Source organism: Streptomyces sp. S4.7 (assembly GCF_010384365.1).
Taxonomy (GTDB): Bacteria; Actinomycetota; Actinomycetes; order Streptomycetales; family Streptomycetaceae; genus Streptomyces.
Window position 1 is genome coordinate 3,551,088 of record NZ_CP048397.1, and the last position, 56,124, is coordinate 3,607,211.

Annotated in this window: 52 protein-coding genes, 1 tRNA gene and 5 pseudogenes (1 of these 58 cut by a window edge); 26 read left to right on the forward strand and 32 right to left on the reverse strand. The window is 69.4% G+C overall.

Annotated features, from left to right (window positions below):
• On the forward strand, positions 1-497 hold the 3' portion of the coding sequence (locus tag SSPS47_RS15645; RefSeq protein ID WP_030594928.1) for a PaeR7I family type II restriction endonuclease. 229 nt of this gene lie to the left of the window's left edge; only the last 497 of its 726 coding nucleotides appear in the window; the start codon falls outside the window, past its left edge; its stop codon occupies positions 495-497.
• A gap of 334 nt (positions 498-831) precedes the next feature.
• Here the strand turns inward: SSPS47_RS15645 and SSPS47_RS15650 are convergent, their stop codons facing one another.
• Positions 832-1,314: a hypothetical protein gene (locus SSPS47_RS15650; protein ID WP_164251642.1), complete on the reverse strand. Its 483-nt coding sequence runs from the start codon at positions 1,312-1,314 to the stop codon at positions 832-834.
• A gap of 122 nt (positions 1,315-1,436) precedes the next feature.
• Between SSPS47_RS15650 and SSPS47_RS15655 the strand changes: the two genes are divergently transcribed.
• Complete coding sequence (locus SSPS47_RS15655) at positions 1,437-1,745, forward strand: transposase (RefSeq protein WP_164247473.1); 309 nt, start codon at positions 1,437-1,439, stop codon at positions 1,743-1,745.
• Positions 1,742-2,659, forward strand: a complete 918-nt coding sequence (locus SSPS47_RS15660; protein ID WP_164251339.1) for an IS3 family transposase — start codon at positions 1,742-1,744, stop codon at positions 2,657-2,659. The genes SSPS47_RS15655 and SSPS47_RS15660 overlap by 4 nt, the downstream gene beginning before the upstream one ends.
• A gap of 99 nt (positions 2,660-2,758) precedes the next feature.
• Here SSPS47_RS15660 and SSPS47_RS15665 read toward each other — a convergent pair whose 3' ends face one another.
• Positions 2,759-3,184, reverse strand: a complete 426-nt coding sequence (locus SSPS47_RS15665; protein WP_164251643.1) for a hypothetical protein — start codon at positions 3,182-3,184, stop codon at positions 2,759-2,761.
• A 74-nt stretch (positions 3,185-3,258) separates the two neighbouring features.
• On the opposite strand from SSPS47_RS15665, the gene SSPS47_RS15670 reads away from it, so the two are divergent.
• Positions 3,259-3,567 carry a transposase gene (locus SSPS47_RS15670; RefSeq protein WP_164247473.1) on the forward strand — a complete coding sequence of 103 codons (309 nt, stop codon included), beginning with the start codon at positions 3,259-3,261 and terminating at the stop codon, positions 3,565-3,567.
• The gene (locus SSPS47_RS15675) at positions 3,564-4,481 is read left to right on the forward strand and encodes an IS3 family transposase (RefSeq protein ID WP_164251644.1); all 918 of its coding nucleotides are present in this window, start codon (positions 3,564-3,566) and stop codon (positions 4,479-4,481) included. The genes SSPS47_RS15670 and SSPS47_RS15675 overlap by 4 nt, the downstream gene beginning before the upstream one ends.
• Positions 4,482-4,634: 153 nt before the next feature.
• Here SSPS47_RS15675 and SSPS47_RS15680 read toward each other — a convergent pair whose 3' ends face one another.
• Entirely contained in the window at positions 4,635-5,222 is a 588-nt protein-coding gene (locus SSPS47_RS15680) for a class IV adenylate cyclase (RefSeq protein ID WP_164251645.1), read from the reverse strand.
• A gap of 146 nt (positions 5,223-5,368) precedes the next feature.
• Here SSPS47_RS15680 and SSPS47_RS15685 point away from each other — a divergent pair, with 146 nt between their 5' ends.
• A complete protein-coding gene (locus tag SSPS47_RS15685; RefSeq protein ID WP_203558080.1) occupies positions 5,369-6,577 on the forward strand; it encodes an IS701 family transposase in 1,209 nt (402 codons plus the stop codon).
• A 111-nt stretch (positions 6,578-6,688) separates the two neighbouring features.
• On the opposite strand, the gene SSPS47_RS15690 is transcribed toward SSPS47_RS15685, so the two are convergent.
• The 4 genes from SSPS47_RS15690 to SSPS47_RS15705 form a co-directional block, all read right to left on the reverse strand.
• Positions 6,689-7,342: a class I SAM-dependent methyltransferase gene (locus tag SSPS47_RS15690; protein WP_164251647.1), complete on the reverse strand. Its 654-nt coding sequence runs from the start codon at positions 7,340-7,342 to the stop codon at positions 6,689-6,691.
• Complete coding sequence (locus SSPS47_RS15695; protein WP_239064923.1) at positions 7,260-7,901, reverse strand: hypothetical protein; 642 nt, start codon at positions 7,899-7,901, stop codon at positions 7,260-7,262. The genes SSPS47_RS15690 and SSPS47_RS15695 overlap by 83 nt, the downstream gene beginning before the upstream one ends.
• Positions 7,894-8,796: a radical SAM protein gene (locus tag SSPS47_RS15700; RefSeq protein ID WP_164251648.1), complete on the reverse strand. Its 903-nt coding sequence runs from the start codon at positions 8,794-8,796 to the stop codon at positions 7,894-7,896. Before SSPS47_RS15700 ends, SSPS47_RS15695 begins: the two co-directional genes overlap by 8 nt.
• Positions 8,797-8,904: 108 nt before the next feature.
• Positions 8,905-9,597 (reverse strand): haloacid dehalogenase-like hydrolase, encoded by a 693-nt coding sequence (locus tag SSPS47_RS15705; protein ID WP_164251649.1) that lies wholly within the window; start codon positions 9,595-9,597, stop codon positions 8,905-8,907.
• 98 nt (positions 9,598-9,695) lie between these two features.
• Between SSPS47_RS15705 and SSPS47_RS15710 the strand changes: the two genes are divergently transcribed.
• Both SSPS47_RS15710 and SSPS47_RS15715 read left to right on the forward strand, forming a co-directional pair.
• The gene (locus SSPS47_RS15710) at positions 9,696-10,469 is read left to right on the forward strand and encodes an XRE family transcriptional regulator (protein WP_164251650.1); all 774 of its coding nucleotides are present in this window, start codon (positions 9,696-9,698) and stop codon (positions 10,467-10,469) included.
• On the forward strand, positions 10,456-10,923 hold the full coding sequence (locus tag SSPS47_RS15715) for an NUDIX domain-containing protein (RefSeq protein ID WP_164251651.1): 468 nt from the start codon (positions 10,456-10,458) through the stop codon (positions 10,921-10,923). Before SSPS47_RS15710 ends, SSPS47_RS15715 begins: the two co-directional genes overlap by 14 nt.
• Here the strand turns inward: SSPS47_RS15715 and SSPS47_RS15720 are convergent.
• Complete coding sequence (locus SSPS47_RS15720) at positions 10,911-11,474, reverse strand: HD domain-containing protein (RefSeq protein WP_164251652.1); 564 nt, start codon at positions 11,472-11,474, stop codon at positions 10,911-10,913. The genes SSPS47_RS15715 and SSPS47_RS15720 overlap by 13 nt on opposite strands.
• Before the next feature lie 287 nt (positions 11,475-11,761).
• Here SSPS47_RS15720 and SSPS47_RS15725 point away from each other — a divergent pair, with 287 nt between their 5' ends.
• Positions 11,762-13,906 (forward strand): AIPR family protein, encoded by a 2,145-nt coding sequence (locus SSPS47_RS15725; protein WP_164251653.1) that lies wholly within the window; start codon positions 11,762-11,764, stop codon positions 13,904-13,906.
• Positions 13,907-14,436: 530 nt separating this feature from the next.
• On the opposite strand, the gene nhaA is transcribed toward SSPS47_RS15725, so the two are convergent.
• Positions 14,437-15,753, reverse strand: coding sequence for a Na+/H+ antiporter NhaA (gene nhaA / locus SSPS47_RS15730; protein ID WP_164251654.1), 1,317 nt, complete (start codon positions 15,751-15,753; stop codon positions 14,437-14,439).
• Between the two features lie 263 nt (positions 15,754-16,016).
• A complete protein-coding gene (locus SSPS47_RS15735) occupies positions 16,017-17,552 on the reverse strand; it encodes an alanine/glycine:cation symporter family protein (protein WP_164251655.1) in 1,536 nt (511 codons plus the stop codon).
• A 559-nt stretch (positions 17,553-18,111) separates the two neighbouring features.
• Between SSPS47_RS15735 and SSPS47_RS15740 the strand changes: the two are divergent.
• Positions 18,112-18,210 (forward strand): annotated as a pseudogene (locus tag SSPS47_RS15740) (HNH endonuclease); the annotation flags it as partial.
• Positions 18,211-18,218: 8 nt separating this feature from the next.
• On the opposite strand, the gene SSPS47_RS15745 reads toward SSPS47_RS15740, so the two are convergent.
• On the reverse strand, positions 18,219-18,629 hold the full coding sequence (locus SSPS47_RS15745; RefSeq protein ID WP_164251656.1) for a Fur family transcriptional regulator: 411 nt from the start codon (positions 18,627-18,629) through the stop codon (positions 18,219-18,221).
• Between the two features lie 316 nt (positions 18,630-18,945).
• On the opposite strand from SSPS47_RS15745, the gene katG reads away from it, so the two are divergent.
• Positions 18,946-21,189 carry a catalase/peroxidase HPI gene (gene katG / locus SSPS47_RS15750; RefSeq protein WP_164251657.1) on the forward strand — a complete coding sequence of 748 codons (2,244 nt, stop codon included), beginning with the start codon at positions 18,946-18,948 and terminating at the stop codon, positions 21,187-21,189.
• A 547-nt stretch (positions 21,190-21,736) separates the two neighbouring features.
• On the opposite strand, the gene SSPS47_RS15755 is transcribed toward katG, so the two are convergent.
• The 3 genes and pseudogenes from SSPS47_RS15755 to SSPS47_RS15765 all read right to left on the reverse strand — a co-directional run.
• A complete protein-coding gene (locus tag SSPS47_RS15755) occupies positions 21,737-22,288 on the reverse strand; it encodes a restriction endonuclease (protein WP_239065275.1) in 552 nt (183 codons plus the stop codon).
• 1,233 nt (positions 22,289-23,521) lie between these two features.
• Positions 23,522-24,008 (reverse strand): annotated as a pseudogene (locus SSPS47_RS15760) (response regulator transcription factor).
• Positions 24,005-24,592, reverse strand: a pseudogene (locus SSPS47_RS15765) (ATP-binding protein); the annotation flags it as partial. The pseudogenes SSPS47_RS15765 and SSPS47_RS15760, both read right to left, overlap by 4 nt.
• Here SSPS47_RS15765 and SSPS47_RS15770 point away from each other — a divergent pair.
• Positions 24,593-25,077: pseudogene (locus tag SSPS47_RS15770) on the forward strand (class I SAM-dependent methyltransferase); the annotation flags it as partial. It abuts the pseudogene before it with no gap.
• 267 nt (positions 25,078-25,344) lie between these two features.
• Here SSPS47_RS15770 and SSPS47_RS15775 read toward each other — a convergent pair.
• Positions 25,345-26,502: an epoxide hydrolase family protein gene (locus tag SSPS47_RS15775; RefSeq protein WP_164251659.1), complete on the reverse strand. Its 1,158-nt coding sequence runs from the start codon at positions 26,500-26,502 to the stop codon at positions 25,345-25,347.
• 63 nt (positions 26,503-26,565) lie between these two features.
• Here SSPS47_RS15775 and SSPS47_RS15780 point away from each other — a divergent pair, with 63 nt between their 5' ends.
• From SSPS47_RS15780 to SSPS47_RS15790, 3 genes and pseudogenes are all read left to right on the forward strand, one after another.
• On the forward strand, positions 26,566-27,528 hold the full coding sequence (locus SSPS47_RS15780) for a YafY family protein (protein WP_164251660.1): 963 nt from the start codon (positions 26,566-26,568) through the stop codon (positions 27,526-27,528).
• A 110-nt stretch (positions 27,529-27,638) separates the two neighbouring features.
• A pseudogene (locus tag SSPS47_RS15785) lies at positions 27,639-27,821 on the forward strand (LysR family transcriptional regulator); the annotation flags it as partial.
• 85 nt (positions 27,822-27,906) lie between these two features.
• The gene (locus SSPS47_RS15790) at positions 27,907-28,554 is read left to right on the forward strand and encodes a hypothetical protein (protein ID WP_239064924.1); all 648 of its coding nucleotides are present in this window, start codon (positions 27,907-27,909) and stop codon (positions 28,552-28,554) included.
• Between the two features lie 588 nt (positions 28,555-29,142).
• Here SSPS47_RS15790 and SSPS47_RS15795 read toward each other — a convergent pair.
• The 4 genes from SSPS47_RS15795 to SSPS47_RS15810 all read right to left on the reverse strand — a co-directional run bounded on the left by SSPS47_RS15795 (position 29,143) and on the right by SSPS47_RS15810 (position 33,519).
• Positions 29,143-30,870 (reverse strand): asparagine synthase C-terminal domain-containing protein, encoded by a 1,728-nt coding sequence (locus tag SSPS47_RS15795; protein WP_239064925.1) that lies wholly within the window; start codon positions 30,868-30,870, stop codon positions 29,143-29,145.
• 119 nt (positions 30,871-30,989) lie between these two features.
• Positions 30,990-31,502, reverse strand: a complete 513-nt coding sequence (locus tag SSPS47_RS15800; protein WP_239064926.1) for a hypothetical protein — start codon at positions 31,500-31,502, stop codon at positions 30,990-30,992.
• 11 nt (positions 31,503-31,513) lie between these two features.
• Positions 31,514-32,443 (reverse strand): hypothetical protein, encoded by a 930-nt coding sequence (locus tag SSPS47_RS15805; RefSeq protein WP_164251663.1) that lies wholly within the window; start codon positions 32,441-32,443, stop codon positions 31,514-31,516.
• The gene (locus SSPS47_RS15810) at positions 32,440-33,519 is read right to left on the reverse strand and encodes a hypothetical protein (RefSeq protein WP_164251664.1); all 1,080 of its coding nucleotides are present in this window, start codon (positions 33,517-33,519) and stop codon (positions 32,440-32,442) included. The genes SSPS47_RS15805 and SSPS47_RS15810 overlap by 4 nt, the downstream gene beginning before the upstream one ends.
• A 104-nt stretch (positions 33,520-33,623) precedes the next feature.
• On the opposite strand from SSPS47_RS15810, the gene SSPS47_RS15815 reads away from it, so the two are divergent.
• Positions 33,624-34,343: a hypothetical protein gene (locus tag SSPS47_RS15815; RefSeq protein WP_164251665.1), complete on the forward strand. Its 720-nt coding sequence runs from the start codon at positions 33,624-33,626 to the stop codon at positions 34,341-34,343.
• A gap of 11 nt (positions 34,344-34,354) precedes the next feature.
• Here the strand turns inward: SSPS47_RS15815 and SSPS47_RS15820 are convergent, their stop codons facing one another.
• Complete coding sequence (locus tag SSPS47_RS15820) at positions 34,355-35,071, reverse strand: TetR/AcrR family transcriptional regulator (protein WP_164251666.1); 717 nt, start codon at positions 35,069-35,071, stop codon at positions 34,355-34,357.
• A 320-nt stretch (positions 35,072-35,391) separates the two neighbouring features.
• A complete protein-coding gene (locus tag SSPS47_RS15825; protein ID WP_164251667.1) occupies positions 35,392-36,138 on the reverse strand; it encodes an SDR family oxidoreductase in 747 nt (248 codons plus the stop codon).
• A gap of 334 nt (positions 36,139-36,472) precedes the next feature.
• On the opposite strand from SSPS47_RS15825, the gene SSPS47_RS15830 reads away from it, so the two are divergent.
• Positions 36,473-36,889 carry a YciI family protein gene (locus tag SSPS47_RS15830; protein ID WP_164251668.1) on the forward strand — a complete coding sequence of 139 codons (417 nt, stop codon included), beginning with the start codon at positions 36,473-36,475 and terminating at the stop codon, positions 36,887-36,889.
• Between the two features lie 42 nt (positions 36,890-36,931).
• Positions 36,932-38,203, forward strand: coding sequence for a sigma-70 family RNA polymerase sigma factor (locus tag SSPS47_RS15835; protein ID WP_164251669.1), 1,272 nt, complete (start codon positions 36,932-36,934; stop codon positions 38,201-38,203).
• A 71-nt stretch (positions 38,204-38,274) separates the two neighbouring features.
• On the opposite strand, the gene SSPS47_RS15840 is transcribed toward SSPS47_RS15835, so the two are convergent.
• Positions 38,275-40,551 carry a serine/threonine-protein kinase gene (locus SSPS47_RS15840; RefSeq protein ID WP_164251670.1) on the reverse strand — a complete coding sequence of 759 codons (2,277 nt, stop codon included), beginning with the start codon at positions 40,549-40,551 and terminating at the stop codon, positions 38,275-38,277.
• Positions 40,552-40,651: 100 nt separating this feature from the next.
• Entirely contained in the window at positions 40,652-42,928 is a 2,277-nt protein-coding gene (locus SSPS47_RS15845; RefSeq protein WP_203557854.1) for a terpene synthase family protein, read from the reverse strand.
• 165 nt (positions 42,929-43,093) lie between these two features.
• Between SSPS47_RS15845 and SSPS47_RS15850 the strand changes: the two genes are divergently transcribed.
• The 4 genes from SSPS47_RS15850 (at position 43,094) to SSPS47_RS15865 (ending at position 46,773) form a co-directional block, all read left to right on the forward strand.
• A complete protein-coding gene (locus tag SSPS47_RS15850; protein ID WP_164251671.1) occupies positions 43,094-43,708 on the forward strand; it encodes an HhH-GPD-type base excision DNA repair protein in 615 nt (204 codons plus the stop codon).
• A gap of 145 nt (positions 43,709-43,853) precedes the next feature.
• Complete coding sequence (locus SSPS47_RS15855; RefSeq protein WP_164251672.1) at positions 43,854-45,404, forward strand: M28 family metallopeptidase; 1,551 nt, start codon at positions 43,854-43,856, stop codon at positions 45,402-45,404.
• Positions 45,405-45,653: 249 nt separating this feature from the next.
• Positions 45,654-45,956 (forward strand): type II toxin-antitoxin system VapB family antitoxin, encoded by a 303-nt coding sequence (locus SSPS47_RS15860; protein WP_023540426.1) that lies wholly within the window; start codon positions 45,654-45,656, stop codon positions 45,954-45,956.
• A gap of 175 nt (positions 45,957-46,131) precedes the next feature.
• Positions 46,132-46,773 (forward strand): LytR C-terminal domain-containing protein, encoded by a 642-nt coding sequence (locus tag SSPS47_RS15865; protein WP_164251673.1) that lies wholly within the window; start codon positions 46,132-46,134, stop codon positions 46,771-46,773.
• A 64-nt stretch (positions 46,774-46,837) separates the two neighbouring features.
• On the opposite strand, the gene upp is transcribed toward SSPS47_RS15865, so the two are convergent.
• A complete protein-coding gene (gene upp / locus SSPS47_RS15870) occupies positions 46,838-47,473 on the reverse strand; it encodes a uracil phosphoribosyltransferase (RefSeq protein ID WP_164251674.1) in 636 nt (211 codons plus the stop codon).
• Between the two features lie 288 nt (positions 47,474-47,761).
• Here upp and SSPS47_RS35425 point away from each other — a divergent pair, with 288 nt between their 5' ends.
• From SSPS47_RS35425 to SSPS47_RS15890, 4 genes are all read left to right on the forward strand, one after another.
• Positions 47,762-47,953, forward strand: a complete 192-nt coding sequence (locus SSPS47_RS35425; protein WP_239065276.1) for a hypothetical protein — start codon at positions 47,762-47,764, stop codon at positions 47,951-47,953.
• 253 nt (positions 47,954-48,206) lie between these two features.
• Positions 48,207-48,758 (forward strand): hypothetical protein, encoded by a 552-nt coding sequence (locus tag SSPS47_RS15880; RefSeq protein ID WP_147878115.1) that lies wholly within the window; start codon positions 48,207-48,209, stop codon positions 48,756-48,758.
• Positions 48,759-48,835: 77 nt separating this feature from the next.
• Positions 48,836-49,279 (forward strand): tRNA adenosine(34) deaminase TadA, encoded by a 444-nt coding sequence (gene tadA, locus SSPS47_RS15885; protein ID WP_164254605.1) that lies wholly within the window; start codon positions 48,836-48,838, stop codon positions 49,277-49,279.
• A gap of 31 nt (positions 49,280-49,310) precedes the next feature.
• Positions 49,311-49,398: transfer RNA gene (locus SSPS47_RS15890), tRNA-Ser, on the forward strand.
• A gap of 68 nt (positions 49,399-49,466) precedes the next feature.
• Here SSPS47_RS15890 and SSPS47_RS15895 read toward each other — a convergent pair.
• The 8 genes from SSPS47_RS15895 to SSPS47_RS15930 all read right to left on the reverse strand — a co-directional run bounded on the left by SSPS47_RS15895 (position 49,467) and on the right by SSPS47_RS15930 (position 55,940).
• On the reverse strand, positions 49,467-50,750 hold the full coding sequence (locus SSPS47_RS15895; protein WP_164254606.1) for a site-specific integrase: 1,284 nt from the start codon (positions 50,748-50,750) through the stop codon (positions 49,467-49,469).
• Positions 50,751-50,761: 11 nt separating this feature from the next.
• Positions 50,762-50,989, reverse strand: coding sequence for a helix-turn-helix domain-containing protein (locus tag SSPS47_RS15900; protein ID WP_164251675.1), 228 nt, complete (start codon positions 50,987-50,989; stop codon positions 50,762-50,764).
• 310 nt (positions 50,990-51,299) lie between these two features.
• Positions 51,300-52,829 (reverse strand): YfjI family protein, encoded by a 1,530-nt coding sequence (locus tag SSPS47_RS15905; RefSeq protein WP_164251676.1) that lies wholly within the window; start codon positions 52,827-52,829, stop codon positions 51,300-51,302.
• A complete protein-coding gene (locus SSPS47_RS35430; protein ID WP_164247423.1) occupies positions 52,826-53,185 on the reverse strand; it encodes a hypothetical protein in 360 nt (119 codons plus the stop codon). Before SSPS47_RS35430 ends, SSPS47_RS15905 begins: the two co-directional genes overlap by 4 nt.
• Entirely contained in the window at positions 53,182-54,039 is an 858-nt protein-coding gene (locus SSPS47_RS15915) for a bifunctional DNA primase/polymerase (RefSeq protein ID WP_164251677.1), read from the reverse strand. Before SSPS47_RS15915 ends, SSPS47_RS35430 begins: the two co-directional genes overlap by 4 nt.
• A complete protein-coding gene (locus tag SSPS47_RS15920) occupies positions 54,036-54,821 on the reverse strand; it encodes a hypothetical protein (RefSeq protein ID WP_164251678.1) in 786 nt (261 codons plus the stop codon). Before SSPS47_RS15920 ends, SSPS47_RS15915 begins: the two co-directional genes overlap by 4 nt.
• Entirely contained in the window at positions 54,818-55,546 is a 729-nt protein-coding gene (locus SSPS47_RS15925) for a DNA methylase (protein ID WP_164251679.1), read from the reverse strand. The genes SSPS47_RS15920 and SSPS47_RS15925 overlap by 4 nt, the downstream gene beginning before the upstream one ends.
• 85 nt (positions 55,547-55,631) lie before the next feature.
• Entirely contained in the window at positions 55,632-55,940 is a 309-nt protein-coding gene (locus SSPS47_RS15930; RefSeq protein WP_164251680.1) for a hypothetical protein, read from the reverse strand.
• Positions 55,941-56,124: the final 184 nt, after the last annotated feature.

The window sequence follows — 56,124 nt, forward strand, 5'->3', positions numbered from 1 at the left end:
TCCCCGGTTACTACCGCCCCCAGAAGCAGTGGGACCTCGTGGTGGTCCACGAGGGAGTACTGGTTGCGGCTTTCGAACTGAAGGCCCTCGGTGGGCCGTCGTTCGGAAACAACTACAACAACCGGGTTGAGGAAGCACTCGGCAGCGCGGTGGATCTGCGACGGGCCGCCTTGGCCGAGCTGTATCCGAAGGAGAAGCCCTGGCTCGGTTACTTCTTCATCATGGAGGACGGCAGCGGCTCTCGGAGGCCGGTCAGCATCGCGGAGGGCGCGCTGCCTGCCGATTCAATCTGGCACGGCACCTCGTATCAGGACCGGTTCGGGATCTTCTGCGAGCGCCTTGTGGCCGAGCAGCTGTACGACGCCGCTTGCTATGTCACGTCCTCAGCCGAGGACCCCAAGCCCGTCGAACTGGTGAACAGCCTTGACTGGCGGCACTTCTCGGCTGCCATAAGCGCCCGCCTCACGTATTTGAAGGAGCTCGGGATCCCCGGCTAGGAAAAAGGACGAGCGGGCCCCGACCGATCTGGTCGAGGCCCCGCATTCGGATGCCTTCGCAGGGGCGAGGCCCCCAACCTCGATCTTGCTTGACGGTCCGCCGCGGAGTCGGTCGGCCGTTTCGTGTGGTGGGTAGAGGGGCAGGTCGGGGGCCCAAATGTCGTCTCGGGGTGGCGCGGGGTTTCGCTGCTCCGGGTGAAGGGCTCGCGTGGGAACGGGGAGACCTTCTGGTCACCCGGAGTTCGGTAGGAGAGCGAGCCGTTCGAGGGCGTCGATGATCACGTGGGTCCAGGGCCAGTGCCGGCCGGAGGCGGGGGTGTGCGTGTATTTCGCCTCACGGCGAGCCGCCGACGGGGCCGCCGGGGGTCGTCCCACCGGCCGGGGGAGCAGGCGCGGGTGGGGGTGGCATGGCGCGGCGCGGGCGCGGGAAAAGGCGGCGGGCACGGCCCCGGGGGCGAAGGTGCGCTTCCACCGCGGCCATGTAGCGCTCGCGGACATCCGCCAGCGCCCGCAGGTCGATCACCGACGTCGGGATCACCATCGCCGTGTCGTCCGCCCCTGGGGGCGAGAGCCACGCATCCTTCATGCTCTGCCCGGCCACCGTCCGCGTACGGGCGACGAGTTCGTCATACGCGGCGCCCACCTCCGGAGCCTCGAAGCGGACCCACGCCTCGTGCCAGGTCAGTCTGGACTGGATCTCTCGCAGCTGCTCCGACAGGCGGACCCGCTCCTCGGCGGCAGCGTCCGCGCGGCGGCGCCGCACGACGTAAGCCATCTCCGCGTACTGGATGCTCGCCTCGTACGCGCTCGCGAACAATTCCTGCTTCCGCTCCTGCAGCTGGGCGCGACGGCCAATCCGCGCCTGGAGGCTGAGGTTCCCCCGAGATGCGGAAGTCGATGACAGAGGGTCAGATGGTTCTCATGAGAGGAACATCGTCCATGGCTGCCCCCAGAAAGTACTCACTGGAGTTGCGTGAGCGTGCGGTGCGGATGTACCGCGCGTCGGATCCGAAGCCGCAGATCAAGAAGCTGGCCGTCGACCTTGGCGTCCACCCCGAGGCCCTGCGGGGCTGGATCCGGCAGGCCGAGGCCGATGCCGGCGAGCGGGATGACCGGCTGACTACCGACGAACACGCCGAGCTGGTGGCACTGCGGAAGGAGAACGCCCAGCTCAAGCGGGCGAACGACGTGCTGCGGACGGCCTCGGCGTTTTTCGCGGCGCAACTCGACCCGACCCGGCCCAGGTGACCGCGCTCCTCGACGAGCATCCACACCTGGGAGTCGAGTGCGTACTCCGGGAGCTTTCCATCGCCTCCTCCACCTACTACCGCTGGCGCCGCGCTGAGAAAGAGCCCTGCGAGCGGCGGCGCCGCGACGTCGAGCTCACCGAGAAGATCAAGGCGATCCATACCGGGTCCGGTGGCATCTACGGGTCGCCACGGGTGCACGCCATACTGAAACGCGAGGGCGTCCACGTAGGCCGCAAACGCGTCGAGCGGTTGATGCGCGAGGCCGATCTGGCGGGTCTCAGCCCGCGCCGGAGCGGTTTCACGCGCCGGGATCCCAAGGCCGCGCTCGCCCCGGACCTCGTCAACCGGGACTTCACCGCCCAGGGGCCGAACCGTCTGTGGGTCACCGATCTGACGATGATCCCGACCGCCGAGGGACCGCTGTGGCTGTCCGCGATCCGCGACGCATTCTCCCGCCGGGTCGTGGCCTGGGAAACCTCCGCCCGCGCGGACGCCGACCTGGTCCTGTCCAGCCTGGAGTACGCGCTCGCCTCCCGCGAGGTCGAGCCCGGCAAGCTCATCCACCACGCCGACCACGGCTGCCAATATACGTCCATCAAGCTGACAACACGCTTGATGAGGGCAGGAATTGACGCGTCGATGGGCTCGGTCGGCGACAGTTACGACAACGCCCTCGCGGAGAATCTGTGGATGCTGACGAAGACCGAGTGCGTCCGCGGCCGCGTCTTCACCACCAGGGCCGAAGCCAACCTCGCACTCTTCGAGTACTTCGACGGCTTCTATAACAGCCGGCGCATCCAGAGGCGGCTCGGCTACCTCAGCCCGATCGAGTTCGAGGAGAAGCACTACGCCGAGCAGGCAACGACCAAAAGAGCGAACCTGAAACCCCGTCAACCCTCCCTGACCAGCTGATCAGCACCTCCCGAGCAACGGGGGAACCTCAGGCCGAGGACGAGGCCGGTCACGAGTGCGGCGAAAACAGCGGCGTAGGGGCCGAAGACTTTGATCGCGTCAGCCAATGATGTGGTCCTGTTCGTCGAGGCCCGGCGAACCGTGGCCGTGGGGTGCTTCGAAGCCCGGCCAGATGTTGGTGGCGCGATAGGCAGATTCCCATCGCAGATGGCGGACGATGATCGCGACGAGGACCCGCCCGCCGTCACCGGGCGACCAGCGGCGCGAGGGCGCGTCCTTCGGGTACCAGAGGCAAAGGGAACCGTCGGGGTTGCGGTGGGCGGGGCAGTCGGGTCCGTGTGCGTGGACGCGAGGGAATGCCGGATCCCCGGCGGCGAAGGCGATCCGGAGACTGTGTGAGGGCAGGATCCGAACGTGCGGGTAGACCTGAACAGTGAAACCGGACGCGAAGTCGGCAGGTTTGTCCACCTCGCGCGCGTCGAGCCCCGTTGAGCGCATCCCGGTCAGCAGCTCGGCGCGGGCCATCGAACTGAGGTTCCCCCGAGATGCGGAAGTCGATGACAGAGGGTCAGATGGTTCTCATGAGAGGAACATCGTCCATGGCTGCCCCCAGAAAGTACTCACTGGAGTTGCGTGAGCGTGCGGTGCGGATGTACCGCGCGTCGGATCCGAAGCCGCAGATCAAGAAGCTGGCCGTCGACCTTGGCGTCCACCCCGAGGCCCTGCGGGGCTGGATCCGGCAGGCCGAGGCCGATGCCGGCGAGCGGGATGACCGGCTGACTACCGACGAACACGCCGAGCTGGTGGCACTGCGGAAGGAGAACGCCCAGCTCAAGCGGGCGAACGACGTGCTGCGGACGGCCTCGGCGTTTTTCGCGGCGCAACTCGACCCGACCCGGCCCAGGTGACCGCGCTCCTCGACGAGCATCCACACCTGGGAGTCGAGTGCGTACTCCGGGAGCTTTCCATCGCCTCGTCCACCTACTACCGCTGGCGCCGCGCTGAGAAAGAGCCCTGCGAGCGGCGGCGCCGCGACGTCGAGCTCACCGAGAAGATCAAGGCGATCCATACCGGGTCCGGTGGCATCTACGGGTCGCCACGGGTGCACGCCATACTGAAACGCGAGGGCGTCCACGTAGGCCGCAAACGCGTCGAGCGGTTGATGCGCGAGGCCGATCTGGCGGGTCTCAGCCCGCGCCGGAGCGGTTTCACGCGCCGGGATCCCAAGGCCGCGCTCGCCCCGGACCTCGTCAACCGGGACTTCACCGCCCAGGGGCCGAACCGTCTGTGGGTCACCGATCTGACGATGATCCCGACCGCCGAGGGACCGCTGTGGCTGTCCGCGATCCGCGACGCATTCTCCCGCCGGGTCGTGGCCTGGGAAACCTCCGCCCGCGCGGACGCCGACCTGGTCCTGTCCAGCCTGGAGTACGCGCCCGCCTCCCGCGAGGTCGAGCCCGGCAAGCTCATCCACCACGCCGACCACGGCTGCCAATATACGTCCATCAAGCTGACAACACGCTTGATGAGGGCAGGAATTGACGCGTCGATGGGCTCGGCCGGCGACAGTTACGACAACGCCCTCGCGGAGAATCTGTGGATGCTGACGAAGACCGAGTGCGTCCGCGGCCGCGTCTTCACCACCAGGGCCGAAGCCAACCTCGCACTCTTCGAGTACTTCAACGGCTTCTATAACAGCCGGCGCATCCAGAAGCGGCTCGGCTACCTCAGCCCGATCGAGTTCGAGGAGAAGCACTACGCCGAGCAGGCAACGACCAAAAGAGCGAACCTGAAACCCCGTCAACCCTCCCTGACCAGCTGATCAGCACCTCCCGAGCAACGGGGGAACCTCAGTCCACGTATTGCCGTCGTCAGTGTCTGCCGCGGCTGGCAGACCGCCGCGCGCGAACTCGGCGATGCCGGGTATGACCCGAGGCGTCACGGCCAGTTCTAACAACACAGCTCGTCCCCAAGATCACTCGCTCGGGACAGCTGCCCTGGCCGAAGCCTGCTTGTCGGCGTCGGCGAAGAGGAGCGTGGGCTCGGCCAGGATGTCCCTGCCGGCCTCGCTCTTGTAGATCTCGTCGACGCTGCCGAATCGTGCCTCGCTGTAGTCGAGGTCGAGCAGGGCGGCTGCCTGGCGGACCGACGCCTCGTCGGGTCCCTCGATCTCGACGAAGGTGGGGAGGTCCGGCCAGGTGTCGAAATCGAAGGCGACTTCGCCCAGGCGCCACTCCTCCCGGTAGTTCTCCTGGTAGCGCACCTCGCGCAAGCCGACGTTACGGAGGATCTCGGCCATGGCGTGCAGGTCGGACACCTCGGTCTCGATCTCGGTGGTGCCGTCGATCGTCGTGGAGTCGGTGACCTGCTTCAGCGTGAGAGTGGAGCGGGTGGCCTCGTCCCTCAGGCGGACCCAGGCGCCGCCTTCGAGCGCGTCGTTCTCGAAGATCTTCCGAGTGAGGAGGGTGCGCGGAAATGCCTGGACGGCTCCGAGCGCCGTCAGTTTGGCCTGGAGGCCGTCGACGTCGACGTCGAGGAACTTGGCTTCGTACTCGTGCTTCATAGGTCCTTCTTCCCGTAGCTCTAGTAGGGCTTGGTCATGTGTGGTCCGTGATGGCGTGTCTTCTTGATCGGTCGTGTCGTTGATCGGGTGTGCTGAGTGGGGAGTTGGCTGCGGTCCGGTGTGATCTGGAGGACTTCGCGGCGGAGATGTTCGAGCCGTTCGCGCGGGCGGATCAGCGGCGGTGGGGCGGGGTCTATCTGCGGGGCCTGCTGCTGGACGGTGGGCGCAAGTCGGTGGAGCCGATGGCCGCCCGCCTGGGCGAGGACGGGAACCGGCAGGCCCTGGCCCACTTCGTCACCTCCAGCCCTTGGGACGCGGCGCATGTGCGGGCCCGGTTGGCCTGGCGCATGCAGCCGGTCATCAAACCCACCGCGCTGGTCATCGATGACACCGGGTTCCTCAAGGACGGGAACGCTTCGGCGTGCGTGACCAGGCAGTACACCGGCACCGCGGGCAAGGTCACCAACTGCCAGGCCGGAGTCTCGCTGCACCTGGCTTCCAACGGCGCCTCGGCGGTGGTCAACTGGCGCCTGTTCCTGCCCGGGAGCTGGGACCCAGCCTCACCGAAAGCCGATCCGGCCAAGGTCGCCCGCCGTGACAAGTGCGCCATCCCTGCCCAGGTGGGCCATGTCGAGAAGTGGCAGCTGGCCCTCGACATGATCGACGAGACACGGTCCTGGGGCATCGAGGTGCCCCAGGTCATCGCCGACGCAGGCTACGGGGACACCGCCGCCTTCCGGCTCGGCCTGGAAGAACGCGGTCTCGACTACGTGGTGGGCATCTCGACCACGACCACCGCGCAACCCGAAATCGCACAGACATGCATCCCGGCCTGCTCCGGCCGCGGCCCACATCCGGTTCCTGCCTACCCCGAGCCGGCGCAGAGGGTGAAGAGCCTGGTCATCGCGGCCGGTAAATCTTCCGCGCGGCCGGTGCAGTGGAGGGAGGGATCACGGCCGGGCAGTGGCCGCAGCGGGCACAAGCGCATGTATTCGCGCTTCGTGGCCTTGCGGGTCCGGCCCGCCGGACGCGAGATCCGCAAGGCCACGGCCGGCACCGGGCTTCCGGTCCGCTGGCTGCTGGCCGAATGGCCCGCCGGCCAGGACGAGCCCGTGCAGTTCTGGCTCTCCAACCTGCCCGAAACCACCCCATTGCCCGTCCTCGTACGCACCGCGAAGCTGCGCTGGCGCATCGAGAACGACTACCGCGAGATGAAACAGGCCCTGGGCCTGGCCCACTTCGAAGGCCGAACCTGGCCAGGCTGGCACCACCACGTCACCCTCGTCTCGGTCGCCCACGCCTTCTGCACCCTGCAGCGACTGAACCGATCCCCAAAAGAGACGGCGTCGGCCTGAGCCTCTACCAAGTCGTCCGCGAGCTGCAATTACTCCTCGTGATCTGGGCCGGCGCCTGTCCCACCTGTCACCGCGACATGCCAGACCCCGCACCAACATGACCAAGCCCTACTAGGAGGGGGTGGACGCACGGGCTGCAAGGAGAAGGCCCATACGGTGGTTGTGGTCCTGCAGCTGTCCGACGTGCGCGTGCTCGGTGAACTCGTTGGTCCGCAGGGTGAGCAGGACGTCCCAGTCCCCGATGAAGTAACGCCGCAGCTTCTCGGGAGATGTGTAGTGCTCCAGCACGTGGTGGCGTTGCGTGAGGGGCATCATGAACTCCGCGCCGAGCAGACCGCCGGGCCGGACCAGGCGCTGCATGCGGTCGACGAACTCGCCCAACGGCCGGTGGTGGTTGGCACTGTAATGCCACGAGCAGCTCGTCCAGACGGCATCGCAGGGGGCGGTGACGGGGTCGGAGGCGAGGAAGTCGTCCTCCACGACCTGGACACGGTCGTGCAGCCCTTCCTGCTTCAGGCGCTCGATCATTCCCATCGCGTGACCGGTTCTGTCACCCGGGAGTTGGACCTCGCCGCCGTGGAGGGCGAGCGGGTCGTGCTCGATGGCGATGACGCGGTAGCCGGCTGCGGCCAGTGGCACGACGAGTCTGCCGTCGCTCGCGCCGATGACCATCACGGTGGAGTCAGGCTCCGTACGCTCCTTCAGCGCGGCGAGGAACTGAGGGAAGAAGGTGAGGGTGTGCCGCCACATGCTCGGTGTCTGCACTGGCTTGCTCTCCTTGCGGGTGGGTGCTCAGGACGGCTCGGAGGACCTCGTCAGGGGTGAGACCGGTGGTGTTCACGCGGTGCATCAGGAACGCTGCGTAGGCGTCGGTGATCTTGTCTGCGGTGATCTCGGCGAGGGCGTCCCAACGCGAGACAGGCTTGTCACGCCGGGCGAGTCGACGCTGGCGCTCGTCCTCCGCGCAGACGAGGTAGTAGGTGACGGGACGCGCGATGCCCGGCGGCAGGGAAACGGAGAGGTCTGCTCCGAAAGCGCGGTGGTTGGCCAGGCAGCGTGCGAAGTAGCTCTCGACGACGACCGGGATGCCGGCGGACAGGTACCGCTGGATCTGATCGGTGGCGGTGAACAGGGCCGAGAGGTAGAAGCACATGCGTGCCTCTGCGTTTCCCAGCCGGTCGACCTCCTGCCGCAGTGCCTGGTAAGTGGGTGGCACGGTCGGGACCAGTACCGCGCCACGGACGGCTGCGAGCATGGGGGCGAGCGTCGACTTGCCGGTGCCGCGCAGCCCTTCGACGCTCTCGAACGACGCCGGGTCAGACACGTCCGTACACCACGTCCGGCACCGCGAGGGTGAGTTCGTCGGTGGGGGAGGGCCGGTGGTCGATGTGGTCGGCGAGCTTGTCGTACCAGAAGGCGTGCGAGTCCTTGCCGACGGCCTTGCAGGACATGGTGAGCGCGCCGCGCGGGTCGGCTTCGATCCGCTCGATCTCCACAGGGCCCCCGGCGGGGAGGCAGGCGTCCGGTGCACCGAGCTCGGACAGGTCCTCGTCGAGGATCACCTCGATCTCCAGTTCGGCCGAGGCCAGGCGCTCCCGGAGGCGGGTGTAGGCCGTGGCGTCGTTGACGAGGAGCTCGGGGTGATCGGCTGCGTAGCCGACCGGGCGGAGGCAGTGGAGTTTCAGCTGCTCCACCCCGTAGTGCTGCAGTGTGCGGGCGAGCGGCAGGACCTCGTCGATGTTGCGCGAGGTGACCGTCATGGTCGCGCCGGCGCGGACGCCGAGCTGCTGGGCGATTTCGAGGGCGCTCAGGGCACTGCGGTAGCTTCCGAACTTCCGGATCTTGTCGTTGGTCGTGCCAATGCCCTCCAGCGACACCCGGAGCAGGTCCAGGTCGGGGGCGATCTCAGTCAGCCAGCGCTCGATGCGGTAGCCGTTGGTGCAGATCTCGACCTGCATGCCCAGGTCCCGCTTGGCGTACCGGACGACCTGGGCAAGGTCCCGGTAGACGAACGGCTCGCCGCCCAGCAGCGTGACCGCCTCGGTGCCGTACTCGTCGCGCATCAGCGTGAGGAGGTTGACCGCCTCGTCCGTGGTGAAGGCGTCGGCGTGCTGGAGCCGTTTGCCGTGGAAGCAGTGCAGGCATTCGAAGTTGCAGCGGTAGAGCAGCTGCAGGTACAGCATCCGGATCCTGCGGATCCCGGTGACTTCGCTGATCACGAGGGTCTCCTTCGAGGCACTTGCCTGGTGGGAGACCTGATATTGGCGGGACAGGTACGGACCTCGTCACCGCGTATCGGGACGCTCCGAGGACGTCCTGGGACGTTTTCAGCGTGCGGAGAGCGCCTCCAGAATCCCGAGTAAACGGCCGGTGTCCGTCAGATCGGGCAGGACCGTACGGGCACCGGCGGCTGCCAGCTCTTCGGTGCTGTGGACGCCGGAGGCGACCGCGATGATCTCGGAACCCGTGACGAGTGCGGCCTCCACGTCCCTCGGAGTGTCTCCAACGAGCACGACGGGCACGCCATCCGGGGCGCCCCGCAGCCGCCGGGCCCGCTCCCGGGCGACAGCGACCAGGTCGGGGCGTTGGAGGGCATCAGCCCCGTAGGCGCCAACCGGAAGGTCGAGGAGGGGATCAAGGCCGAAGGCCGCGACCTTTACGCGGGCGTTGTCCGCGATATTGCCTGTGAGCACCGACGACACCCAACTGCTGTGCACGGAGACCTCCTTCAGGACTTCCCGCACACCGGGCAGGGCTGTTCCCCGCTGGCTGAGGGCGTGGAGACGGGCCTCCCCGGCGTCGGCGAGAGCCTTCTCGACCGCTGGCCAGTCCGGCTCGGCCAGGCCGTTCCGCTCGAACATGTCGCGCATGATCAGCCGGTCCGTACGCCCTTCCGTCCGCGCCGGCCCCGCGGGCGCCCTTCCCGCCAGGGCCGTGAAGGCGGCGGCGTAGATCTCCTTGCTGACCCCTGAGTTCTCGATGAGGGTGTGGTCGATGTCCCACAGGACGATGAGCTCCATGCATCCAGCGTAAATACAGCGGTCATGGCCCCCTCCTTCTGTGGAACGTCCCGAAACGTCCTTGCCGCTCCTGACCGGTCTCGGCTTGTATGGCGTCTGTGAACGAGCGATTGCACTCCGTGCTCGCCCAGCGCGGCATCCCACCCGAATCACTCGCCGAAGTCTGTGAGGTGGACCCCAAGACCGTCGGCCGGTGGCTCGGCGGGCGCGTTCCCCATCCTCGCCACCGCTTCCGCGTCGCCAAGCACTTACGGGTCGAGGAACTGTTCCTCTGGCCCGCACCAGCGCCGACCACGCCGCAGCAACTCGAAGGTTCAGGGCAGGAGCTGGTCGGGACCTACCAGAACCGGGCAAGCGTCCCGCGCGACACATGGCTGTCGCTGCTCAACGGCGCCCAGGAGCAGATCAGCGTCCTCGTCTTCTCCGGCACCTTCTTCGCTCAGTCCAACCCGCACGTGGCCAAGATGCTCGCCGAGCGTGCGTCGAGCGGGGTGCGAGTGCGGCTCTGCTTCGGCGACTCGAAGGGCCGGGCCGCAGCAATCCGGGGCCACGAAGAGGGAATCGGCGACACCCTCGCCGCCAAGATCCGTGCCTCCCTGACCTACTACCGGCCCCTGTTGTCCGAGGCCGGATGCGAGGTGAGACTGCACGACACCACGCTCTACACCTCCATGTTCCGGTACGACAATGATCTTCTGATCAACCCGCACGTCTGGGGCCAGCCGGCCAGCGCCAACCCCCTCCTCCATCTCCGCAGAGCAGACACGGCGGGCTGGTTCGACAACTACGCTCAGAGTTTCGAAGCTGTCTGGGCCACCGCACGGCCCTGGACACCAGACCAGGAGGGGCCCTCGCCGCATGGGCAGGACTGAGTACTACAACGACCCCAAGGCCCCCAAGGCGAACACACTCATCCCCGCCAACAACCTGCTCGTTGTCGACGACAACGGCGCCATTCTCCTCCAGCGCCGCCGGGACACCGGCCAATGGGCCCTGCCGGGCGGAGCCCAGGACATCGGCGAGACTGCGGCCCAGTGCGCCGTGCGTGAATGCCAGGAAGAGACCGGGATCATCGCCGAGGTCACGGGCTTCCTGGGGGTCTACACGAACCCGAACCACATCGTGGCCTACACCGACGGCGAGATCCGCCAGCAGTACGAGAACACCTACATCGGCCGGCCGGTGGGCGGTGAGCCCACGATCAACGACGAGGCCGACGGCGTCCGGTACGTCCAGCCGAGCGACCTGGACCAGTACGACATCCACCCGAGCATGCGCCAACAGATCGGCGATTACCTGGCAGGCACGTACCCCTACCTGGGCTGAGCCTCCAAGGCCGCCTCTACCCGGCTCACGGCCGCCAGGATGTCAGGTGATGCTCGGCGGATGAACCGCCCCACCGGGCTGCCGGATTCGTACCGGCTGGCGATCTCGGCCAGGCGAGCATCGGTCGAAGTGACTTTGCCATCCGGTGTGGTTGTCATGTCGCAGTACACAAGCGCATCCACAAGCAGAGCCTCATCTAACAACGGGAACTCGCGCTCCAGCACCTCCATCAACCCGCGCTCCTCGGCTTCCAGCAGCGCGAACGAATGGTTCGCCACCAAGCGCACCAACCGCTCATCAGCACCATGCTCGTCTCGGAGAAACCGCGCCCCGTCGAGCGGGTGAAAGCCGGTTTCCGCCAGCCGGGGCGCGTAGCCCACGTCATGCAGTACTGCCGCGGAAAACAACAGCTCAGCATTCCCTGCCAGGGCCGGGCCGAGCCCGGCGGCACGCGCCGCCACGCCCTGCGAATGCGCCCACCGTCGGGGAAGCACCTCGCTGAGCTCGTTCTCGGCTACCTGCCTCGCCCATGCCAGCATCGTTTCTTCCATGGCCCGTTCGATGCCCAAAAGGGGCCAAAGTCATTCCATGCCCGGCGTCCCTCAGTGCGCAATCGGTTAGGTGCTGTCAGCAGCAGCGCAGGGGCGGGCGAACTCGCCAGGCGGTCCGTCCATCAGCTTGTCAAGGATCGTGTCGTAGTGGAACGCGCGGCCGTGAAGTACAGCAGTCCACCCCTCGGCCCCGGAACTCCTATCCGCCGCAGGTTTCACCACCACGCTCTGCATCACCTGGGTACGCTGGGTGGTCAGAGCGAGATCAGGGGAGTAGTGGGGCGGGGATGAGGAAGAGCACGCAGGCGATGCCGCTGGAGGTTCGGCAGATTCGTGAGGCCCTATTGAGGGAGTTCACTGACCGGATTTCCATGGACGACTTCGAGAAGAAGGATCCTACGGAGCGGGAAACCGCTCTCTTATCCCGGGCCGTATCGGCGAGGGCAGCTCGCATTCTGACCGACTGCACCTCAGACGAGGCAGCCGCTGGGGTAATCGATGGCAGAGCCGACTTCGGCATCGACTCCGTGGCCTTCTCCGCTTCCGGGACGGAACTCTGGCTAATCCAGGCTAAATGGAAGAACTCGGGGACAGCAGGCTTCGACACTGAGGCGGCACTCAAGCTAATCCACGGCCTCAAGAAGCTCGATAACCGGGATTTCGACCACTTCAATGAACGCCTGCGACTACTCGGAGACCGGGTGCATGGCGTCCTCAAACTTCCCACCTGCAAAGTGCACCTAGTCGTCGCACTGATGGGGGGCGGACAGCTTTCACCGGAGACACGCAACATCCTGGATGAGGCAGCCCGTGAATTCGGGGGACTCGGCCGCACTGTCGAATACCGAGTGGTGGACCAGGCTGCCTTCCACCGGGCCATTCGGGAAGAGCTGGAGCCAGAGCCCATCAGCCTGACCGCGAAGATGACCGAGGGCTGGCACGACCGCGAGACCCCTTACAAGGCCATCGTTGGTGAGGTGAGCGCCGCAGAGCTCGCCCGGTGGTACGCGGACAACGGCGAGCGCCTCTACGACCGTAACGTCCGCAAGTCGCTCGGGCTCACGGGAGTCAACAAGACTTTGGTCGACAGCATGTTGGAGGACCCTGACGGCTTCCTCTACCGCCACAACGGCATCACGGTGCAGTGCGACGCCATCGAACGGGAATTCTTTGCGAAGCGGGCGACCGGAGCACCCATCTCCCTGACTCTCCGCAACGCGAGCGTCGTAAACGGTGCACAGACCGTCACCTCAGCCAACCGAGCCTTCGAGAAGGACCCGGACGCAGTGGCAGAAGCCTACGTCTCCGTGCGGATTGTCTCCGTAGAGGGGACGCCTGAGGGGTTCGCACAAAGTGTCACCAAAGCCACCAACACCCAGAACCACATGGAGCGCCGGGACTTTATCGCAATTGATCCGGTACAGAGCGAGATCCAGAAGGACTTCAAGCTCTCACTCGACAAGGAGTACGTCTTCCGGCGCGGTGAAATGGACCCGGCTCCCGAGTCTGGCTGCTCGGTTACCGAGGCGGCCACCGCTCTCGCCTGTGCGTATCAGGACCTCACCTTCGCGGTCCGGATAAAGGGGTCGACCGAGGCTCTGTGGAAGGAAGGCGCTGATGGCGCCTATACCCGCCTATTCGGGCAACAGGCAAGCGCCTACCAGATCTGGCGTTCCGTACAGGTCCTGCGAGAAATCCGGGACGAGCTCACGAAGCTCCGGTCGGCGCTATCAGGAAGGGCGGCGTCCATCGCGGACAGTGGGGCGCTACTGGCGGCCCATGTGGTGTTCCAGCGAATCGGCAGCGAGGTGATTGAAGAACCCGACAGCGATTGGGACACGATTCTGCAGGGCGTGCCTGACCAGGTACAACGCGTCCTGGCCGGCCTGATCGGCATGGTTGACAAACTCTTCACCAACAAGAGCTACATCACGAGTACTTTTGCCAGCGAGGAGAAGTCCAGACAGCTTGTCCAGGCGGTCTTGCTGACGCTCGACGCAGGGAGCGATGCCCCTGACCTCTCGGCGTTTGTGATGGCAGCCAGCAAGAAGCGTGCGAAGCGGCCCCCAACCATTCATCTCCTCGTGGACCACGACCTCATCCCCGAGGGCACGCCGCTGACCTACGCGCCCAGTGACACCGAAGAGCGGGCCATCGGCGCCTGGCTCGACCAGGACCCGCGTCGACGGCGGGGCACCTGGCTCAACGACCGCAAAGCGCCGATCCTCTGGGAGGCTGATGGCCGACGCTACTCGCCGAGTGGGCTGGTGAATCGCATCTGGCAACAAGCCGAATGGCGGGAACAGTGGAGTGCGGTCCAGGGACCCAAGCAGTGGAAGATACCCGGGGAGGGGACACTGGTGGAGATTGCGGAACGGTTGTGGCGGCGGCTGGACACCGAGCAGGAGCCGACAGAACATGACCAGCCCTAAGTTCGAGCGCCCCCGGGGCGAGACCGTCTGGGCCAAGAGCGCTCGCCCCAGACGCTCTTGCCCGTGGGGCAGGAGCCATCTCCCTTGCACGTCCACGCCCTCTGCGTCGGCAGCTTGAGGAGGATTTGAGAGCCCTCATCGCGGCCGTCCGTCCCGATATCTATGGCGTCTTCAGGGCATGGCGCGGCGTGGCCCGCGTCCCGGTCTCAGTTCTGGTCTCATTCACCGCCGTCCACCAGGGTTCACACCCCAGCCCAGGTCTGGATATTTCCTCAGGTCAGGACGTTCCCGCCCACCCCCGAACACCCAAGCGAACATTTGGAAAGCGTGTTGGGGGCAACCCCTCACGAGTTCGAATCTCGTATCCTCCGCCATTGCTCTCACCGGGCAATAGTCGAAGGCCCGCCGTCGCTAGCGATGGCGGGCCTTCGACGTGTGTGGTTGCGGTTTTGGTTGCAGCCGAGTGTGGGCGAACGTCGACCGGAAGCCGGTGGAGGTGGTCGGCCGCAACGCTCAGAGCGTTCCGGACGTCATGCCGCACCGTCCGGTTCGCGCTGGTAGATGTCGGGGACGCCGTCCAGGTCGTCGTCACGGTTCTCCTCCTCGAACAGCCGTCGGTAGATGCGGTCGCGCCGCTTGACCAGCAACACGGCGAGGAGGGCGGCGATCACGGAGCCGGCCAGGACCGCGGCTTTGATGTGCTCGGCCTGTGCCGGGTCCGGGAAGGCGAGTTCACCGATCAGCAGGGAGACGGTGAACCCGATACCTGCCAGCGCGGCGAGGGCGAACACATCCGCCCAGGCGAGGTCGGGGTTGAGCCGTGCCCGGGTGAAGCGCACGGCGAGATACGTGCCGGCGAAGATGCCCACGATTTTGCCGATGACCAGGCCCGCGATCACGCCCAGCGGTTCGGGGCGGGTGAACACCTCCCCCATCGAGGAGACGGACACGCTGACTCCGGCGGCGAAGAGGGCGAACAAGGGGACGGCGACGCCGGCGGAGAAGGGCCGCAGCAGGTGCTCGGTGCGCGCCCCCGGTGAGGTCTGCTCGGGCTTGCGCCCTCCGGTGTCGTCGTCGGGAGTGGCGCGCAGGATCAGTCCCATCGCCACCCCGGCAACGGTCGCGTGGACGCCTCCGTTGTACATCAGCGCCCAGATGGCGATGCCCAGCGGCACGTACCACCACCAGCCACGCACCCGCAGGCGTTGCAGTGCGTAGAACAGGACCAGCCCTCCCACGGCCCCGCCCAGCGCGAGCAGGTTGAGATCGCTGGTGAAGAACAGCGCGATGACGAGAATCGCGCCGAGGTCGTCGACCACCGCGAGTGTCAGCAGGAAAGCCCGCATGGCGGACGGGAGGTGGGTACTGAGGACGGCGAGGACCGCCAGTGCGAACGCGATGTCCGTGGCCATGGGTACCGCCCAGCCGGACAGCGATCCGCCTCCGGTACGGGCGACCGCGACGTACAGGAGGGCGGGCACCGCCATCCCGCACACCGCGGCCACCACCGGCAGCGCCGCCGCGGCGGGGGTGCGCAGCTCCCCGGCCACCAGCTCACGCTTCAGCTCGATACCCGCGACGAGGAAGAAGACGGTCAGCAGCCCGTCGGCGGCCCAGTGCCCCACCGACAGATCCAGCCCCAGCGCACCGATTCCGAAGTGCGTGTCGCGCACCGAGGAGTAGCTCTCGCTCCAGGGGGAGTTGGCCCAGATGAGCGCGGCCAGCGCCGCTGCCAGCAGCACCAGCCCGCCGACTGTCTCGGTGCGCAGCGCTCGCGCCACGGCCGTCCGCTCACGCCACGAGGGCACCGCCAGAAACGGTGAGCGCTCTTCGGAGTCACGGCGCATGCAGAGGGTCCTTCGAGGAGGTCGACTGCGGGTGGACACAGTTATCCGTGTCGCCGACCAGGCTTCCCGGCACTCCAGCGCGTTTCTTGACGCGTTGCTGACAGGCTATCCGCGCCCGCTGGTCAACGCACCTCTGCAGCGCCCGGGCCCACGGCGCACCGCACGACGGAGACCAGCACAGGAGCCGGGGCGGCTCGGGGGCGACAGACAGGCGCGGTCGGCCCCTTGGCAGGGGACCGACCGCGCCCTGGGACGGGAAGGGATCAGGATTCGGAGGGGGCCGGAGCCTTCTCCGCCGCCGGGTCCTGGACTTCACCGCTGTCGTGCCGGCGTACGTACGCCAGGAACGTCTCAAGTTCCCGCTTGACGACCGGGGCCAGGAAGTAGAGGCCGATGATGTTGATGACAGCCAGCGTGAACAGGACGGCGTCCGCCATGTCGATCAGGGTCTGGAGGGTGAGCAGCGAGCCGGCGACGGCGAACAGGGTGTAGATCACCTTGTACGTGATCTCGCTGGCCCTGCTGCGGCCGAAGAGGTACGACCACGCCTTGAGACCGTAATAGCCCCAGGTCAGGACGGTGGAGATCGCGAACAGCATCACCGCGACGGTGAGGATGTACGGGAACCAGGGCAGCACGGTCTCGAAGGCGTCGGACGTGATCGTCACGCCGCCGATCTCCTCGCCGGTGCGGGCCTCGGCCCAGCTCGCGGGGTTGGCGATCACGATCGTGAGGGCCGTCATCGTACAAATGATCACGGTGTCGATGAACGGCTCCAGCAGGGCCACCAGGCCTTCGCTGGCGGGGTGCTTCGTCTTGACGGCCGAGTGCGCGATCGGTGCCGAACCCAGACCGGCCTCGTTGGAGAACGCCGCACGCTTGAAGCCGATGATGAGCGCGCCGAGCACGCCGCCCGCGACTCCCTCGGGGTTGAACGCACCCTCGACGATGGTGGCGACGGCCGAGGGCACCTCACCGACGTGGACGAGGATGACGGCGAGGCAGGCGGCGATGTAGACGGCGGCCATGGCGGGGACCAGGCGGCTGGTGACCGAGGCGATCGAGCGGATGCCGCCGAGCAGGACGATTCCGACGAGTGCGGCCACCAGGATGCCGAAGAACAGCGCGCCGGCCGAGGAGCCCATGGCGCCGTCCTCGCCTCCGGTGACCGATACGAGCTGCGCGTAGCTCTGGTTGACCTGGAACAGGTTGCCGCCGAAGAGGCCGAAGAAGAGGATCATCGCCGAGGCGAGCACCGCGAGGACCTTTCCGAACCGCGCACCGGTGCTGCCGAACCGTTCCGCGAAGCCCTTGGGCAGGTAGTGCATGGGTCCGCCGGAGACGGTGCCGTCGGCGTGCACCTCCCGGTACTTCACGCCGAGGGTGACCTCGACGAACTTGCTGGCCATGCCGAGCAGCCCGCACAGAATCATCCAGAACGTCGCGCCGGGGCCACCGATGCTGACCGCGACCGCGACGCCGGCTATGTTCCCCAGGCCCACCGTGCCGGAGACGGCCGCCGTGAGTGCCTGGAAGTGGTTCACCTCACCGGCCGCGGATTTGTCGTCGTACTTGCCGCGCACCACATCGACGGCCAGCCGGAACCGGCGGAACTGGATCAACCCGAACCAGCCGGTGAAGACGAGACCCGCGACCACCAGCCAGGCCACGATCAGCGGCAGATCCGTGCCCCCTACGGGAACGGCGTAGAACACCACCTCCCCGAGCCAGGAGGCGATCGGTTCAAAGAATCCGCTGACGGATTCGTCGACCGACTCGGTGAATGAGTCAAGTGACATCTGACTACCTCGGGAGCGCAGGCCGACGCGCAAGCACACGTCGGGTGGGGGCAGGCAAGGGCGAGACAGCCATGTCCAAGACCGTCGGGGGCGACCCGGTCCGCGGACCCGGACCGGGCTCACCCCGGTGGTACGTACCGGTGCGCACCGGTGAAACCGCCACCGGAAAGAGAGGCTCCGGAAACGGATTTACGCAGTCCTACCACGCCCTTTACGCACCGTTGAGTGATGCGCGTCACAAGACCGGGCCCATCCACCGGGCCCACGGGCCCACTGAGCGCGATCGTTACACGGATCTGAGCCCCAGTTGAGACAAGGGCCCCGCGTCGAGCGGGTCACCGGCTTCCCCGCGAGTTCGCCGCTGAGCCTGCGGGACGGAACGTCCCGGATGGGGGCGGGATCAGGTCGATGTCGACCTTGTCGTGGTCGGCGGCGCAGTCGGCGGCGCAGTCGGCGGCGCAGTCGAACTGGCCGAAGAGCCGGGCGAAGTCGAGGGTGCGCAGCAGGGTGAACAGTCCCCCGGGCTGCCTCGACTGCCTTGGCGGGCTCGCTGAGGAGACTGGAGGCCGCGCACGTGCGCTGGTGGGCGTTCGACGGCCCGGACGAAATCGACAACGGGCTCTGTCTCTGCGCGCTGCACCACAAGCTGTTCGACCAGGACACCCCCTAGCCGCAGGCCGGGCACAGCCCCCGGTACGTGACCTCCGCCGTCGACACCGTGAAGCCGAACCGTTCTTCCGGCGGGAGCGCGGACAGGGGGTCGCCGGTCGGGTGGACGTCGCGGATCGTGCCGCAGTCGGAGCAGATCAGGTGCTGGTGGGGGCGGTGGGCGTTGGGGTCGTACCGTTTGGCGCGGCCCTCGGTGGAGACCTCGATCACCTCGCCGATGGAGACCAGTTCGCCCAGGGTGTTGTAGACGGTCGCCCGGGAGATCTCGGGCAGCCGCCACGCCGCGAGCGCGTGCACCTCGTCGGCCGTGAGATGGACGTGGTCGCCGTCGAGCACCTGCGCGACGACCCGGCGCTGGGAGGTCATCCGCCAGCCGCGCCCTCGTAGTCTCTCCAGCAGGTCGCTCATGTCGGTTCACCTGTTCGCGTTCGCGAGAATCCGAAAGTGGATTCCGAAAGTACCGGCGGACATCCGCCGGACGTCCGGATTATTACTGGATGTACGTTTAGCTCGCTTCTTGACTTGGACTCCGTCCATCGTAGGATCGGTTCCGGCGAATAGCCAAGGAACGTCGCGTGTGGGGCCGTGTGGGGCTCCCCACTCGCTTACGCGGCAGAGCCCGTACGCCACGTCAAGCCTGGTCGGCGGGGGCACCGCCCGACCGCGTCCGACAGCCACTGCCTCTCCAGAGCACCTCTGATCCGCCTGGTCCGGAAGGATTTCAATGTCTGACAACCATGATGCAATCGTCGTAGACGCGAAGTCGGAGGAGGCGGGCGGTGGCTGCCCGGTCGCGCACGGGCGGGCCCCCCATCCGACCCAGGGCGGCGGAAACCGCGAGTGGTGGCCCGAGCGGCTGAACCTGAAAATCCTCGCGAAGAACCCCGCCGTGGCCAACCCGCTCGGCGAGGGCTTCGACTACGCCGAGGCGTTCAAGTCCCTCGACCTGCCCGCCGTGAAGCAGGACATCGCCGAGGTCCTGACCACCTCGCAGGACTGGTGGCCGGCGGACTTCGGTCACTACGGCCCCTTCATCATCCGGATGGCCTGGCACAGCGCCGGCACCTACCGGATCAGTGACGGCCGCGGCGGCGCCGGCGCCGGGCAGCAGCGCTTCGCGCCGCTCAACAGCTGGCCGGACAACGGCAACCTCGACAAGGCCCGCCGGCTGCTCTGGCCGGTCAAGAAGAAGTACGGCCAGAGCCTGTCGTGGGCCGACCTGATGATCCTCGCCGGAAACGTCGCCCTGGAGACGATGGGCTTCGAGACCTTCGGCTTCGCCGGCGGTCGCGCCGACGTCTGGGAGCCGGAGGAGGACGTCTACTGGGGTCCCGAGACCACCTGGCTCGACGACAAGCGCTACAGCGGTGACCGGAATCTGGAGAGCCCCCTCGGTGCGGTCCAGATGGGCCTCATCTACGTCAACCCGGAGGGCCCGAACGGCAGCCCGGACCCGCTCGCCTCGGCCCGCGACATCCGTGAGACGTTCCGCAGGATGGCGATGAACGACGAGGAGACGGTCGCGCTCATCGCGGGCGGCCACACCTTCGGCAAGACCCACGGCGCGGGCCCGGCGGAGAGCGTCGGCGCCGACCCGGAGGCCTCCGCGATCGAGGACCAGGGCTTCGGCTGGAAGAACAGCCACGGCACCGGCAAGGGTGGCGACACCATCACCAGTGGTCTTGAGGGTATTTGGACGAACACCCCGATCACCTGGGACAACAGCTTCCTGGAGATCCTCTACGGCTACGAGTGGGAGCTGTTCAAGAGCCCCGCGGGCGCCAACCAGTGGCGGCCGAAGGACAACGGCGGCGCCGGCTCCGTCCCCGACGCCCACGACGCGTCGAAGAGCCACGCCCCGACGATGCTCACGACCGACCTCGCGCTGCGCGTCGACCCGGCGTACGAGCAGATCTCGCGGCGCTTCCTGGAGAACCCCGCGGAGTTCGCGGACGCCTTCGCCCGCGCGTGGTTCAAGCTGACCCACCGTGACATGGGCCCCGTCGTGCGCTACCTCGGCCCGGAGGTCCCGGCCGAGACGCTGGTGTGGCAGGACCCGCTGCCCGCGGTCACCCACCAGCTCGTGGACGCCGAGGACATCGCCTCTCTCAAGGAGCAGGTCCTCGCCGCGGGCGTGCCGGTCTCCGAGCTCGTCTCCACCGCGTGGGCGTCCGCCTCGTCCTTCCGCGGCAGCGACAAGCGCGGCGGCGCCAACGGCGCCCGTATCCGTCTCCAGCCGCAGATCGGTTGGGAGGCCAACGACCCCGACCGGCTCGGGACGGTGCTCCGTACCCTCGAAGGTGTCCAGGAGAGCTTCAACTCCGCGCAGGACGCCAAGGGCGGCGACAAGCGGATCTCGCTCGCCGACCTGATCGTGCTCGCGGGAGCCGCGGCCGTCGAACAGGCCGCCGGGACCGCCGGCTTCGAGGTCGAGGTGCCCTTCACGCCGGGCCGCGCGGACGCGTCGCAGGAGCAGACCGACGTGGAGTCGTTCGCGGCGCTGGAGCCGTTCGCCGACGGCTTCCGCAACTACCTCGGGAAGGGCCACCGGCTGCCCGCCGAGTACCTCCTGCTCGACCGGGCGAACCTGCTGACCCTGAGCGCCCCCGAGATGACGGTCCTCGTCGGCGGTCTGCGTGTCCTGGGCGCGACCTACCAGCAGTCGTCGCTGGGCGTACTGACGGCGACCCCCGGGTCCCTGACCAACGACTTCTTCGTCAACCTGCTCGACCTGGGCACGACGTGGAAGTCGACGTCCGAGGACGAGAACACCTTCGAGGGCCGCGACACCGCCACCGGCGAGGTCAAGTGGACGGGCAGCCGCGCCGACCTGGTCTTCGGGTCGAACTCGGAGCTGCGCGCGCTCGCGGAGGTCTACGCGGGCGACGACGCGAAGGAGAAGTTCGTGAAGGACTTCGTCGCGGCGTGGACGAAGGTCTCGAACCTCGACCGGTTCGACCTCGTCTGAGCGGCCGGGTCTCAGGACGGTTGAGCGCCTGAGCCGACTGTTTCGGCCGGGTCGCCCGTACTCACGGGCGACCCGGCCGTCTCGCGTTCTACGGGGCGTACGTCGGCGGCGCCGTCAGCTGCCGTCATGACCGAGGCGGAAAAGACCGTACGAGCACCGGGACCAGTCACCGAACTGCTCGATGTGAACGCCTTCTTGGACCCGCATCATGGTCACCAACGCACCCGGGCAAACAGCCAGGTCCCGGGCCCGACGGCGGGAACCGGTCACAGGGGCCCGTGAATCGGTCGAATGCAGGGGGATGTCGGGATACGGCGCACCTCGCGCCTTCCGTGGCCGATGCTCCCCAGGGACGATGGTGTTCGGCGTACTGCCCGTGATCCCGGGAGGACGAATGGGCAAGCAGGTCAAGTGCGGATCGACCAAGACCACGACCGGCAAGCCGTGCCAGAAGCCGGCGATGATCGGCTATTCACGCTGTCAGACGCACAGGGGCGAATGGACTCCGCGGCAGAAGCGGAAGACCAAGAAACGCTGACGACGTCGGTCAGCTGCCGTACGTGTTCTTCCAGCGTCTGCGGTGGGTGTGGTCGCCCTGGCCCGTGCCGTTCAGGGGGAGCAGTTCGGGCAGTGGGGTGCCCGTGTTCCACAGGCCCAGGAGGTCGCGGTGGACGGCGAGGATGCCGTGCTGGACCGCGAGTGACAGTGCGGGCCTGCTGAACGGGCAGGTGGCCGCGAACACCGCGACGTCCGCCTTGTGGTGGAGCCAGGCCGTGCCGACGAACTTCTGCATGTCGCCGCTGGGGACGTAGCGGTGCGGGGCGTAGTGCTTGCACTGGACGACCAGTCGCCGGCCGTCGGGCAGCGTCCCGGTCACGTCCGCGCCCAGGTCGCCCGACCGGCCGCTGACCTCGACGTCCGTGCAGCCGTCGCGTCGGCACAGGTCGGCGACGTACCGCTCGAACTCCTGCCAGCTCATGGCGTCCACCTCGGCGAGCGACCGTTGGCAGGCCCCGATCGCGTCCGCCTCGCGCCACCGGCGGTCCCGGCCGCGTATCAGCCGGTCCGTACGCCACAGCCACCAGAGCGCGCCGCCCATCGCACCGGTCACGGCGGTCCCGACGACGTACGGCCAGATCTCGGCCCAGAAGGTCGCCAGCAGGAGCAGCGCCAGGACGCCACCGCTCAACAGGGCGCCCCGCCGCGACTCGTACCGTCTGCGTGCGGCCGACGGCCGCCTGCGGCGGCGCTTCCTCGTCATGCGTCCCCGAGCGTCATGTGTCCCCCAACTCCGGCCGTGGTGGCCGTATCCCCCTGGCCCGGAGAGTCTGGCCGGGGGGATGCGCGCGGCGAAAGAGGCCACTCTCGGCCAACGGGGCGTCAAGCGCGCGGCTCGAAGTGACTCGATCGTCCGGGCGAGGCTCTGCGCGCCGTGGCCCTGTGCGATCTGGCTCTCGAAGAGGGTCTGGAGAGGGGCCAGCAGCTCCACGCCGAGGCCTGGGCCTTGGTGGCGGTCAGCATGTTGGCGAGACCCACCGCGTTGATGTCGAGGTTGGACGTCTCCGTGGCGTAGTCGCCCTCGGCGACCCCAGAGCCGTCGCACTGGCGCTGGAGGGCTTGGCGGGAGCACGGGCCGCGGCCGGCCGGTACGGCCAGTCCGCGACGCTGCTGCCGCCCGCCGAGCGCCGGGACGTGGACCGGATATCGGCCGTGGCGCGCGACGCGCTCGGGGATGCGGTCTTCGACGCGTCGTTCGACCGGGGAGCGCTGCTGGACATGGACGGGGGCGCGGGCACTGGGCGCCGAGTGCCAGGACCAGGACTAGAACGAGGACGAGGACGAGGACGTGACCGTGGTCGAGTCGTGGGCGTTCGTGGACGGGCACTGGCACGGGGACGGATGCGGGGACGGGGCCCTTCCCGTGGCTCCCGACGACGCGATCGCGGTACTCCGGCGCAGGGTCGCGCACGGGACGTTCGAGTCGTGGCTGGCCGGGTCGTCCGGTCGGCTGCTCGCCGTCGTGACCAATGCCGAGCGCGCGATGGTGATGCTCCTGAACGGTGCGGGAGACCCGGGCGAGCACGCCACCGACCCGGGGCCGAGGGCTGGAGCGACGGATTCGTCCTGGCGAACGGGCAGAGCGACGAGTATCCGGACGAGGACACCGTGCCTCTCGAAGAGGCGCTTCGAATCGTCCGCCATGTTCTCGCGACGGGCGGACCGCCAGCCGACGCGGCGTGGACGGTCGACCGCTGAGTGCCGAACCGCGATCGGCGGACAACGGCCTTCAGGACAGCACCCTTGAGGACAGCGGCCGTGACGACAGCGGCTCTCAGGACAGCAGGCGCCGCTCCTTCGCCAGTGCCACCGCCCCCGAGCGGGTGTCGACCCCCAACTTGACGTAGATACGACCCAGATGGGTCTTCACCGTCGCCTCGCTGATGAAGAGCGCACGGGCGATGTCGCGGTTTCCGAGTCCGCGTGCCAGTTGCCGGAGTATTTCCAGCTCCCGCTCCGACAAGGCGGGGCGCGGGCTCCGCAGTTGGGCCAGGACCCGGTCCGCGACCGGCGCCGAGATGTCTGGTGGCCGTCACGCCGTCCATGCCGTCGCCGAGCTGGAGGTCCATCAGTACGACGTCGGACCGTACGCGCGCCGCCACCGCCAGCGCCTCCTCGCCACTGCCCGCCTCACCGACCACCTCGATGCCGTCGGTGCTGGACAGCAGCGCGCGCAGACCGGCGCGTACGACCACGTGGTCGTCGCACAGCAGGATCCGTACGGGAGTTGTGGGCTCCGGCGACTCCGCGCCCGTACTCATGAGGTGCCCCTTCCCGATGTGTCGAGCGCGGGGGCGGGAGCGGGAACGGCAGCGAGAGGTACGGCCGCCGTTACGACCGTGCCCTCGCCCGGCTCGGACTCCACCGTGAGCGTGCCGCCCAACTGCCGTGCCCGGACCCGCATCGCGGGCAGCCCGTGCCCGCGCCCGGGGCGCCCCTTCGCGCCGGCGGTCGCGCCGTCCGCCGGCGCCGCGACCGCGAAACCGCGGCCGTCGTCCGCGATGTCCAGGGAGATCTGATCGTCCAGGCAGGTCAGGGTCAGCGCGGCCCGTGTCGCGCCCGCGTGCTCGCGCACGTTGGCCAGCGCGCCCTGCGCGATGCGCAGCAGCGCCGCCTCGACCCGTTCCGGCAGCGGGCCCGGCGCGCCGTCCAGGTGGAGGACCACCGTCAGCCCCGCACCGCTCTCTCGTTCGGCGAGCGCGGCGAGTGCCGGGGCGAGCGTCCGTTCGGCGAGGTCGGCCGGGGCGAGGTCGTGGACGAACCGGCGTGCCTCGGTGAGGCTGCGGGACGCGATCCCGGCCGCGTCCCGCATGTGTCCGCGCGCCGCGTCCGGGTCGGTGTGCCAGGCTGCGGCAACCTGCGCGCGGGCTGGCGGTCATCGGCCATCTGGAGCCGGGGCACTACTACGGGATCGACATCTCCCCCGACATACTCGCCGCCGCCCAGGACACCCTCGTCCGCCAAGGGCTCCAGGACCGCCTCCCCACCCTCACCCCGGTCCGCGACCTGGAGTTCAGCTTCCTCCCCGACGCCCACTTCGACGTGGTCCACGCGCACAGCGTCTTCTCGCACTCACCGCTGCCGGTGATCGACGAGTGCCTGGCGCACGTCGGCCGGGTGCTGGCGCCGGGCGGCTGGTTCGACTTCACCTTCGACCGCACCGAGGGCAAGGAGCACCAGGTCCTGCGGGAGGACTTCTACTACCGCACGGAGACACTGATCTCCCTGGCCGGGCAGCACGGCCTGACGGCGCGCTTCATGCCGGACTGGGAGGAGCTGCCGCACGGCCAGTCCAAGATCCGCGTCACCCACGGCGGCAGCGGCCTCTGACAGCCCGCTTCCCACACGTCGTCCCACGCCCTCCGCCACCGCGCCGTACGCAGCCGCGCCCTCCGCCACCCTCGCGGGCGCGGACCCGGCCAGCACCGTGCGGAGCAGCAGGCCGAACTCGTCGGGCCACTGCGCGTAGCCGACACGGCCGCCGGGGAACAACACCAGCTCCCTGCCGAGGCGTTCGGCCGGCGCGAGCGCCGGGCGGTGGGCGGTGGGCCGGGGCGAACTCCCGCCGCCCACCGCGCTGAACGCTCCCCTCGCCCCCTACAGCGCGCCGACCGAGCGGAAGAACGCGCGCACATCCGCGACGAACAGCTCGGGCTGCTCCAGCGAGAGGAAGTTGCCACCACGCTCCAGCTCGCTCCAGTGCGTGACGTTGTGCTCCCGCTCCGCGAACCGGCGGACGGCGATGTCGGTCGGCAGCGCGACGGCGACGCCCGTGGGGACGGTGCCGCGCTCCTTCGGCGCCCACGCGGCCCGGTCGTGCGCGGACTCGTAGTAGAGGTTCGCGGAGGACCCGGCCGTGCCGGTGAACCAGTAGACGCTCACGTTGGTCAGCAGCTGGTCCAGGCCGACCGCGTCCTCGGGCAGTTCCGCCTCGGTGTCCGTCCACTCCTTGAACTTCTCCACGATCCAGGCGAGTTGGCCGACGGGCGAGTCGGTCAGCCCGTACGCGAGGGTCTGCGGGCGGGTCGACTGGATGGCGTTGAAGCCCATCTTCTCGTCCCGGAACTCCTGGAGGCGGGCGAGGCGCGCCTGTTCGCCCTCGGTGAGCCCGTCGAAGTCGGCCGGGTCGTCCGAGGGGAAGGTGATGAAGCCGTTGACGTGGACTCCGACCACCCGCTCCGGCGCCCGCCGGCCCATCTCGGTGGCGATCCAGGCGCCTCCTCCGCCGCCCTGGACTCCGTAACGCTCGTATCCGAGGCGGGACATCAGTTCGGTGAACGCGCCCGCGATCCGGCCGTTGTTCCAGCCGGGAGCGCTGAGCGGCCCGGAGAAGCCGACGCCGGGCGTCGACGTGACGACGACATGGAAATCGCTCGTCAGCGGGCCGACGACCTCGGCGAACTGGGTGAAGGAGCCGGGCCAGTCGTGGATCAGCAGCAGCGGCGTGGCGGCGGGGTTCGCCGACCGCACGTGCAGGAAGTGGATGTGCTGGCCGTCGATCTCGGTGCGGAACTGCGGGAACTCGTTGAGCCGCGCCTCGGCCGCACGCCAGTCGAACTCCTCCGCCCAGAGCGCGGCCAGCTTCCTGAGATGACCGACCGGGACACCGCGCGTCCAGCCGGCACCGGGGACCTCGTCGCTCCAGCGGGTACGGCGCAGCCGGTCGCGCAGATCGTCGAGTTCGGCCTGCGGGATCTCGATGCGGAAGGGGCGGACATCGGCACTGGTGCGGCTGCCGCCGCTGTTGTTCTCCATGGACAGAACAGTAGAGTCTCATTAGGAACACTTCGTTCCTGAATACAGGACAGGCTGCCACTCATGCTGGAAACCTCCGCACGACTCCTGCGCCTGCTCTCCCTGCTCCAGACACCGCGCGCCTGGCCGGGCTCGGAGCTGGCCGAACGGCTCGGCGTGAGCGGACGTACGGTGCGCAACGACATCGACCGGCTGCGCGAACTCGGTTATCCCGTCCTCGCGGCGCGCGGCGCCACCGGCGGCTACCGGCTGACCGCCGGCACCGCGATGCCGCCGCTCCTGCTGGCCGACGAGGAGGCGGTGGCCGTCGCGATCGGCCTGCGTACGGTCGCCGAGGGCGCCATCGCGGGCGTGGAGGAGACCTCGCTCCAGGCCCTGGCGAAGCTCCAGCAGGTGCTGCCGTCCCGGCTGCGCAGGCGCGTCGAGGCGCTGCGTACGTACACGGTCCCGGTGCCCGCCGACCGGCCCGGCCCGAAGGTGGACGCGGACCTGCTGACGACACTGACGTCGGTCTGCCGCGACTGCGAGCGGCTGCGCTTCGACTACCGGGACCACAGCGGCGCGTCCACGCGCCGTGTCGCGGAACCGCACCGGGTCGTCAACTGGGGCCAGCGCTGGTACCTGGTGGCCTGGGACGTCGAACGCGACGACTGGCGGACCTTCCGCGTCGACCGGATCGATCCCCGCCTCCCGGCCGGTCCCCGCTTCACCCCCCGCCCGGCGCCGGACGGCGACGTGGCCGCGTACGTCTCCCGCCGGGTCTCGGCGGCGGCCTGGCGCCACCGTGCCCGCGTGACGGTCCACGCGCCGGCGGAGGCGGTCGTCGAGCGGATCAACCCGGCGGTGGGCGTGGTGGAGGCGATCGACGCGACGACGTGCGTCCTGGACACGGGCGCGGACTCGCTGGAGACGCTGGCCGTCCACCTCGGCATGCTGGGCCACGACTTCGACGTCACCGAACCACCCGAACTGATCGCCCACCTGAGGGACCTGGCGGCGCGGTACGGGCGGTCGACGCCCGGATGACCGTGGCAGGTCCGGTAGCGGGGAGGCACGCTGTCGGTGGCCGCGGACCCGTACCGCAACGGCTCCCGATGGGTGAGGATGGCGGACCAGGAGGAGGGGAGCGGGCCGTCGTGCTGTTACGGCAGCTGGAGTACCTGGTCGCGCTCGCCCGCGAGCGGCACTTCGCGCGGGCCGCCGACGCCTGCTTCGTCTCGCAGCCCTCCCTCTCCGCCGCGATACGCAAGCTGGAGCACGAACTCGGCGTGCCCATCGTGCGGCGCGGCCGGCGCTTCGAAGGGCTGACACCCGGGGGCGGGCACGGGCGCGCACTCGTACTCCACGAAGGAGGGCTGAGCCCCGGCGCGGTCCCGTGCCGCGCGATGTGCGAAAGTGCCCGCCATGACGGCGTTCCAGGAGCACATGCGACGGGCGGGTGAGCGGGCGCTGGAGGCGCTTCCGGTGCCGCTCAGGCCCGAGATCTATGTGATCTCCTTCCGGATCTGGCGGCACGACTCGCTGGACTGGCGTCACCCGTACCTCGCGATCGGTTACAACACCGAGAGCGAGGTACGGCGCGTCCTGGCCGCACAGGGCGATTCGGCCTCCGATCCCGGTGAGGTGCGCTGGAGTTACGCGTACTGGCCGCCGGACGAGACGGCGGGCATCGTCGGCCACGGTCCCGAACCGGCGGACGATCCTGTGGGAGCCGCCCTGCACCTCGCCGAGATCAAGGAACTCGGACTCTGGTACGAGGACTTCGACGGGCCCGGCGACGACAGGGCCGACGACGACACGGCGGAAGAGGAGGACGACGAGGAGCAAGAGGCCAGAAACGATCTCCTGATCGCCCACTTCGACGACGCGTGCGTCGATCTGGCCCGGCATCTGCACACGAGCGGCAAGCTCACCGAAGTCCTCGGGCGGGCTGTACCGATCCTGCCGTTCGACATGTACCGGGCCGAAGAGCTGGACCGGCTCGCCGAAGAGGCCAACCCGCCCGAGGTGATCGCGGACTACCACTCCTGGGCGAGGGCGCAGGAAGGGTAGGTGCCCTCGGCTCCACGTCCGCAGGCTCTCCAGGGCGGTGAGCCGGGCGAGGGGCTTGAGATCGTCGAAGCCCGGACAGCCGCCCCGATCAAGGCTGATGAGCCGGGTGAACTCGGCGAGCGGCGCGAGGTCGGTGAGCCCGGCGCAGCGGTCCAGATGGAGTGTGCGCAGGACCGGGGCGAGATGCCGCAGGCCCTCGGGGACGGTCTTGCTCACCTTGAGGTCGGTGCGGTTCTCGCGCGCGTAGGCGGGGGCGAGGAGTTGTTCGGCGAAGCCGTCGGGGTCGGCGACCTTGGGCCAGAGCTTCAGGAGTGCGTGGGTGCTCGGCTGCCCGAGGGCGGCGAAACGCGCGGCGAGCGCGAGGGCCCGGGCTGGGTCGACGGGCGGGGCGTCATCCGCCCGGACGAGGAGTTCCTGTACGGCCTTACGGGCCCGCGGGGCCTTGGCGGTGGCCAGCAGAGCACGCAGCGCGTCGAGTTCGCCCGCGCCCTCGGAGGGGGCGTCCGTCCGGGAGGTGGCCATGGCATCGCAGGACAGGCGCCGGGTCGGACAGCGCCTGCCCGAGGGGTCGAGGCGCCCGACACCGGCTCAGGCGCCGACCTCGAACGACCTCAGCCACAGCTCCAGCGTCAGGACCAGCCACAACTTGCCGCCCTGGCGCGGCAGCAGCGTCCCCTCTCCCCGTAGCCACGACCGGATCGTGTCCTCGCGGAACAGGCCCCGGGCACGCGCGGACCTGCCGAGCAGCAGGTCGTGGCCCAGCTCGCGCAGAGGACCGTCCAGCCACTGCTGGACCGGCACCCGCATCCCGCTCTTGGGCCGGTCCACGATCGTCGGTGGCAGCAGGTCCCGTACCGCCTCCTTGAGGATCCACTTCTCGCTCGTACCGGCGAGCTTCAGCCGTGGCGGCACCCGGAAGGCGTGGTCGACGACCGCGCGGTCGAACAGCGGGGCCCGGCCCTCCAGCCCCTGGGACGCGGTGATGCGCTCCACCTTGGTGAGGATGTGGTGGGCGCCCTTGGTCCGCAGGTTGGTGTGCAGCAACTGGTTGAGCAGGCTGGTCATCCGCCCCCGCGTCAGATACGGCGCCAGCAGATCCGTGACGGGCGGCGCCTGCGACAGTTCGGCGAGCACACCGGGCGTCAGCAGCACCGGCAGGTCCACGTGGCACTTGCGGTACGAGTCCACGTAGGCCCGCGCCCTGGAGTCCACGCCCGCCTCCTCGCGGTGCAGTTCGTGGATCAGCATCGGCAGGTTCTTGGGGCCGCCGAAGACCGGGTCGCCGCCCTCCCCGTTGAGCACCACGCTCATACCGTCCGCCGCGACGGCCCCGGCGAGCATCAGATTGGGCACCGTGAGCGGGTCGCCGACCGGGCTGTCCAGCAGCGCGACGGTCTCCGGCAGCCGCGCCGCGACCGCCTCGCCCGGCACGGTGAGCACCCGGTGCTCGGTGTGGCAGTGGGCGGCGACCAGTCCGGAGTAGGCGAGTTCGTTCGGGGCGTCGCCGCCGAAACTGATCGAGTACGACCTGACGGTCCGGTCGTGCAACTTGGCGGCGAGCGCGGTGACCAGGCTGCTGTCCACACCGCCGGAGAGCAGTACGCCGACCGGTTCGGCGGCGGGCAGCCGCCGCGCGGTGGCGGACTCCAGCAACTCGCGCAGCTCACGCGCGTGTTCGGCGGCCGGGCGCTCGTCGGCCACCTCGGCCGGCTCCCAGTACGTCTCCTCCGCCGAGGAGCCGTCGGGCCTCAGCCGTACGCACCGCCCCGGCAGCACCTCGTGGATCCCGCGCAACAGGGTCTCCCTGCCCGGGAGATACGCGAAGGTGAGGAACGACCGGACCGCCGGGAGATGCAGTCCCGTCTCCAGCGCCGGCCAGCCCCGGAGCGCCCGCAGGGAGGTGGAGGCTGCCCATGCGGCGCGGTCGCCCCTACCGGCGCGGGCGTGGAAGAGGGTGCGGGCGCCCATGTGGTCGCGTACGAGGACGAGTTCGTCGCCCTCGGCGATGGCGAGGGCGAACATGCCGTCGGCGGCGGCCAGTCCGGCGGCGCCGAGCCTGACATAGGCGCGCAGGAGCAGTTCCCCGTCCGAGCAGTCGTGGGGGACGGGGCCGGCTGCCGCCGCTCCGAGCCGAGCGCGGAGTTCGGGCGCGTTGTGGAGCGTGACCTCGCCGATCGCGTACACCTCGCCCACCCGGTACGGCCCCGCAGCGGCGCCGGGCCCGTCGAGCAGACCGAGCGCGTGACGCCCTGCCCGCGTCGGTACGGGACGGCCGCCCATGGCCGCCACCTGCCCCGCCGGATCATCGGCGGTCACAGACGCACACCAGCGGGACATCTCACGCCCCCTCTCTCTTCTCTCGTCATCCGCGACGCACCCTCGCCGGTACGGCTCCCAAGCCCCGGACCCCGGACCCCGGACCCCGGACCTCCGGCTCAGCCGAAGTCGTCGTCGGAGTCGCCGGATCCGTCGCCCCAGTCCCCGTAGCCGGCGTCACCCCCGCCGCCGTCACCGCCTCCGCCCGACGAACTGGCCTCGGCCTGTCGGCGCAGTTCCTCCTCCTCTTCCGGGGAGAGGAAAGCGGGCGGCAAGGTCAGCCCGCCGATGACGGCACCGGCGGTGACCGCGCCCAGGACCGTGCCCAGCCGGCCGCCGAACGACGTCCGATTCACCGTCAGCACCCCGTCGCTCCACAGCGTCCGGCCGTAGCCGGCCTCCCTGCCGTAGATCGGCCGACGCCCGTTGGTGTGGACCCGCTTGACGATCCGCCCGCCCAGCAGCTCGTCGGTGCCCGAACCACCGCGCTCGTCACGCCACTGCACGACCCGGCCCCCGCCGCCGACCGCGCTGCGCCACTCCTGACCGCCGTCCGAGTAGCGCCGGTGGACCGTCCGGTCGGCGAGCAGTTCGTCGGTGTAGGTGATCTCCCGCCTCTGCGGCTGCGGCACTGCGGTTCCTCTCATGCGGTGGGCCAGCTCAGGAAACCCGCCCGGCGCACCTGGCGGAGTTCGGTCAACTGCGAGCGTGGCGTGCGTACTTCCCGTACGAGACGGTGCACCGTACGGATCAGTGACGCCGGGTTCACGGCGGCGACCTCCACGAATCTGCCGCGCCGCAGCCAGTCGCGCTCCCAGCGACCGAGCTCGAACGCGACCCCCCGACCAGGACCCCGGCCGGCACCGGGACCCGGACCGAGGCCGGATCCCGCGGTGGGGAAAGCGGCCGGAACGGCGGCGTACGCCGGGCCCCGGCCGTGCACCAGATGCAGTGCCCCCGCCTGCCTGGGCCGCAGTCCCAGCGGGACGACCCGCACTCCCTCCGGTACGTCGACCGCCCCGGCGAACCGCGCGGGGAAGGTGAGCCCACGCGCACTCGCGTCGTGCAGGAGATAGACCGTCGCCCGCTCGGCCAGCGCGAGCATCCTCAGCATCCCTTCGGCGAGGGGCAGTTCGGATGCGCCGTACACCGGGCACGCCGACTCCATCGGCACCCCGTTGGCCCGCAGCATGGCGGCGATGTCGTCGGACTCGCAGACCAGCAGCCTCGGCAGGCCGTAGTCGAACAGGTCGGGCTCCGGAGTGTGCCGTCCGGCCGCCTGCCGGGGCTTCGGCACGACCGGCGGCAGCAGACCGCCCACCGAGCCGGGACCGTGGCGACGCAGCGCGGCCAGGTACGCCTCGTACGTCAGCGCGGGGGCCGAGGTGAACTGCGCGCGCCGGGGTGCCCGGTGCCACGGCATCAGCACCCGGCACACCTCGTAATACAACTGCCGCTCGGTGAAGCGCAGTTGACCGGGCTCTGCGGCCTTCTCGGCGGCCGTCCGCAGCACGCGGTCGAGGATCGCGTCCCCGACGGGCCTCGTCCGCCCCGCCTGCCCCGAATCCCTCATGACGCCGTCGGCCAGGTGAGGAAGCCGACCTGCTGTGCGCGGCCCCGGTCGGGGTCGGCCAGCCCCTCCGCCCGGTCCACCGCCCGTGCGACCACGGCCAGCAGCTTCGCCGGCGGTACGGCCGCGAGCGGGGACCACCAGCCCCGGGTCAGCCAGTCGGCCTCCGCCGCGGTCAGCGCCGACGACGACGTACGGATGGCGTCCAGGTCCCCAGGGTCCAGCGGCTTCCGCAGCCGTACGGCGTTGTCCTTGTCCATCACCGTGCGCGGCAGCATCCCCGCGACCACCACCCGGCCACCGAGCGCGGCCCTGGCCGCTGAGGCGAAGGCGAGCCCCGCCGGACTGGCGTCGTGCAGGACTATCCCCACAACACCCCCTTCTCCGGGCGGGGTCGGGCCGGTGGATATGTTCCCGAGCTGGTCCAGTGACTGCGCCAGCGCGAGCGAGTGCGTCTTGTGCGCACCGTTCAGCGAGAGGCAGGTCAGCACTGCGCGGTCCGGACAGAGCAGTGCCAGCCTCGGGCCCGGCCCTCCGGAGGCGGGGACCACCGGGTACCGGGCGCTGCCCTCCTGCCTCAGTCCGGCCGGCGGGCCTCCGTAAACGGCTGCCCAGCGGTCGATGATCGCGGTCCGGAACATGTCGAGCGGCATCGGTACCTGCACCGTGCCGGTCCGCTTCGCGCTCCGGGAACCGCCCGCCGTCAGCAGGAGTGCCAGCGCCAGGACCACCACGCCCACCACGACGGCGGGGCGCACCACGTCCGGATCGAAGTCGGAGGCGTCGCTGACCACCAGCAGGATGAAGGACGTCAGGACGACAAGGAAGCTCGCGATGCATCCGTACGCCACAGCCCCGGTGGGTGTGTGGTTGCGCGCGGCGGCGTACCAGAGCTGAGTGGGCGTGTAGCGCAGCCCTTCGCCGTTGCCGAGCTTCTCGATGAGCTTGCGCATCCGGATGTCGTGCAGACGGAGCGCGTTGCCCTTCGGTTCGAGCGCGAAGGTGCGCTTGCAGACCGAGCAGGTCGTGCCCCCTCGCTCCCTGTAGCGAAGGCTCTTCTCACAGTGCGGGCAGATCACGGTGGCCCCCTCCAACTGCCCCGACAAGCGCGTGGTTTCGTTATGTCGACCGGACAGATCCTAGACGACGGAGCTTGATTCACATGGACAATTCCCGTACGAGAATGAAACACGAGGCGAACGCGGAGAACGAGGTTCACGACGTCGCCGAATTCACGGACGCGGCGAGAAATGTCGTCACGCCCGTCCTGCAACTCCCCGAGGACATCGCCCTGGCCGTGGTGAACGCCTTCACCAAGATCGTGCGGGACGCGAAGAGAAGCGAATCGGCGACGATGCCGGACAGCGACGGGATAACGCGTTTCCAGACTTTCGAGGAGGGCGACGTCTATATGCTCGAAGCACCCTTCGACGACTTCTTCGCCGATCGCTATCTGATGGATTTCTACAATGTGGAGGAGCGCGGCGTCTGTTCGCGTATGCATATGCACACCGGGCTGCGATTCGTGCGGATGATGACGGGCCCGGCGACGCGGATCCGGGTGAGCAGTCTCTCGCCGTTCGAGACCACAGGTGTCACCGGAGTAACTCCTTTCACGTTGCATTCCTTCGAGGACACGCTGCCCGACACCCCGCCGGGGGTGGTGCGGACGCGGTACAACCTGGTCGTGCCCCCCTGCTCCTTCGTGGACATGCAGATCCCCCGCGGGGTGAGCCACCAGTTCAACGCCGTGGGCGAGCACGCCGTCATCGATTCCGTCCACCCCGAGGAGTCCGTGGAGACATTCCGCGAAAAGATTTCCGGGTTCAAGATGATGGCGCAGACGGTATTCCTCGCGGACGAACTCCCCGCGTCGGACACCTGCGCGAATCTTCCCGCCTGAGCGAGCGGCGGCTATCCGTCGTTCTCGGAGGTCGTGGAGAGCCGGCGCAGCCACTCCGTCATCAGCGCCACCTCCGCGGTGCTGAGCCCCGACTCCGCCGACCGCCCCAGCAGGACATTCAACTGGGCCGCCGCCGCAGGCAGTTGAGTCCTGGCCGCGGCCCGCGCCGGGCTGTCCGCCATCACTTCCGGGGTGAAGACGGTGGCGTGGACGGAGTCACGGACCCGCCGGGAGGTGTCTCTGTCGGTGAAGGTCGTGGGACGGGCGACGAGCATCAGCGCCACCCCGACATTGGCCGACATGACGACCTGCGCCGCCGCCTCCGGCGCCAGCCGCAACTTGCCGTCCGCCGCCGCCCGCCGCAGGTCCCTGGTGAGGATCTCGTGGGACTCCAGCGCCGCAGCGGGAGGTGTACGCATCGCGGGGGAGTACATCAGCCGGTACAGATTCGGGTTGTCCAGCGCGAACTCCACGTGGCTGTCCCAGCCCTTGCGCAGATCCTCTATCGGATCGTCCTCCGGAGCACGCTGCCGCTTGGTCTCCAGATATCTGTCGAAGCCGTAGTCCACGACGGCGGACAGCAGCCCTTCCTTGTCCCCGAAGTACCGGTAGAGCGCCGGGGCACCCACCTGCGCGGCGTCGCACACGGCCCGGGTGGAGACGTCGCCGTTGGGCGACTCGGCGACCAGCCGCGCCGCGACTTCCAGGATCCGCGCTCGTGTGCTCATCGCGGACGACCGTATCAAGGTCCCCGTAACGCTGTTACGCATGCGGAGCGCTCCTGTTGGCTCGCTGGGTGCCGAACCCGTTCGTGTCGTGGACGGTGCGCCCGGCGCGGGCGAGAGCGGTGGTTTCCGCGGTGTCACTCATGACAGGACTCCTCGTTCGATCGCAGGACGTCGCGGACCTGGTCACTGACGCGGATGCCATGGATCTACGGACGCGCGGCGCGCGGTTCCAGGCGCGCGGTTCCAGGCGCGCGGTTCCAGGCGCGCGGTTCCAGGCGCGCGGTTCCAAGCATGCGGCTCCAGGCGTGCGACGTGCGACGTCAGATGATGCCGCCATTGGCGCGCAGCACCTGGCCGTTGACCCAGCGGGCCGGTCCGGCGAGGAAGGACACGACCTCGGCTATGTCCTCCGGGCGCCCGAGCCGCTCCAAAGGCGGCTGCGCGGCCAGCTTCGAGACGGTCTCCTCGTCCTTGCCGTCCAGGAACAGAGCGGTGGCGGTCGGTCCGGGCGCGACCGCGTTGACGGTGATGTCGCGGCCGCGCAGCTCCCTCGCCAGGATCAGGGTCATCGCCTCGACGGCGCCCTTGCTGGCCGCGTACGCCGTGTATCCCGGGAAGGACAGGCCCAGCACCGAGCTGGAGAAGTTGATGATCGCCCCGCCGCTCCGCAGCCGGCGCGCGGCCTGCTGGTCGACCACGAACGTGCCGCGGATGTTGGTGCGGTGCATACGGTCCAGCGCGTCCAGCTCCGTATCGACCAGCGGCGTGACCGACATGACGCCCGCCGCGTGCACGAGGACGTCGACGCCGCCGTAAGCCTCCTCCGCCGCGTCGAAGAGCGCCGAAACCGCGACCTCGTCGGCCACGTCGGCGCGGAAGGCCATGGCCGTCCCGCCCGCTCCGGTGATCGCGGCCACCGCCGCCTCCGCCTCGGTCCGATTCCCCGCGTAGTTGACGACGACGGCATGTCCGTCCGCCGCCAGGCGCTCCGCGCTCTCCCGGCCGATCCCGCGGGACCCTCCGGTGACGATCACCACGCGACGCGCTGTGCTCGGCTGCTCAGTCATGACGTTGTTCCCTCCACCCATGGGGATCTCAGCCGGGACCACGATGTGAACTCCCCGACGACATCAACGCTAACATGTTCGAGTTAGCGACGCTACCCTGATCCGTAGCATCGCTACGTCTCGCGACTCCGGTGCGGGCCCGGGGCCCGGCTCCGGCGTCGGGCCCGACGCCGATCGCGGAGCCGACGGAGCCGACGGAGTGATTCAAAGAAAGTTCCCGCGAGCTGTAGAGAACCCGTCATCGGCTCCGACGTCCCCTGTGAGAGTCGCCCACAAGGGGTGACCACGCAGCAGCCGGCAGACAGTCGGCAGCTGAGGGCAGAAGGAGTACGTCATGAAGTATCTGGTGATGGTCCAGGGTTCGCAGGCCGACTACGACGCGATGAACGGCAAGGCGTCCGAGCACAGCGCGGCCTGGAGCGAGAAGGACCTGCAAGCGATGTTCGCCTTCATGGGCGAGATCAACAACGACCTCGCCGAATCCGGCGAGCTGGTGGACGCGAACGGTCTGGCCGCGCCCTCCCAGACCCGTCTCGTCGGCGCTGACAAGGACGGGAAGCCGGTGATCACGGACGGCCCGTACGGCGAGACGAAGGAACTCCTCGCCGGATACTGGGTGCTCGACTGCGCCGGCCTGGAGCGGGTCACCGAGATCGCCGCCCGCGTCGCGACGTGCCCCCAGCCCGAGGGCGTCCCGGTGTACCCGGTGGTCATCCGGCCCATCCCGGACGGTCCGGGCGTCGATGGCTGAGACACCGTGCGCGCTCCGGCACGACGGGGTGTAATACGCGGTGTGAAAGACGGTACGAAGAACGGTCCGGGCCCACCGGCCCGCCCCGCCACGACCGAGGACCTGCTGCGCCTGCACGCGCCGCAGGTCCTCGGCGCGCTCGTCCGCCGGTACGGCCACTTCGACCTCGCCGAGGACGCCGTACAGGAGGCCTTCATCGCCGCCAGCCAGCAGTGGCCGGCCGCCGGGCCGCCCGACAACCCCCGCGGCTGGCTGATCAAGACCGCCTCCCGCCGGCTCGTGGACCAGCTCCGCAGCGAGGAGGCGCGGCGCAGACGCGAGGAGAACGCAGCCGCGCTGGCCCCCAGGGACACCTTCACCGCGCCACCGCCCGGCGAGAGCCGCGCCCCCTCGGAGGACGACACCCTCACGCTCCTCTTCCTCTGCTGCCATCCCGAACTGCCCGCCGCCGGCCGTACCGCACTCACCCTGCGCGCCGTCGGTGGTCTGACCACCGCCGAGATCGCCCGCGCGCACCTGGTGCCCGAGGCGACGATGGCGCAGCGCATCAGCAGGGCGAAGCAGAAGATCAAGGGCGTGCCCTTCCGGCAGCCGGGTCCGGAGGACCGCGACCGCAGGCTCGCCACCGTGCTCCAGGTGCTCTATCTGATCTTCAACGAGGGTCATACGGCGACCTCCGGCAGCGAGTTGCACCGCGCCGACCTCGCGCACGAGGCGATCCGGCTGACCCGCGCGGTACGGCGGCTGCTGCCGGCGGACGGCGCGGTGACCGGTCTGCTCGCGCTGATGCTGCTCACGGAGGCGCGGAGCGCGGCACGTACGGGACCGCACGGCGAACTCGTCCCGCTGGACGAGCAGGACCGCACCCGCTGGGACCGCGCCGCGATCGCCGAGGGTACGGCGCTGGTCGAGGAGTCACTGTCCCAAGGACCGGCCGGGCCCTACCAGTTGCAGGCGGCGATCGCCGCGCTGCACGACGAGGCGGCGAGCGCCGAGGAGACCGACTGGCTCCAGATCGTGGCCCTGTACGACGAGTTGGTACGCCGGGCCCCCGGGCCGGAGCCGATGGCCGAGCTGAGCAGGGCGGTGGCCGTCGCGATGGCGCACGGCCCGGAGGCCGGGCTCGCGGAACTCAAGGGACTTGAGAAGGAGTTGTCGGGAAACCACCGGCTCGACGCGGTGCGGGCGCATCTGCTGGAGAAGGCCGGCGATACGGAAGGTGCCCTGGCCGCCTACCGGGCGGCGGCCAACCGCACGCTCAGCGTGCCCGAGAGCCGCTACCTGATGATGCGGGCGGCACGCCTGCGCGCCTGACGCCGAATCAGCGACGCACTGATTCAGCGAGCCGGCGGCTGGGCGGGTCAGCCGGTCTACCGCTCAACCGCTCAACCGCTCAGGCTGCCGACCGTCCCCAGTTGCTTCCACTCGCCCTTCTCACGGACATCGATCCACACCGGCCGGCTCACCGCCTGGTGGTCCTTGAAGCGGTACCGGCCGAGCACTCCCTCGACGTCGACGCCCCCCACGGCCTCCCGGAGCGAGGCCCGCGCCACCCCTGGATCGGTGTCCGTCGTCCCGTCCGGCTCCGGCAGGGCCCCGTCGTCCATCACCTTCCCGATCCCGGCGGCGAGTACGAGCGCGCCGTCGTACAGCTCGGCCCCGCCCCGCGCCTGGAACATCTTCCGCAGCGCGGCAGGACTCGAACAGACCTTCGGGAACGGTCCGCAGTCGGCCTTCGGCTGCCGCTCGTCGTGGAAGGACCGGAAGCGCAGCGTGCCGTCCGGCACCAACTTGTCTTCCCTGTCGGTGTATTCGTGGTCCTCATCGGTGTCGCAGGACGCCTCGTAGTCCTCCTGCACCACCATCAACTGCCCGGACTTCTCCAGGGCGTCGACCCAGCCCTCGCGTTGCCGGGCGTTGGGGAGCGTGACGGTGTCCGGCCGCTGCTTGCCGACGTCGCGGGCGACGTCCTCCTCGTCCATGTCCTCGGGGTAGTCCACCGCCTCGACGGCGTCGATACCGGCTTCGCGCAGCCCTTGCCCGAGCGTGCGGCGGTGCGGATCGTCCTCCGCGATGATGTCGTCGTCCCAGTTGAAGTCGGAACCGACGATCACCTTCTGCACGCCGTACGCGCCCGTCAGATAGCGCCCCTCCTGCCTGCCCATGTCGAACTTCGACGGCATCGTGCCGAACGCGAAGTCCGGGCCCGAGCTCCCGTTGCAGGTGTCGACGGCGGCCATGTCCCGGTCGAACTCCGTCTCGACGCCGTCGACGCTGTTGACATCACCGACCAGCGCGATCATCCCCGGGTACTTCTTCAGCATCTCGGTGGCCGGGGTCTCCCGGTCGTCCTTCACCGGGACGACGCGCACCGGCAGCTTCCCGCCCGACGCGCGCGCCGCGTCCTTGAACGCGGCCTCGACGATCGCCGCGCGCTCCTCCCCGTGCCGCTCGTCGAGGGACCAGTCGTACGGGACGCCGACGACGTACTGGTCCGCAACCGCCGCACTGGGTCCGTCGGCCGGAACGGACCCACCGGACGAAGACGACGAGGACGACGACGAGGAGATCACGAGCCCGGTCGGTATACCGAGCACGACGAGCGCCACGGCGGCCGCGACAAGGGCGTTGCGTGGACGGCGCCGTACGGGTGCCGGGGGCGGGGTGGAGACCTTCGCGACGAAGTGCGGGCGGGGGGCGGCCGGAGCGGGGGCCGCGACCGGAGCGGGCGTGGCCGGACGTTCGTCCTCCGGCTCGGGCGCAGCCGCGACCACGGCCACCGCCGCGGCCTCCGGCTCACCGCCGGACTCCTCCCGCGCCCCCTCCAGCGACGACCGCGCCGACTCCAGCGCTTCCCGCGCCGCACGCGCGTCCGACGGCCGGTCGTCAGGGTCCTTGGCCATCAGCGAGAGGATCAACCGGTCCATTTCGGGACCGAGTTCGGCCCGCGCACGGCTCGGCCGCAACGGCTCGTCGTTCAGGTGGTTGTACATGATCCCGGCGGCGTGACCGACGAACGGCGGTCGCCCGACGAGGAGTTCGTAGAGGACGCAGCCCAGCGCATAGAGATCCGTGCGCCCGTCGCCGTTCCGCTGCTGAAAGCGTTCGGGCGCCATGTACAGCACGCTGCCGAACGGCGCCTGTCCGGTCCGCGTGAGCTGCGGATCACTGGACCGGGCCTCGGTGTACTTGGCGATGCCGAAGTCCACGACCTTGGCGACACCCTCGCCGGTGACCATGATGTTGGCCGGCTTGATGTCGCGGTGCACGATGCCGGCCGCGTGCGCGACCTCCAGCCCCCGGCACACGTCGATGGCCCAGCCCAGCGCGTCCGCCACGGTCGCGCGCCCGCTCTCGGCGAGGACGTCGTGCAGCGTACGGCCGTCCACCAGCGCCATCACCAGGTACGGGCTGTCGCCGTCCGTACCGTGATCGTGTACGGCGACGATGTGCGGGCTGTCCAGCGAGGCCACGGCCCGCGCCTCCCGCCGGAACCGCGCCAACTGCTCCCGCCGCTCCCCGTCGCCTCCGGGCGCGAGCAGCAGCTTCACGGCGACCTCCCGCCCCAGCTCCCGGTCCCGCGCCCGCCAGACCTCCCCCATCCCGCCGGCCCCGAGCAACTCCCCCAACTCATAACGCCCGCTCAGCAACCGCCCCCGCACGATGCCACTCCCCCTCCACAGACCTGGGGGCGAGGGTATCTCCCGGCCCGGACCGAGACCCGGGGCGGGCCGCCGTCTCAGCGGGAGGAGTAGGAGGAGGTCACGGTGTCAGCGCCTTTGCCTCCGTCGCAGATGCCGGGGACGGGAGCTGGATTCTCGTCGCCGATGTGCCCGGGCCCCTCGGTGTCGGGGGGAGCCAGCGGGTGATGCCCGCGCGGTCGTGGAGCAGGTCCTCCTCCTTGTAGCGGTGGCAGCCGTCGTGCCAGACGAGGATGCCGGACAGCCAGTTCTCCAGCTCCTTCACGTAACCGTCGAGGACCGCGCGCACCTCGGCGTCGAGGGCGAAGTCGTCGTACAGGACGGGGAGTTCGTTGGCCGCGACATGCTGGAACTGGCGCATGCGGCCCTTCATCAGGTCGTGGACGATGGCGACACCCGTCGGGTAGTCGCAGTTGAAGAAGGACTGCACGACGAGCACGCCGTTGTGGACCTCGCCCTCGAACTCGATCTCCTTCTGGTACGAGAAGAGGTCGTTCATCAGGCAGGCGTAGTCCTGGGCCGCGTTCTCCAGGGACTTCATCGGGCCGCTGCGGTAGATCTCCGGCGGCACGGCGTCGCTGTGGCCGATGCGGCACAGGCTCATCGTCATGTTGGAGCCGAACGTCGCGCGGCGCATCTCGATGTAGTCGACGGGGTCCGGGATGCGGTTCTGGATCTGGTTGGTCAGCTCCCAGACCCAGCTCGCCGTCATGTCCTCGACGGAAGCGCGGAAGGCCCGGCGGGAGTCCACGTCCATCGGGCCCGCCGTCCGCAGCCACAGGTCGGCCAGCCCGCGCTCCAGCGCGCTGAGCGGTGGCGGGGTGTCGAGCGTCTCGATCGGCATGAACAGCGACAGCCGTTCGTTGCAGACCTTCGCCGCCGCCAGATTGCGGGTGTTGCCGTAGACGACGGGGAAGAAGTCGTCGCCGTACGTCCCCCAGGCCAGCCAGTCCGACGTCAGGTCGAGCCCTTCGGGGGTCGCGTCGGGGTGGATGCCGGCCGCGCACAGCGGGACGTCGATACGCCGGATCCGGTCCTCGTCCCAGACGTCCGAGCCGGGGATACCGGGCTGGCCCTCCAGGATGCCCATCCGGCGCGCCCACTCCACGCTGTGCTCGCGCGCTGCCTCCAGGTGCGGGCTGAGCCTCGCCTCGAACGGCATCTCGAACGCGGGCAGGATCGAGGGCCCCACCCGCTGGTACGGGACATGGCTGTGGCTGCGCGCCCTGGCGGGGGAGCCGTTGGTGAGGCTCTTGAGATAGTCCGACGCCGCCGTCCCGCGCCCGACCGGCGTCAGCGAGAACAGCGGGCCCGCCGTCTCCCCCGCCGCCGCGCCCTTGCCCGCCTCCGCGCCGTTCATGTACCGGCTGGAGCGCATGTGCCACTCGTGGCCGCCGGACTGCCAGTCCTGGAGGCCCTTCACATACGCCAGGGTCCCGGCCGCCGCGACGGGATCGACGCCCTTCTCCACGAAGAGCGGGCCCAGCTCCGTCAGCGCCGTGTTCTCGAACTGGTGGAGACGGGAGGTCAGCAGGTCGTTGACCGCGTCCGCCGCCTCCTGTGTCGTGCATTTCAGGAACGTCTCCAGGACGAGCACGCCGTTGCTCAGCTCGCCCTCCTCCTCGATCTCCCGCTGGTACGAGAAGAGGTCGTTCCGCAGATGGACCCCGTCGGAGAACGTGTCGCGCAGGACCCGCATCGGACGGGAGTCGGCGATCTCGGCCGGCACCTCCGCACCCGCCGCGTACTCGATGAGCCCGGCCGACCACGGCGCCCCGCCCACCTTGCGGCGCATCTCGATGTACTCGACGGGATTCGAGATCCGCTCGGCGTTGATGTTGGCGAGCTCCCAGAGGGATTCGTTGAGCAGATTCTCCGTGCTCTCGGCGAACCGGGCCCGCCAGTCCAGGGACATCGAGGGGACCGTGCGCCTCCAGAGGTCGGCGAGTCCCGCCTCGACCGGATTCGTCGGCTCGGGAAACCCGTCGGCGAGATCCATCGGCATGAACGCCGGGAGCCGGTCCAGATACGCCTTGCCGCCCTCGCGGTCCTGTGTCCGCTTGAAGATCTCCAGGAAGTGGTCGTCGAAGAAGAAGACCCACACATACCAGTCGGTGACCAGCGACAACTGCGGCCCCGTGCAGTCGGGATGGGTGTAGGCGCACAGGAGCGCGTAGTCGTGCGCGTCGAGATCGCTCTGCTCCCAGATGCCGGAGCCCTCCAGCATCCCCATGTCCCTGGCCCACCTCCGGGAGTGCTCCCTGGCCTCCTCCAGACGGGGATTGATACGCGCCGGATAAGGCATGTAGAAATCCGGCAGTTCGAAGGGTCGTGTCACTGGTGCGCGGCCTTTCCCGAGGTTTCCGGAGGATTCCGGCAACTGTCCGTGTCCAGCTCTACCCCTCGTCACGTACCGCCATCCGCGCCATAAAACAGTCATATGAACACACCATTAGGGCGTGGCCTCCGTGAAATCAACCGCCTCCCGGTCCACCATCTGCCCATGAGCACCACGATTCGGATCGCACAGCAGCCCGAGGCCGACGAACTCCTCGGCCGCAGCCCACTGGCCGCGCTGGTCGGCATGCTGCTGGACCAGCAGGTGCCCATGGAATGGGCCTTCTCGGGGCCGTACGCCATCGCCGTACGCATGGGGGGTGACGATCTGGACGCACGCGCGATCGCGACGTACGACCCCGCGGCGTTCGCCGCGCTGCTCTCGGAGAAGCCCGCCGTGCACCGCTACCCGGGGTCCATGGCCAAGCGCGTGCAGCAGCTCTGCCAGTTCCTGGTCGCGCACTACGACGGCGACGCCGCCGCGGTGTGGAAAGACGCCGCCACCGGCGCCCAGCTGTTCAAGCGGCTGACCGAGCTCCCCGGCTACGGCAAGCAGAAGTCGCAGATCTTCCTGGCCCTGCTCGGCAAGCAGTACGGCGTACGGCCCGAGGGATGGCGCGAGGCGGCAGGCGCGTACGGCGACGAGGGCTCGTACCGCTCGGCGGCGGACATCACGGGGCCCGAGACCCTGGCCAAGGTCCGCGCGCACAAGCAGGAGGCCAAGCGTGCCGCCAAGGCGGCGAAGACGGCCATGAGCCCCCCGAGCCGCGCGAAGGGCTGAGTGGACGCGAGCGCGAGTGCAGGACTTGTGGCACATCTGTTCCCCTGGGGCACCCCTGGTCGCTAACTTTCCTTAGCTTCACTCCGCACCGCTCGCATTCGTTCGCATCGGAAGGACCCCTGTGAACGCAACGTCCCGCAGACTCATGGCAGTCGCAGCCGCCACCGCGCTCGCGGCCCCGCTTCTGCTGTCCGCATCCTCCGCCTCCGCCCACAACAGGCCCGACCCGGCGAAGGACGCGTCAAAGCTTTCCAAGAAGCTCGTCAAGGAGGCGTCCGGCAAGGACGCGTACAAGCACCTGAAGAAGTTCCAGGACATCGCCGACTCCGCCGGCGGCCACCGCGCGGCGGGCTCGCTCGGCCATGACGCCTCCGCCGCGTACGTGTACAGCCTCCTGAAGAAGGCCGGCTACGACGTCTCGTACGACAGCTTCGAGTTCACGTACATCGAGACGCAGGCCGAGACGCTGAAGGTCACCGCGCCGACGCCGCGCGACTCCCAGATCACGGCCATGTCGTACACGAAGTCGACGCCCGAGGGCGGTATCGAGGCCGGCCTCGCCGTCGTGCCGGTCGACGCGACCACCGGCTGCGAGGCCACCGACTACGCCGCCGGAGCCTTCACCGGCAAGATCGCGCTCATCCAGCGCGGCGGCTGCGACTTCGCCACGAAGCAGCAGATGGCGGCCGGCGCGGGAGCGGTCGCCGCGATCGTCTCGAACAACACCGAGGGCGCCCTCAGCGGCACCCTGGGCGACCCGGCCGCGGCCAGGATCCCCACCGGCGGCATCACGCAGGCCGAGGGCGCGAAGCTCGCCGCCGAGGCCGCCGCGGGCCCCGTGACGGTCTCCCTGGACATCCGTCAGCTCCAGGAGGAGCGCACCACCCGCAACGTCATCGCCGAGACCAAGGGCGGCGACACGGCCAACACGGTGATGCTCGGCTCCCACCTGGACTCCGTCACCGAGGGCGCGGGCATCAACGACAACGCGTCCGGCTCCGCCGGTCTGCTCGAAGTCGCCCTGGACCTCGCCAAGTCCCGCGAGAAGACCGCCAACAAGGTCCGCTTCGCCTGGTGGTCGGCCGAGGAGCTGGGGCTGCTCGGCGCCGAGGACTACGTCAAGGGCCTCAGCCCCGAGCAGGCCGAACAGATCAAGCTCTATCTGAACTTCGACATGATCGCCTCGCCCAACTTCGGCCAGTTCGTCTACGACGGCGACGACTCGGACGCCGTCGGCGAGGGCCCCGGGCCGGAGGGCTCGGCGCAGTTGGAGAAGGGCATCACCGACTTCCTCGACAGCAAGGACCACCCACACGAGGGCACCGACTTCACCGGCCGCTCCGACTACGGGCCGTTCATCGAGGTCGGCATCCCCTCCGGGGGGACCTTCACCGGCGCCGAGGGCATCAAGACCGAGGCGCAGGCGGCGAAGTTCGGCGGCGAGGCCGGGGTCGCGTACGACCCCTGCTACCACGCGGCCTGCGACGACCTGGACAACATCAACAAGGAGGCGTTCGACGTCAACATCGACGTCATCGCCGACGCCGTGGGCCAGTACGCCCACGACCTGAGCCCGCTCACCGCGAAGGCCAAGGCCCAGGCCACGGCCAAGACGGAGCGCACCACGGGCGGCGACACCGGCGTCGGCGCGTCGAACGCGCACGACCACGAGCACGGGCACGAGACCAGGTCCTGACACCCTGGCGGTCTGATTCACCCACAGCCTGACAACCACTCACGGCGGGTACCGAGGGAGCGAGTTCCCTCGGTGCCCGCCGTTCGCGCTCGGCCTCTCCGGAAGGCGATACGGGTCGCGACAAGGGCGTCGACGTCACCGGACGGGACGGTTCCACTCATACGCCACTCCCACTTTGACCCGTATGGATCTCTTTGCACCACCGCGCCATGGCTGCGCCCGGAGGCGCTCGCCCGGTAGGCTTTCCGTGTGATCTTCAAGCGCATCGGAAATGGGCGACCGTACCCCGACCATGGCCGGGAAAGTACCCGGCAGTGGGCGGATGTCGCGCCGCGCCCGGTCCGCCTCGACCAGCTCGTCACCACCAAAGGGCAACTGGATCTGGAGACGCTGCTCGCCGAGGACTCGACCTTCTACGGAGACCTCTTCGCGCATGTCGTCAAATGGCAGGGCGACCTCTATCTGGAGGACGGCCTCCACCGCGCGGTCCGCGCCGCTCTCCAGCAGCGGCAGGTGCTGCACGCGCGCGTGCTCGAACTGGACCTGGGCTGAACCGACCGGCCACCGGTCGCCAACGCCCCGCCCGCCGACTCGTCGGCCGGGCTGACGCGCCGACGGGCACTCAACCGACTCGGGACTGAGCCTTTCGGGGGCTTTCCGACGCCCAGAGGCCCGACCTGTTGATCATTTAGTAGGAATCACTACCGGCGAGCACTACGCTGCGGCCATGAGCATGCTCACCCCCCCTGGCATGGGCGGCAAATATCGCATCACGGGTGCCAAGTACCCCCGCATGCGTCGCCCCCGGAACCGCCGCAGGATCGTGCTCGCGGCCATCGCCACAGTCGTCGCCCTCGGCCTCGCCGGCTGGGGGACCGTACAGCTCATCGACGTGTTCACGGCGGACGACGGGTCGGCGAAGAAGACGACGACGGCCTCCGGCCGCCAGCCCGACTGCAGACCGTCCCCGTCCGCGGCGCCCGTCAAGACGCTGCCCAAGCCGGCCCAGATCACGGTCAACATCTACAACGCGACGCCGCGCGCCGGACTCGCCAAGACCACCGCCGACGAGCTCAAGAAGCGCGGCTTCGTCATCGGCAAGGTGGGCAACGCACCGGCGGCCTTCGACAAGAAGATCCCCGGCACCGGGATACTGCTGGGCGCCCCGGCCGCGGCCGACAGCTCCTTCACGGTGCTCGGCGCTCAGCTGAAGGGCGCGAAGCCCCAGCACGACGAGCGGAAGACGAAGGACGTCGACCTGCTGCTCGGCACGGCCTTCAAGAGCCTGAGCGTGCAGAAGGACGCCGAGCGGGCCCTGGCCGTCCTCACCAGGCCCTCACCGGGCGGCACCTGCGACCACAAGGGCTAGTGAGGCTTCCCTCCGGCCCGGGTCCCCAGGTCCTGTCCCGCCGGGACAGGACCTGGGGCATGTCCTAGTCGACCGTCCCGTACATGCGGTCGCCCGCGTCGCCGAGCCCCGGCACGATGTATCCGCGGTCGTTCAGCCGTTCGTCGACCGCCGCCGTGACGACGGTCACCGGCGTGCCCGCCAGCTCGCGCTCCATCACCTCGACGCCCTCGGGCGCCGCGAGCAGCACGACGGCCGTCACGTCGTCGGCGCCGCGCCCGATGAGCTCACGGATCGCCGCGACCAGCGTGCCGCCGGTGGCCAGCATCGGGTCCAGGACGTACACCTGGCGGCCCGAGAGGTCCTCGGGCATCCGGGTCGCGTACGTCGACGCCTGAAGCGTCTCCTCGTTACGGATCATCCCGAGGAAACCGACCTCGGCGGTCGGGAGCAGCCGCACCATGCCGTCGAGCATGCCGAGACCGGCCCGGAGGATCGGCACCACGAGCGGCCGCGGGTAGGAGAGCTTCACACCCGTGGTCGGCTTCACCGGAGTCTCGATGTCGACCTGTTCGGTGCGCACGTCCCTGGTGGCCTCGTACGCGAGCAGGGTGACCAGCTCGTCGGCGAGGCGTCGGAAGGTAGGGGAGTCGGTGCGCTTGTCGCGCAGCGTGGTGAGTTTGTGCGCGACCAACGGGTGGTCGACGACGTGAATCCGCATGGCTCCACAGTAACCGCGGCCCGGCCGGAGCCCCCCGCTGGCATCAATTCCCTGTCGGCAGGGAAGGTGGATGGGACACGCACACAGGGGACACAGCCAACCGAGTCGTGGGGTGGTGAGGCGGCGATGCGGGACCGGCAGCGGCGTGAACCGCGGGAGCGGGGCGGCGGGGACGGGGCGGTCGACGCCGGACCGGACGGCTCGCGCCCGCGCCCGTACGCGGACGCCGCGCCCGCCCCGGGGTCCCACTCCACAGCTGACGCCACACCCGGCCCCGCGCCCGATTCCGTGCCCGATCCCCCACCGGTTCCCACCGCCGAACTCGACTCCGACGAGAGCGCCGCGGCCCGTCGGCGCCGGCGCGCTCAGTTCCTGCGGGAGTTGAACGAGGCCAAGGCGCTGCGCGAGCGGGTGAAACCTCGCCAGGCCCGCGCGGCCCGGATGCGCCAGCAGATGCGGATGCGGACCTTCCGCTGGTAGTCGCGCGCCGGCCACCCGGCGGCCCTCCGGCCGCCGTGGGACGGCCACTTGGGCACCGGCGGACCCCCGCCCCACGGGCCTCTGGGCCGCCGGTCCAGGCATGCGTCCGGACCGGTCCAAAAAAATGCCTGCACGACGCAACGGCGGAAGACCTCTCGCAATCGCCCGCTTTCTGCCACGATTCCGAGTAGTGGGCGGGGCAGAGCGCAGCGCACCGCCGAATTCGTCACCTCTGACCAGTGGGAGAGTCACGGTGTACTTCGCCGCACTGCTCGCGCGCACCGAAGACGGATGGGCAGCGAGCGACACAGAGCTCGACGACGTGGAGACCTTGTCGGATCTGACCGACCTGGCCCGCGAAGCCTCGGTGGACGAGGACACGGTGCTCGTCTTCATCGAGCAGGAGGACGCCTGGTTCGGCGTGCTCCGCGTGGAGGGCGAGGAGGATCCTCGCATCTACGTCTCCGACGCGGCCATGGCCGCACGCTCCTCGTACGGGGAGATCCTCACGGACGAATTGCTCGGCGGGGACGACGACCTCGACGACGCCTTGGACACGCTGGACCTCGACGGTACCGAGGACGGCGAGACTGAAGAGCAGGAGGACACGGACGACAGGGACGACAGCACCGGCACCGCCGTCGCGGCCGGACCGGGAACGGTTCCCGCGGGTCCGGCGGGCGACCGCGGGATCCTCGCGGACCTGGGCCTGTCGGAGGCGGAGCTGCTGGCGCTGGAGACCGACGCCATGTCCGAGATCGCGGACGCGCTCGGCGCCTCCGAGGTGCTGGAGACCGCACGCTAGTGACCGAGCACGACCCGGTGGGCGAACCGGCGAGCGACCCGGTGGCCGACCCGGTCCGCGGGCCGTGGCGGGCGCCGATGCGCCTCGCCCTGGAAGAGGCCGCACGCGCGGCGCCGTCCGGCGATGTGCCGGTCGGTGCCGTCGTGCTGTCCCCGGACGGCTCGGTGCTCTCCGTCGGCCACAACGAACGCGAGATGACGGGCGACCCCACCGCGCACGCGGAGGTCCTGGCCATCCGCAGGGCGGCGGCCGAACTCGGCGCCTGGCGGCTGACCGGCTGCACGCTCGTGGTGACCCTGGAGCCGTGCACGATGTGCGCGGGCGCGCTCGTGCAGTCACGGGTGGCGCGGGTGGTGTACGGGGCGCTCGACGAGAAGGCGGGCGCGGCGGGCTCGCTCTGGGACGTCGTACGGGACCGGCGCCTCAATCACCGCCCGGAAGTCGTCCACGGGGTGCTCGCCGAGGAGTGCTCGCGGCTGCTGACGGACTTCTTCCGCGACCGCCGCGTTATCGATTTCTGAGCAGGGGCCACCTTGGGCTAAGCTCTCTCTCGGTAGCGTGTCCGAGCGGCCGAAGGAGCTCGCCTCGAAAGCGAGTGTGGCGTAACCCGTCACCGTGGGTTCAAATCCCACCGCTACCGCAGATGAGCGAAGGGGTGGACCTCATGAGGTCCACCCCTTCGGCATTGCCAGGGTCTCAGTTCGGGTCTCAGTTGGTCGTCACGAGAGCCCCTGAAGCCCCGTCGTCGTCATCGTCGGAGCCGTCGTTTCCCGACTCCCAGATGAACCCGTCGACCTGTGCGGCGACCCCGGTTCGTACGGTGTCGACCATGTGCTGATAGCGCGCCGCCATCGCAGTGGACGACCAGCCCATGAGCCCCATGACTGCCCGCTCGGGAACCCCCAGAATCAGGAGCACCGTGGCGGCAGTGTGCCGCGCGTCGTGCAGCCGTCCGTCCCGAACCTTCGCCCGGCCAAGCAACTCCTTCCAGTCGTCGTAGTCCGTGCGTGGTGAGGTACCGCGCCCGGTTGCCGTGGGGAACAACCAGCCCTCTTCCGTCCAGTCGCCCCCTGCGGCGGCACGCTCCGTCTCCTGGCGGTCCCGATGGGTGCGGAGCAGATCCACAAGCTGTGGGGGAAGGCCGACCGCCCGTCGGCCGGCGCGCGACTTCGTGTCGGCTGTCTCGGGGTTCGTCCGTTGGCGCTCCGGGCAGTAGCCGGGCTTCCGGCCGCAGGTGTCGCCGCACCCGTGGGCGTACCGGGGTCGGCGCCTGCTTCGGCGGACCATCAGGACCCCCCGCTTCAGGTCCACGTCCGCCCACTTGAGCCCGAGCGCTTCCCCTTGCCGCAGTCCGAGGGAGAGCGCCACGGCCCACCTAGCCGAGTTACGGCCCTCGTCAGCCGCTCGGAGGAGTCGGCGGATCTCCTCAACCGTGAACGGCTCGACTTCGTCGTCCCGGAGCCGTGGGGCCTTGGCGAGTCGGACGGGGTTCTGTCCGAGGTCGCCACGCCGCACCGCTTCGTTCAGCGCGGTCCGGAAGGTGCGGTGTACCTGATGAGCCGTGGCGGGGGCGCTGCCGCGCTGCTGCATGCTCGCGTAGAACCGCTCGATGTGCTCGGGCTTCAGTCGGTCAAGCCGGTGAGCCCCAAGACCTGGGATCAGGTGCTTCCGTACGGCGTAGCCGTACCCCGCCGCCGTGTTCTCGTTGACGGCGAGCGGGGCGATGCTCTCGATCCAGTGCGTAAGCCAGGTGGTAACCGTCCAGGCCCGACCGGGCTTGCGGGTGGTCCTGGTCTCGCGCTGGCGCTCCAACTCGCGTACGGCCTCTGTGACTTCCGCTCGGGTCTTGCGCTTCACGTGCCGGCGGTCCGGGGTGCCGTCGTCTCGGATCCCGACTGTCACGCGGCCGTGCCACTTCCCGTCGGCACCCAGGTAGATGGACGATCGGCCGTTCGGCTGCCGTGTGCGCTTCTTCTTACTCTCATCTTCCATGGAACTGCCCTTCAAGCTGCCTGCGCAGCAACGGTTCGGTAGGACTGACGGCGACGGGTGACGTACTCGGGGATCGCGTCGGCGGGGATCCGGCGGAGCCCACCGAGAGTGAAGGACTCCAGCTCTCCGGACCTGATGAGCCGGTAGCAGACCGTCCGGCCGATGCTGAGACGGCGGGCGGCCTCTTCGACGGTGAGCAGGACAAGGGTTTGGTCGTTGTCGGTGGGCGCGGGGCTCATCTGGGCATGCCTCCTCGGCACGGGGCGCGACGGGTGCGATAAATGCCGGATGGGCTGTCAGAAATGACAGAAATCGGCGATTGGGCCTCTGAGCTGGGGTTTTGGCTTCGGATGGGGGCGTGACAGAAATCGCGGAAAATCTGACAGAAATCCCGTCCGGCTAGGTGGCGTCGAGTCGGACGGGGCGCGGGGCTGGGTTTCTGTCGGACTTCTTATTGTTTCTGTCACGCGCTCCGAGGCGACTGTTTCCGCAGGTCAGGGCTGGTTTCGGGGATTTCTGTCATTTCTGTCAGCGGGTGGGGGGTTTCTGTCAGCCGGTGGTGAGGCGGGGGTGGGCCTGGTAGCGGGGGGACGGGGGCCGGCCGCGTCCGGTGCGGGGTGGGAGGGGCTGTTGCCGGACCCATCCGTGTTCTTCGAGCAGGACCAGGGCGGGGTCGAGGTCGGCCATGGCGGGGAAGTCCGCGCGGGACAGTCCCCGGAACAACTGCCGTTTGGTGAAGTCGGCCGGCCGCGTCTCCCGCAGGTGCGTGAGGACGTGGTGGGCGGCTTCCTGCGCGGGGTCCGCTGCCATGGCGTCGAACACGTCCACGGCGTGGGCGGTGAAGTAGTCACCCAGCTCTGTCGCGGCGGCCATCGTGGACGCCTCGATGGGCAGCGTCCATCCGTTGTCCGGGTGCGTGGCCAGGTGCAGCAGTCCCGCGATCCGGGCGACGGCGCCGTCGCGCTTGGACGCCCATTTGATGATCGGGTAGAGGCTCCCGCCCTTGCCGAGGCGGGACTCGGTGACCTTCTGGTAGGCGAGCATCACCGCGTCCGCCTCCGGAGTGAGCGTGAGGAGTGCGGGGTCGGTCCAGTCCGCCAGCGCCATGGCCAGACCGCCCAGGCGTTTGGCGTAGGTGGTGGCGGTTTCCTCGGACAGGAGTGCCGGGCTGAGGTTGCGGCGGCCGACGAGGGATTCGGGCCGGGAGTACAGGAACCGGGCGAGCAGCCCGCGGCCCTCGGCGCCTTCCATGCGGCCGATGGAGTCGAGGACTTCGGGCTGGATGGCCAGGCCCATGGTGACGGCGGGGTGTTCGATGTGCTCGCTGTCTCGGCCCTGCCGGTTGACGCGGATCATGTCCCCGGCGTGCCCTTTGAGGAACATCCCGATGTTCGGGCGCCCGGAGTAGCGGCCGGCCATGATGTCGAAGATCTCGCCCTCTGCGGACATGACGGAGATGCGTCCGCCCTGCCCGTGGAGGAGTGAGCCGATGGTCTCCGGTGTCACGTCGTCCGCGACGAGTTGCGGCACGGCGGGAACGCTCAGGCTCTCCGCTGTCTGCGCGAGGCTGACGGCGTCGGCGGTGAGTTCGTCGCGCTTCTCCGGTTCGGCGGAGGCGGCTTTCTGCGCTGCCTTCTCCGCGGCTGCCTTGGCCAGCTTCGCGGTGGTCTCGGCCTCGGCCCGGACGGGCGCGGAGAGTTCCACCAGCATCTTCTCCACCGCCAGGAGCGGGTCAACCATGAGCCCGAATACGGCGCTCTTGCGGTTGCCGGGATCGAGCGCGACGGCGGTGTAGATGTTCACCGGCTCGCGCCAGTGCCCCCGCACGCACACGGTGGCCCGTCCGCCGGCGGCGGTGGCGATGACCGCCAGGGCCAGGCACCCGGCCAGCTCCACCGGGGTCTGTGTCTCCTCCGCGACCTCGGACGCCATGTTCCTCAGCCAGTCGGGGAGCGCGTCCACGGGGAAGGCCGGGAGCTCCCGGCGGGCGGACAGCGGTACGGGTTCGTCCCACACCGGGCCGGTGATGGTCTCGGGATCGAGCGCGTCGAACCCTTCCCACAGATCAGTGGTGCTCATGCGGCCAAGCTCCCTTCCCCGCCGTCGAGCAGCGGGCAGTGTGCGCGGTGGTCGGTGTGGTCCTGGACGAGTTGCTGCACGGCGGCGCGGCCGATCGCGGTCCGGTCGTATCCGCACCGGCACCACGAGTGGCCGGACACCTTGGCCGACCAGTCCGGCGGCGCCACGACACGCAGCCACCGCACGACCTCCATGCGGCCCGTGGGCGTGTGCGGGTCACGGCGGACAGGCTTGGAAGGACGGCCTGCGGCCGACGACTTCCCGGCAACGACCGCACGCCCGGCACGGAGCAGCGTCGGGGGCGCGGCCGGGGCGCCGTCGAGGGTGAGCTGTTCGAGGTCCAGCAGGGCGCTCATGCCGCCCTCCCCAGACCGTTGGCGACGGCCCGTGCCGCGTACTGCTCGGGGACACCGACCGAGACGGCGACGCTGATGATGTGCGAGCCGAGGACGTCCAGTCCGCAGGGTCCGGGGCACTGCGCGTGCTGCCGGGCCAGGAACTGCGCCACGCCGAACGCCTGCGATCCGGCCCCGGATTCGCTGCGGGCGCGGATCAGGGCCGTGCCCCGCTCCAGCCCGGTACGGATGTAGCGCTCGGTGTGCCGGCATCCGGTGGCCACCGAGGAATCCCACACGGCGCGCTCCGGGGGTGAAGAGACCACCTCCCCTCGGGCGGGGGTGGTCTCTTCCTTCTCGACCAGCGCGCGGATGGCAGACGGCAGGGGCGTCATCGTGCCGGTACCGGGGCCGAGCCAACGGGCGTACTGCATAAGGGACTTGATGTCCACACCGGGCCGCACGTTGTTGGCGGACCGCATGGCACCGAGGTAGATCCAGTGCTCCCCACGCGTCGTGGGCACAGTCCGGGTGGCTGGCAGACTCTCCCGCGCCCACAGGACCGCTTCAGGGCTGTCGAGGTCCACGACGGTCAGCCCGGCACCGCCAGGGTGGTAGGCGACCGCCCGCGCCTCACGCCACGCGCCGGCCCACGGCGGGGAGGTAAGCACGATGGTGTCGGTGGTCGCGGCGGCCCACCCGTGGCACGGAGCCGAGCAGACACACGACCCAGCGCGCTTCATGTGCGGCCGGTCGCCACACGCCGAACCGGCGCACGTCGGGCAGTTCCCGAACGGGAGCTTCCCCGCCCGCAGCGGGAGGACCGGCACGCCCACGGCGGCGAGGTTGAGCGCGGTTCGCAGGTACTCGCTCATGCCGGTACTCCGTCCTGCGGAGGCAGTCCGGCCAGGACGCGCTCACGCCACTTGAGTGCGTAGTCGATGCAGTTGGCGCAGTTCTTGTGCGTGTGGTCGGGCATGGGTGGGCGTTTGCGGGCGTGGTAGCTCCAGGCCAGGGAGTCGGCGGTGGCCATGAGGTGCCCGACCTTCTCCAGCCCGAGGGTTTTGAAGCCGAAGCCGTGCAGCTTGATGCCGTGGGCGGCGAGAGCGGTGACGATCTCGGCGCCTTCGCGGGTGGACTGGCGGCGGCAGACCGAGCCGAGCCCGACGAGCGGTTCCGCCGTGAGGTCGATACCGGCCCGGTCGTACAGGTCCACGCAGTTCTCGTAGTCCTGGAGCTCCCAGCCCTGCAACACGGGAATGATCGGCAACTCCGGTGCAAGCGAACGCAGTTCCAGGTAGTTCGCGACCGTCCGGCGCTGATGCTCGGCCACACTCAGACCGGTGCCGGCGAAGACGTTCGGTCCGGCCTTGCCACCGTGGATGATGAGCGGTTCACACATCCAGTCCTGCGGGGCCGCCCAGTCGAACGGTCCGACGTGCTCCCAGATCCGCCGCAGATCCCCCACGTACTGCCGGGGGCTGCGGGTCCAGCGGCCGTTCTTCTGGAGCTCCCAGAAACCACCGGAGTCCACCGCGTACGGGCCGAGGGCTTCAGGCAGCTTGACCGCTTCCACGAAGTGCTCCGACTTCAGGAACAGGGGCACATCGGTGAGCTTCACCCAGTGGCGTTTGTGGGTGGTCAGGTAGAACCTCACGCCGCCACCCCCGCGCCTGCCGGGAGCTCCCGCAGCGAGAGCCGGAACGCGCGGCCGATGAACTCGGTGTACGCGGGCGGCAAAGCCTCGCGCAGGTTGAAGTGGTCGCTGGACCAGTCGATGCCCTTGGCCCAACGGATCTCTTCGGTGGTGGCCTTGCCCCCGCCCTTGCCGTACGCGGCGACATACGGGCCGTCGCGGTAGACACCGTGACGCCACCCACGTACGTAGCCACGGTGCGCGGGGTGGGCCGGCCGTGCGGTGGCCCACCCCCCAAGCTCGAAGTACCGATGCATGAGCACCCCGAGCCCGAACATCTCCCCGCACAGGCGCAGGTCCTTGCGGACCCCGGAGCCGGCCACGTTCTCCATCACGTACGGGCGGCCAGTCGTTTCGAGCGCGCCGCGGGTCGGTGCGATCAGCTTCGGGTACTGCCGTCCGATGGCCTTGTTGCGGGCCGCGTTGGTGCCCTTGGCCGGGGCGCCCTCTCCCTGGCAGGGAGGTGAGGTGTGGATGAAGTCGAACTCGTGGCCGTGGGCGCGGATGAACTCGATCGCGTCACCCTGCACGAAGCGGTCACCGCAGTAGTCGGGCATCGGCCGGACGTCCACGCCGGTGACGTGGAAACCGGCCCGCTGGTAGCCGCGAGCGGCACCACCGATGCAGCAGAACGCGTCCAGCACCCGCCACACGCGAGGTCGCCGGATCGGGACAGGTTGAGTCATGCTGGAGACCTCCATAGGTCTGTTGGGGACCGGAGAGACCGGGGCGACCGCGCATCTTTTGCCGAGAGGGGCGGTCGCCCCGGCGTCATTTGCCCTTCGGGCGGGCGAGCTTGAGCGTGAGTCCGCCGATGCCGAGCGGCCCCGCGGCGCCCGCGATGGCGGCGGCCGTGTGGGCGGCGTACTCGATCAGCGCGAGGACCGCGGCGATCGTGCCGAGCAGCCCGAGCGCGCACGCGCCGGTGATGACGATCGGGATCAGGTAGGTCCGTGCCGGGCGCCCGGTGGGCGGTGTGGTGGTGACGATGACGATGGGCTGGCCGGTGGTCTGAGCGTGGTGGTAGAGGTCGGCGGGGATGTGTGGGGCGAGGGTGCCCGGCGGTTCGCGGTCGTTCATGACGTGCCCCTTTCCGGGTACGGGCGGGCCCCGCCGGAAGGTGTTCCGGCGGGGCCCGTTGGTGACGGTGTGTGGTCGTAGTGGGGTGCGTTACTGGGTAGTGGCCAGTGGGGTCCCCAGTAGAAAAGCCCTTGTGAGCCCCTGTAGCGGCCTACTGGGGTGCTGTACCGGGTAGTGGGGTGCC

Coding starts and splice junctions, on each gene's coding strand:
- SSPS47_RS15655 (WP_164247473.1), top strand. CDS start 1,437: ATGGCTGCCCCCAGAAAGTACTCACTGGAGTTGCGTGAGCGTGCGGTG.
- SSPS47_RS15665 (WP_164251643.1), bottom strand. CDS start 3,184: ATGGCCCGCGCCGAGCTGCTGACCGGGATGCGCTCAACGGGGCTCGAC.
- SSPS47_RS15670 (WP_164247473.1), top strand. CDS start 3,259: ATGGCTGCCCCCAGAAAGTACTCACTGGAGTTGCGTGAGCGTGCGGTG.
- SSPS47_RS15680 (WP_164251645.1), bottom strand. CDS start 5,222: ATGAAGCACGAGTACGAAGCCAAGTTCCTCGACGTCGACGTCGACGGC.
- SSPS47_RS15685 (WP_203558080.1), top strand. CDS start 5,369: ATGTTCGAGCCGTTCGCGCGGGCGGATCAGCGGCGGTGGGGCGGGGTC.
- SSPS47_RS15705 (WP_164251649.1), bottom strand. CDS start 9,597: ATGGAGCTCATCGTCCTGTGGGACATCGACCACACCCTCATCGAGAAC.
- SSPS47_RS15715 (WP_164251651.1), top strand. CDS start 10,456: ATGGGCAGGACTGAGTACTACAACGACCCCAAGGCCCCCAAGGCGAAC.
- SSPS47_RS15720 (WP_164251652.1), bottom strand. CDS start 11,474: ATGGAAGAAACGATGCTGGCATGGGCGAGGCAGGTAGCCGAGAACGAG.
- SSPS47_RS15725 (WP_164251653.1), top strand. CDS start 11,762: ATGAGGAAGAGCACGCAGGCGATGCCGCTGGAGGTTCGGCAGATTCGT.
- nhaA (WP_164251654.1), bottom strand. CDS start 15,753: ATGCGCCGTGACTCCGAAGAGCGCTCACCGTTTCTGGCGGTGCCCTCG.
- SSPS47_RS15735 (WP_164251655.1), bottom strand. CDS start 17,552: ATGTCACTTGACTCATTCACCGAGTCGGTCGACGAATCCGTCAGCGGA.
- SSPS47_RS15745 (WP_164251656.1), bottom strand. CDS start 18,629: ATGAGCGACCTGCTGGAGAGACTACGAGGGCGCGGCTGGCGGATGACC.
- katG (WP_164251657.1), top strand. CDS start 18,946: ATGTCTGACAACCATGATGCAATCGTCGTAGACGCGAAGTCGGAGGAG.
- SSPS47_RS15755 (WP_239065275.1), bottom strand. CDS start 22,288: ATGGGCGGCGCGCTCTGGTGGCTGTGGCGTACGGACCGGCTGATACGC.
- SSPS47_RS15775 (WP_164251659.1), bottom strand. CDS start 26,502: ATGGAGAACAACAGCGGCGGCAGCCGCACCAGTGCCGATGTCCGCCCC.
- SSPS47_RS15780 (WP_164251660.1), top strand. CDS start 26,566: ATGCTGGAAACCTCCGCACGACTCCTGCGCCTGCTCTCCCTGCTCCAG.
- SSPS47_RS15790 (WP_239064924.1), top strand. CDS start 27,907: ATGACGGCGTTCCAGGAGCACATGCGACGGGCGGGTGAGCGGGCGCTG.
- SSPS47_RS15805 (WP_164251663.1), bottom strand. CDS start 32,443: ATGAGGGATTCGGGGCAGGCGGGGCGGACGAGGCCCGTCGGGGACGCG.
- SSPS47_RS15815 (WP_164251665.1), top strand. CDS start 33,624: ATGAAACACGAGGCGAACGCGGAGAACGAGGTTCACGACGTCGCCGAA.
- SSPS47_RS15820 (WP_164251666.1), bottom strand. CDS start 35,071: ATGAGCACACGAGCGCGGATCCTGGAAGTCGCGGCGCGGCTGGTCGCC.
- SSPS47_RS15825 (WP_164251667.1), bottom strand. CDS start 36,138: ATGACTGAGCAGCCGAGCACAGCGCGTCGCGTGGTGATCGTCACCGGA.
- SSPS47_RS15830 (WP_164251668.1), top strand. CDS start 36,473: ATGAAGTATCTGGTGATGGTCCAGGGTTCGCAGGCCGACTACGACGCG.
- SSPS47_RS15850 (WP_164251671.1), top strand. CDS start 43,094: ATGAGCACCACGATTCGGATCGCACAGCAGCCCGAGGCCGACGAACTC.
- SSPS47_RS15855 (WP_164251672.1), top strand. CDS start 43,854: ATGGCAGTCGCAGCCGCCACCGCGCTCGCGGCCCCGCTTCTGCTGTCC.
- SSPS47_RS15865 (WP_164251673.1), top strand. CDS start 46,132: ATGAGCATGCTCACCCCCCCTGGCATGGGCGGCAAATATCGCATCACG.
- upp (WP_164251674.1), bottom strand. CDS start 47,473: ATGCGGATTCACGTCGTCGACCACCCGTTGGTCGCGCACAAACTCACC.
- tadA (WP_164254605.1), top strand. CDS start 48,836: ATGCGCCTCGCCCTGGAAGAGGCCGCACGCGCGGCGCCGTCCGGCGAT.
- SSPS47_RS15895 (WP_164254606.1), bottom strand. CDS start 50,750: ATGGAAGATGAGAGTAAGAAGAAGCGCACACGGCAGCCGAACGGCCGA.
- SSPS47_RS15900 (WP_164251675.1), bottom strand. CDS start 50,989: ATGAGCCCCGCGCCCACCGACAACGACCAAACCCTTGTCCTGCTCACC.
- SSPS47_RS15905 (WP_164251676.1), bottom strand. CDS start 52,829: ATGAGCACCACTGATCTGTGGGAAGGGTTCGACGCGCTCGATCCCGAG.
- SSPS47_RS35430 (WP_164247423.1), bottom strand. CDS start 53,185: ATGAGCGCCCTGCTGGACCTCGAACAGCTCACCCTCGACGGCGCCCCG.
- SSPS47_RS15915 (WP_164251677.1), bottom strand. CDS start 54,039: ATGAGCGAGTACCTGCGAACCGCGCTCAACCTCGCCGCCGTGGGCGTG.
- SSPS47_RS15925 (WP_164251679.1), bottom strand. CDS start 55,546: ATGACTCAACCTGTCCCGATCCGGCGACCTCGCGTGTGGCGGGTGCTG.
- SSPS47_RS15930 (WP_164251680.1), bottom strand. CDS start 55,940: ATGAACGACCGCGAACCGCCGGGCACCCTCGCCCCACACATCCCCGCC.